53 protein-coding genes (2 of these 53 running past the window's edge) are annotated in these 57028 nt (G+C 62.5%); 21 read left to right on the top strand and 32 right to left on the bottom strand.

The annotated features are described in order from the left end of the window. The 3 genes from J3P85_RS11965 to J3P85_RS11955 form a co-directional block, all read right to left on the bottom strand. Positions 1–738 carry the 5' portion of a Gfo/Idh/MocA family protein gene (locus tag J3P85_RS11965; RefSeq protein WP_434705943.1) on the bottom strand. The gene continues 189 nt to the left of window position 1, outside the view, so the window shows 738 of its 927 coding nt (coding positions 1–738); the start codon lies at positions 736–738; its stop codon lies beyond the left edge, outside the window. 118 nt (positions 739–856) lie between these two features. Continuing rightward, positions 857–1651: a DeoR/GlpR family DNA-binding transcription regulator gene (locus tag J3P85_RS11960; RefSeq protein WP_434705941.1), complete on the bottom strand. Its 795-nt coding sequence runs from the start codon at positions 1649–1651 to the stop codon at positions 857–859. 100 nt (positions 1652–1751) lie between these two features. Continuing rightward, positions 1752–2759, bottom strand: coding sequence for an aldo/keto reductase (locus tag J3P85_RS11955; RefSeq protein ID WP_434705940.1), 1008 nt, complete (start codon positions 2757–2759; stop codon positions 1752–1754). Between the two features lie 92 nt (positions 2760–2851). Here J3P85_RS11955 and J3P85_RS11950 point away from each other — a divergent pair, with 92 nt between their 5' ends. Then, the gene (locus J3P85_RS11950; RefSeq protein ID WP_434705939.1) at positions 2852–3754 is read left to right on the top strand and encodes a LysR family transcriptional regulator; all 903 of its coding nucleotides are present in this window, start codon (positions 2852–2854) and stop codon (positions 3752–3754) included. 106 nt (positions 3755–3860) lie between these two features. Here J3P85_RS11950 and J3P85_RS11945 read toward each other — a convergent pair whose 3' ends face one another. After that, on the bottom strand, positions 3861–4202 hold the full coding sequence (locus J3P85_RS11945; protein ID WP_077506487.1) for a hypothetical protein: 342 nt from the start codon (positions 4200–4202) through the stop codon (positions 3861–3863). Between the two features lie 152 nt (positions 4203–4354). Between J3P85_RS11945 and J3P85_RS11940 the strand changes: the two genes are divergently transcribed. After that, complete coding sequence (locus tag J3P85_RS11940) at positions 4355–4591, top strand: hypothetical protein (protein ID WP_411384903.1); 237 nt, start codon at positions 4355–4357, stop codon at positions 4589–4591. Positions 4592–4655: 64 nt separating this feature from the next. Here the strand turns inward: J3P85_RS11940 and J3P85_RS11935 are convergent, their stop codons facing one another. After that, positions 4656–5570 (bottom strand): hypothetical protein, encoded by a 915-nt coding sequence (locus tag J3P85_RS11935; protein WP_434705938.1) that lies wholly within the window; start codon positions 5568–5570, stop codon positions 4656–4658. 111 nt (positions 5571–5681) lie between these two features. On the opposite strand from J3P85_RS11935, the gene J3P85_RS11930 reads away from it, so the two are divergent. After that, positions 5682–6167, top strand: coding sequence for a thiol-disulfide oxidoreductase DCC family protein (locus tag J3P85_RS11930; RefSeq protein WP_434705937.1), 486 nt, complete (start codon positions 5682–5684; stop codon positions 6165–6167). Between the two features lie 999 nt (positions 6168–7166). On the opposite strand, the gene J3P85_RS11925 is transcribed toward J3P85_RS11930, so the two are convergent. Then, positions 7167–8354, bottom strand: coding sequence for a XylR family transcriptional regulator (locus J3P85_RS11925; RefSeq protein ID WP_434705935.1), 1188 nt, complete (start codon positions 8352–8354; stop codon positions 7167–7169). 155 nt (positions 8355–8509) lie between these two features. On the opposite strand from J3P85_RS11925, the gene xylA reads away from it, so the two are divergent. From xylA to J3P85_RS11905, 4 genes are all read left to right on the top strand, one after another. Beyond that, entirely contained in the window at positions 8510–9826 is a 1317-nt protein-coding gene (gene xylA, locus J3P85_RS11920; RefSeq protein WP_434705934.1) for a xylose isomerase, read from the top strand. Between the two features lie 146 nt (positions 9827–9972). Then, the gene (gene xylF / locus J3P85_RS11915; RefSeq protein ID WP_053119915.1) at positions 9973–10974 is read left to right on the top strand and encodes a D-xylose ABC transporter substrate-binding protein; all 1002 of its coding nucleotides are present in this window, start codon (positions 9973–9975) and stop codon (positions 10972–10974) included. A 180-nt stretch (positions 10975–11154) separates the two neighbouring features. After that, positions 11155–12711, top strand: coding sequence for a D-xylose ABC transporter ATP-binding protein (gene xylG / locus J3P85_RS11910; protein WP_434705933.1), 1557 nt, complete (start codon positions 11155–11157; stop codon positions 12709–12711). Beyond that, positions 12712–13848: a sugar ABC transporter permease gene (locus tag J3P85_RS11905; protein ID WP_186705902.1), complete on the top strand. Its 1137-nt coding sequence runs from the start codon at positions 12712–12714 to the stop codon at positions 13846–13848. It abuts the gene before it with no gap. 9 nt (positions 13849–13857) lie between these two features. On the opposite strand, the gene J3P85_RS11900 is transcribed toward J3P85_RS11905, so the two are convergent. Further along, positions 13858–14466 (bottom strand): LysE family translocator, encoded by a 609-nt coding sequence (locus J3P85_RS11900; protein ID WP_434705932.1) that lies wholly within the window; start codon positions 14464–14466, stop codon positions 13858–13860. A gap of 106 nt (positions 14467–14572) precedes the next feature. Here J3P85_RS11900 and gcvA point away from each other — a divergent pair, with 106 nt between their 5' ends. Then, entirely contained in the window at positions 14573–15478 is a 906-nt protein-coding gene (gene gcvA, locus J3P85_RS11895) for a transcriptional regulator GcvA (protein WP_434705931.1), read from the top strand. Positions 15479–15927: 449 nt separating this feature from the next. Beyond that, entirely contained in the window at positions 15928–16209 is a 282-nt protein-coding gene (locus J3P85_RS11890; protein WP_434705929.1) for a fructose-bisphosphate aldolase, read from the top strand. Between the two features lie 295 nt (positions 16210–16504). Here J3P85_RS11890 and uxuA read toward each other — a convergent pair whose 3' ends face one another. From uxuA to J3P85_RS11860, 6 genes are all read right to left on the bottom strand, one after another. Then, positions 16505–17680, bottom strand: coding sequence for a mannonate dehydratase (gene uxuA / locus J3P85_RS11885; protein WP_434705928.1), 1176 nt, complete (start codon positions 17678–17680; stop codon positions 16505–16507). A gap of 17 nt (positions 17681–17697) precedes the next feature. Further along, positions 17698–19155, bottom strand: coding sequence for a mannitol dehydrogenase family protein (locus J3P85_RS11880; RefSeq protein ID WP_434705927.1), 1458 nt, complete (start codon positions 19153–19155; stop codon positions 17698–17700). A gap of 17 nt (positions 19156–19172) precedes the next feature. Continuing rightward, the gene (locus J3P85_RS11875; RefSeq protein ID WP_434705926.1) at positions 19173–20465 is read right to left on the bottom strand and encodes an MFS transporter; all 1293 of its coding nucleotides are present in this window, start codon (positions 20463–20465) and stop codon (positions 19173–19175) included. Positions 20466–20543: 78 nt separating this feature from the next. Beyond that, positions 20544–21575, bottom strand: a complete 1032-nt coding sequence (locus J3P85_RS11870) for a Zn-dependent oxidoreductase (protein WP_434705925.1) — start codon at positions 21573–21575, stop codon at positions 20544–20546. A 56-nt stretch (positions 21576–21631) separates the two neighbouring features. Beyond that, positions 21632–22843 carry a D-mannonate dehydratase ManD gene (gene manD, locus J3P85_RS11865; protein WP_434705924.1) on the bottom strand — a complete coding sequence of 404 codons (1212 nt, stop codon included), beginning with the start codon at positions 22841–22843 and terminating at the stop codon, positions 21632–21634. Positions 22844–22847: 4 nt separating this feature from the next. Beyond that, positions 22848–23849 (bottom strand): sugar kinase, encoded by a 1002-nt coding sequence (locus tag J3P85_RS11860; protein WP_434706359.1) that lies wholly within the window; start codon positions 23847–23849, stop codon positions 22848–22850. 154 nt (positions 23850–24003) lie between these two features. Between J3P85_RS11860 and kdgR the strand changes: the two genes are divergently transcribed. Further along, a complete protein-coding gene (gene kdgR, locus J3P85_RS11855; RefSeq protein WP_434705923.1) occupies positions 24004–24786 on the top strand; it encodes a DNA-binding transcriptional regulator KdgR in 783 nt (260 codons plus the stop codon). An 868-nt stretch (positions 24787–25654) separates the two neighbouring features. Here kdgR and J3P85_RS11850 read toward each other — a convergent pair. After that, a complete protein-coding gene (locus J3P85_RS11850) occupies positions 25655–27202 on the bottom strand; it encodes a carbohydrate porin (protein ID WP_434705922.1) in 1548 nt (515 codons plus the stop codon). 170 nt (positions 27203–27372) lie between these two features. Between J3P85_RS11850 and J3P85_RS11845 the strand changes: the two genes are divergently transcribed. The 6 genes from J3P85_RS11845 (at position 27373) to J3P85_RS11820 (ending at position 34217) form a co-directional block, all read left to right on the top strand. Next, complete coding sequence (locus tag J3P85_RS11845) at positions 27373–28647, top strand: ABC transporter substrate-binding protein (RefSeq protein WP_434705921.1); 1275 nt, start codon at positions 27373–27375, stop codon at positions 28645–28647. Positions 28648–28668: 21 nt separating this feature from the next. Then, positions 28669–29631 (top strand): carbohydrate ABC transporter permease, encoded by a 963-nt coding sequence (locus tag J3P85_RS11840; RefSeq protein WP_434705920.1) that lies wholly within the window; start codon positions 28669–28671, stop codon positions 29629–29631. Continuing rightward, positions 29628–30470, top strand: a complete 843-nt coding sequence (locus J3P85_RS11835) for a carbohydrate ABC transporter permease (protein WP_434705919.1) — start codon at positions 29628–29630, stop codon at positions 30468–30470. Before J3P85_RS11840 ends, J3P85_RS11835 begins: the two co-directional genes overlap by 4 nt. Positions 30471–30501: 31 nt before the next feature. Then, the gene (locus J3P85_RS11830) at positions 30502–31650 is read left to right on the top strand and encodes an ABC transporter ATP-binding protein (protein ID WP_434705918.1); all 1149 of its coding nucleotides are present in this window, start codon (positions 30502–30504) and stop codon (positions 31648–31650) included. After that, positions 31647–33149 (top strand): glycoside hydrolase family 32 protein, encoded by a 1503-nt coding sequence (locus J3P85_RS11825; RefSeq protein ID WP_434705917.1) that lies wholly within the window; start codon positions 31647–31649, stop codon positions 33147–33149. The genes J3P85_RS11830 and J3P85_RS11825 overlap by 4 nt, the downstream gene beginning before the upstream one ends. Before the next feature lie 75 nt (positions 33150–33224). Then, complete coding sequence (locus tag J3P85_RS11820; protein ID WP_434705916.1) at positions 33225–34217, top strand: LacI family DNA-binding transcriptional regulator; 993 nt, start codon at positions 33225–33227, stop codon at positions 34215–34217. A gap of 178 nt (positions 34218–34395) precedes the next feature. Here the strand turns inward: J3P85_RS11820 and J3P85_RS11815 are convergent, their stop codons facing one another. Continuing rightward, positions 34396–35001 (bottom strand): TetR/AcrR family transcriptional regulator, encoded by a 606-nt coding sequence (locus J3P85_RS11815; protein WP_434705915.1) that lies wholly within the window; start codon positions 34999–35001, stop codon positions 34396–34398. Between the two features lie 166 nt (positions 35002–35167). On the opposite strand from J3P85_RS11815, the gene J3P85_RS11810 reads away from it, so the two are divergent. The 4 genes from J3P85_RS11810 to J3P85_RS11795 all read left to right on the top strand — a co-directional run bounded on the left by J3P85_RS11810 (position 35168) and on the right by J3P85_RS11795 (position 38367). Continuing rightward, on the top strand, positions 35168–36262 hold the full coding sequence (locus J3P85_RS11810) for an alkene reductase (RefSeq protein WP_434705914.1): 1095 nt from the start codon (positions 35168–35170) through the stop codon (positions 36260–36262). A gap of 68 nt (positions 36263–36330) precedes the next feature. Beyond that, a complete protein-coding gene (locus J3P85_RS11805; RefSeq protein WP_434705913.1) occupies positions 36331–37119 on the top strand; it encodes an SDR family NAD(P)-dependent oxidoreductase in 789 nt (262 codons plus the stop codon). 89 nt (positions 37120–37208) lie between these two features. Beyond that, the gene (locus J3P85_RS11800; RefSeq protein WP_434705912.1) at positions 37209–38225 is read left to right on the top strand and encodes an NADP-dependent oxidoreductase; all 1017 of its coding nucleotides are present in this window, start codon (positions 37209–37211) and stop codon (positions 38223–38225) included. Then, positions 38218–38367 carry a hypothetical protein gene (locus J3P85_RS11795; protein WP_434705911.1) on the top strand — a complete coding sequence of 50 codons (150 nt, stop codon included), beginning with the start codon at positions 38218–38220 and terminating at the stop codon, positions 38365–38367. Before J3P85_RS11800 ends, J3P85_RS11795 begins: the two co-directional genes overlap by 8 nt. 22 nt (positions 38368–38389) lie before the next feature. Here J3P85_RS11795 and J3P85_RS11790 read toward each other — a convergent pair whose 3' ends face one another. From J3P85_RS11790 to J3P85_RS11720, 15 genes are all read right to left on the bottom strand, one after another. Continuing rightward, entirely contained in the window at positions 38390–40000 is a 1611-nt protein-coding gene (locus J3P85_RS11790) for a gamma-glutamyltransferase family protein (RefSeq protein WP_434705910.1), read from the bottom strand. A gap of 42 nt (positions 40001–40042) precedes the next feature. After that, positions 40043–40822, bottom strand: coding sequence for an amino acid ABC transporter ATP-binding protein (locus J3P85_RS11785; protein WP_053184086.1), 780 nt, complete (start codon positions 40820–40822; stop codon positions 40043–40045). 2 nt (positions 40823–40824) lie between these two features. Beyond that, positions 40825–41601 (bottom strand): amino acid ABC transporter permease, encoded by a 777-nt coding sequence (locus tag J3P85_RS11780; RefSeq protein WP_250964382.1) that lies wholly within the window; start codon positions 41599–41601, stop codon positions 40825–40827. 12 nt (positions 41602–41613) lie between these two features. Next, entirely contained in the window at positions 41614–42420 is an 807-nt protein-coding gene (locus J3P85_RS11775) for an ABC transporter substrate-binding protein (protein ID WP_207962209.1), read from the bottom strand. Between the two features lie 79 nt (positions 42421–42499). Continuing rightward, the gene (locus tag J3P85_RS11770; RefSeq protein ID WP_434705909.1) at positions 42500–43168 is read right to left on the bottom strand and encodes a GntR family transcriptional regulator; all 669 of its coding nucleotides are present in this window, start codon (positions 43166–43168) and stop codon (positions 42500–42502) included. Between the two features lie 226 nt (positions 43169–43394). Then, the gene (locus J3P85_RS11765; RefSeq protein WP_434705908.1) at positions 43395–44336 is read right to left on the bottom strand and encodes a helix-turn-helix domain-containing protein; all 942 of its coding nucleotides are present in this window, start codon (positions 44334–44336) and stop codon (positions 43395–43397) included. Positions 44337–44542: 206 nt separating this feature from the next. Next, the gene (locus tag J3P85_RS11760) at positions 44543–45304 is read right to left on the bottom strand and encodes a 2-keto-4-pentenoate hydratase (protein ID WP_434705907.1); all 762 of its coding nucleotides are present in this window, start codon (positions 45302–45304) and stop codon (positions 44543–44545) included. Continuing rightward, positions 45301–46908 carry a bifunctional 3-(3-hydroxy-phenyl)propionate/3-hydroxycinnamic acid hydroxylase gene (locus tag J3P85_RS11755; protein ID WP_434705906.1) on the bottom strand — a complete coding sequence of 536 codons (1608 nt, stop codon included), beginning with the start codon at positions 46906–46908 and terminating at the stop codon, positions 45301–45303. Before J3P85_RS11755 ends, J3P85_RS11760 begins: the two co-directional genes overlap by 4 nt. Positions 46909–46910: 2 nt before the next feature. Then, the gene (locus J3P85_RS11750) at positions 46911–47774 is read right to left on the bottom strand and encodes an alpha/beta fold hydrolase (RefSeq protein ID WP_434705905.1); all 864 of its coding nucleotides are present in this window, start codon (positions 47772–47774) and stop codon (positions 46911–46913) included. A 27-nt stretch (positions 47775–47801) separates the two neighbouring features. Beyond that, the gene (locus tag J3P85_RS11745; RefSeq protein WP_434705904.1) at positions 47802–48404 is read right to left on the bottom strand and encodes an amino acid synthesis family protein; all 603 of its coding nucleotides are present in this window, start codon (positions 48402–48404) and stop codon (positions 47802–47804) included. Between the two features lie 14 nt (positions 48405–48418). Then, positions 48419–48868, bottom strand: a complete 450-nt coding sequence (locus J3P85_RS11740; RefSeq protein WP_053122009.1) for a VOC family protein — start codon at positions 48866–48868, stop codon at positions 48419–48421. 11 nt (positions 48869–48879) lie between these two features. Beyond that, a complete protein-coding gene (locus tag J3P85_RS11735; RefSeq protein ID WP_434705903.1) occupies positions 48880–49920 on the bottom strand; it encodes a VPS10 domain-containing protein in 1041 nt (346 codons plus the stop codon). Between the two features lie 12 nt (positions 49921–49932). Continuing rightward, a complete protein-coding gene (locus J3P85_RS11730) occupies positions 49933–50727 on the bottom strand; it encodes an SDR family NAD(P)-dependent oxidoreductase (RefSeq protein ID WP_186705869.1) in 795 nt (264 codons plus the stop codon). A gap of 26 nt (positions 50728–50753) precedes the next feature. Then, complete coding sequence (locus J3P85_RS11725) at positions 50754–52244, bottom strand: aldehyde dehydrogenase family protein (RefSeq protein ID WP_434705902.1); 1491 nt, start codon at positions 52242–52244, stop codon at positions 50754–50756. Positions 52245–52254: 10 nt separating this feature from the next. Then, on the bottom strand, positions 52255–53796 hold the full coding sequence (locus J3P85_RS11720) for an acetolactate synthase large subunit (protein WP_434705901.1): 1542 nt from the start codon (positions 53794–53796) through the stop codon (positions 52255–52257). A 273-nt stretch (positions 53797–54069) separates the two neighbouring features. Between J3P85_RS11720 and J3P85_RS11715 the strand changes: the two genes are divergently transcribed. Next, complete coding sequence (locus J3P85_RS11715) at positions 54070–54822, top strand: IclR family transcriptional regulator (RefSeq protein ID WP_434705900.1); 753 nt, start codon at positions 54070–54072, stop codon at positions 54820–54822. Between the two features lie 155 nt (positions 54823–54977). Here J3P85_RS11715 and J3P85_RS11710 read toward each other — a convergent pair whose 3' ends face one another. Both J3P85_RS11710 and J3P85_RS11705 read right to left on the bottom strand, forming a co-directional pair. Continuing rightward, positions 54978–56303: a hypothetical protein gene (locus tag J3P85_RS11710; protein WP_434705899.1), complete on the bottom strand. Its 1326-nt coding sequence runs from the start codon at positions 56301–56303 to the stop codon at positions 54978–54980. A gap of 83 nt (positions 56304–56386) precedes the next feature. Next, on the bottom strand, positions 56387–57028 hold the 3' end of the coding sequence (locus J3P85_RS11705) for an aminotransferase class III-fold pyridoxal phosphate-dependent enzyme (RefSeq protein ID WP_434705898.1). It continues 708 nt past the right edge of the window; the window shows 642 of its 1350 coding nt (coding positions 709–1350); its start codon lies beyond the right edge, outside the window; it ends in the stop codon at positions 56387–56389.

Here is a 57028-nt window from a genome sequence, read left to right as displayed (position 1 = left end):
GCCGTTGTCCAGGCGCAACACGCCTTCGGCGCAGCGAATCTCGATGCTCCAGAGCTCGTCATGACCATGGTCGAAGTCGAACTCCGCACGGATATCGAGGTGACGCGCGTCGGCCATCTTGATGCTGGCGGCAATCGGCGACTGGCAGTTGTCCGGCACGCGCAACTCGGCCGATTCCACGAACAACGGCAGTGCCAGCAGATGGGTCGCGATCGACAAGGCATTGATGCCCGGATCGAACACGCCCAGGCCGCCGGGTTGCCAGATCCACGCCTGGCCCGGGTGCCACTTGCGCACGTCTTCCTTCCAATCGATCTGCACGCTCTGCAAGGTGCGGCTGGCCAGCCAGTCACGGGCGGCTTCGATGCCCGGGGCGTAACGGGAATGCCAGGCGAACAGGCCGCTGACGCCTTGCTCGCGAACCTGCTCCACCAAGGCCATGGCTTCACCCAACGTGGCGCACGGCGGCTTTTCCACCAGGACGTGCTTGCCGGCCGCCAGCGCCTGTTGCACCAGGGCGAATCGACCTTGCGGCGGCGTGCAGAACGCAATCGCATCGACCTGCGGACCGTTTTCCAGCAGCTCGCCCAGGGAGCGGAAGTTCTCCACCCCGGCGCAGGGCTGTCCTTGCGTGGCGACCGCCACCAGTTGGAACGCGGGGTTGGCGTGGATGGCTGGAACGTGTTGATCCTGGGCAATCTTGCCGTAGCCCACCAGGCCGAGACGAATCGGTTGCATCAATGACTCCTGATTTTTTGTACTTGTGATCGGCCAGCAAACTAGACGCAAATCGCCTGGCGGACAATGGGGGGCGTGCAGTATCTATTCGATTGCCCCGCCCAGTTGGGCAAATACTTCAGGCCCGTCGCTGTGCACCGTCCGCCGTCACGACGTTGGTCACCCGGCCGAAGAAGGGTTCGAGTCGCTCACGCGGCGCGTCGTGCTCCACCACCAGGGCGGCGACTTCTTCGCAGGCGGCCACCTGGTAGTGGGCAACGCTGGACAGCTTTTCATTGGTCACCGCCGCGATCACCTGCCCACTGGCCGCGACCACCGCGCGCTTGAACTCCGCGTCATCCAGGCCGAACGCCGTAACGCCATTATCGGGATCGATGGCGCAGGCGCCGAGGAAACACAGGTCAAAACTGAACTGGCGCAATTGCTGGACAGCCGTCAACCCGATCACACCACCGGCGACTGGGTTCAAGCGGCCGCCCAGCAGGATGACTTCGGCGCGGGGCAGTTTCATCAACTGGACCGCAATCAACGGTGAATTGGTGGTGAGGGTCAATGACAAGTGCGGATCGATGGCGCAGGCAATCGCCAAGTTGGTCGACCCGGCGTCGATGAACACGTGCTGGCCCGCGCGCAACAGTGCAGCGGCGGCTTGGCCGAGGCTGCCCTTGCGCATCGGGTCTTTGCGCACGCGCGCCTCCATCGACCCTTCGGCCGCGGGCACGAGGATCGCGCCACCATAAACGCGCTTGCACACCCCCGCCGCTGCCAACGCGCCCAGGTCACGCCGGATCGAATGCTCGGAGACCTTGAATTCGCTGGCCAAGTCAGCCGCGATCACCCGGCCATACCGGGCGAGACGCTGACTGATCAGTTGCTGGCGTTCACCAGGAAACGCTTCGTGAGGAGTAGTCATGACATTACAACCTGCGTAAACGAGCACTAATGATCACAAACGAGCAAATAGTGCCGGTTATGCAGCGAGGCGTCAAACCCGAGCGCTCACGCGGTAAACGTCAAGCGCCCCCAGGGACATTGGTGCCCATGCCCAATGGCAGGAACGGTTGGATCTCGTCGATTTCCTCGGCGCTGAGGCGCAGCTGTGAACCGGCAATCAACCCATCGACCTGGCCAGGCCGACGGGCACCGACAATGGCGCCGGTCACCACCGGCTTGCGCAGCACCCAGGCGATGGCGACTGCCGCCGCACTCACCCCGTGCCGTTCGCCGATACCGGCCAATACCTCCACCAGCGCCAGGTTCGCGCTCAAGCGAGGCTCCTGGAAGTCCGCGCTTCGCGCCTTGCGCCAATCGTCGTCGGGCAATTGGGCGATGCGTTCGCGGGTCATGCTGCCGGAAAGCAGTCCCGATTGAAGGGTGGAATAGGCCAGGACCCCCATTCCCGCCTGCTCGCAAAATGGCAGGACGTCGTCCTCGATGTCTCGCATCAAGGCCGAATACGGCGGCTGGAGTGAGACGATCTCGGTCACCGCCTGGGCCCGCTTGAGTTGCGCAACATCGAAATTGGAGACGCCGATAGCGCGAATCTTTCCCTGTTCACGGGCAGTGGCCAAGGCCGACAGTGCCTCCTCGATCCCTTCATTGCTGCCGTCGGCAGGAAAGGCCGGCCAGTGGATCTGATAGAGGTCAATGGTTTCGACTTGCAGTCGACGCAAGCTTGCCTCGACCTCGGCGAGCAGTGACTGAGGCGCCAGCGAGTGTGAGATCAACCGGGTGACCGGGTCCCACACCAGGCTGCCCTTGGTGAACACCAACGGACGCCGCGAAGCCGGTACCCGACGCAACAACTGCCCGACCAATTGCTCGGCATGGCCCAAGCCGTAAACCGCCGCCGTGTCGATCCAGTTCACCCCGCGCTCGACGGCATATTCAAGGGCGCCAAGGCTGTCCTCGTCATCCTGCGCGCCCCAACTGTATGCCCAGCCGGTGCCGGCGATGGCCCAGGTTCCCAGGCCAATAGGGGAAATCAGCAAATCCGATGATCCAAGACGATTCTTTTGCATAGTGCGTTCTCCACAGATGATGTGGCCAGTATCCGCGAGGGATCTCATGACGATAAGATGGGTAATCGTATTTGAACTATTGAAAATTATTCATGAGTCAGCACCCCGATCTGTCCGAGCTGGATGCCTTCGCCGCCGTCGCTCGCCATCGCAGCTTTCGCAAGGCCGCCGACGAGCGTGGCGTTTCGGCTTCTGCATTGAGTCACGCGATGCGTGCATTGGAAGCACGCCTGGGTGTCAGGTTGCTCAACCGCACCACGCGCAGCGTGACCCCGACCGAGGCCGGCCATCAGCTGTTGGCTACGCTGGCCCCTACCCTGCAGCAGGTTGCCGATGCCTTGGCGCAGTTGACCTCGCTGCAGGACGTGCCCGCCGGCAAGCTTCGCCTCAACGTGGCGCGTCCGGCGGCGCGCGCGGTCTTTGCCAAGGTGCTCGGGCCATTCGTGGCCCGGTATCCGCGCATTCAACTGGACCTGGTCACCGATGATGGCCTGACCGATATCGTCAGCGGCGGGTTTGACGCTGGTGTGCGCTTTGGCGAAAGCCTGGCCGGCGACATGATCGCCGTTCCTGTCGGGCTCCCTCAATCGTTCGTGACCGTAGCCGCGCCAACCTATCTGGCCGCGAAGGAGATTGTCCAGGCGCCACGGGACTTGCTCGACCATGCCTGCATCGCCCGGCGTTTTCCCAGCGGCAAGCTCTACGCCTGGGAGTATCAGGCCGAGGGGCAACCGATCCGGTTGTCCGTCACCGGCCCACTCATCCTTGAAGACGATGCGCTGATGATCCAGGCGGCAAAAGATGGCGCCGGGATTGCCTACGTGTACGAGGAGCTGGCGCGCGATGACCTGCGCAACGGATATCTCACAGAACTGCTTGCGCAATGGAAAGCGCCGCCAAGCCGGTTTTTTCTCTACTACCCCAGCCGACGCCATGTGCCGCCGGCCCTGAAAGCGCTCATCGAATTCATCCGGGCGCAAGATTGGCTAACCTGAAACCGCCAGGCAAAAAAAGCCCCGCGACCGAAGACGGTGCGGGGCAAAGGGAATTGGTTGGTTGCGGCCAACCAAAGGAGCACGGTGAAAAACGTTTACGGGCCGGTCAGATGCATTCCTGTGCGGCGCGTTCAAAACTTGAAGGCAAGAGGTTGGAAGCCAGCAGGTGGCGCTCGTAGATGAACACCTTGCCGCCGCTGCCGGCCTTGTAAGCTTCCAGCACGTTGTCCGCCGACACTTTGCTCGGCACCACAATGCGGTAGCTGCGCTGGGTCTGCGAGACCATCGGGTTCAAGGCATTGCCTTGCAACTTCGGTACGACGCACTCGGCGTATTGGGCCGGCGTCTTGCTGGTCTGCAAGGTCAGCGTCGGGTCATTCGGTGCCGAGGCACAACCGGCCAGCAACAACGGGGAAAACGCCAGGGGAAGCAAAAATAAACGGCGCATGGGTTAGGGTCCTGAAAACAAAAAAACGGGGCTGCGTGTTCGATGGCGCTGATTTTCCAATGATTGCCGGCAAAGCAGAACTTGCATTTGGTAATGGTCACTATTACTCCTAGCAATAGTTGCAAGCCGAGAAAGATTGATGAGGTCTATCCATGAGAACGTTTGATCTGATCCGCGACGCGGTATTGCCAGACTTCCGTGAGCGGGTGGCGGACTATCTGGTCCAGTACGAAAGCGTGCTGCTGAGCAATACAGAAGCCGACCCGGAACTCAAGCGGGCCACGGCCCATCAACTGCGCGGTTATCTGCGCGGGTTGAACACGACGCGGGTATTGGGCATGGCGGATTGGGAGGAACTGGATCGGCGGGTGGTGGATACGTGGCTTTAGCGCCCGGCCAATGACAGGCCGGACGTGCGGGAAGTTGTTCGATTCATTGTGGCGAGGGAGCTTGCTACCGCTGGGCTGCGCAGTAGCCCCCTGCCGGCTGCGGCCCAACACTGGCTTGCGCCCTGTCCACCAGCCGTTGCACCCATGCGGCATCCTGGTCATTGACCACCCCATAGCGGTTCGGCGGTAAGAAATTCCAGTGATGGGCGGCCTCGTCCAGGCGCTTGAGTTCATCGGCAGACAGCCAGTACGGCGCATCCATCAATGGCATCAACGCACCGTCGAAACGCCGGCCCAGCGGCAGGTTCGTACCAGGGGCGAAAGCGATCGCCAATTGCTGGCGGGGTTGCAGCAGCTTGTCCGGCGCCGGCATTTGCCCTACCCGTCCGTAACTGAAGTCGCCCGAAAACTCCTCCTTGAGCACCAGCCAATGCCCCGCCGCGGTCCGGGCCAGGATCCATTGCGACACACCGCTGTCCTGCATGTACTTCACTTTGCCGTCGGACCATTGCATGAGGGTGTTGCAATCCGGGTCATAGTCGTTGGACCACAGGCAGATGCCGGAAACCAGGGTATGGTGTTCAAGCTCGACCAGCCCTTGATCCGGCATCGACGCCCAATAACGCTTGGTCGGGTCGCGCGTATCACGCCAGACGTTGTGCACGATCCACGCCGCCATGAACAGCAAGGTGACGAACACAAGCCAGCCAAAGGAGGCCCCGATGATCCGGTCAAGGTCAACGCCTGGGGCGGATACCCCCTGATAGACCAGCAGCCCCAGCAGAAACACGATACCCGGCAACACCGGGCCCAGGCACAACGGCGGCACCAGCACCACGACCCAGCTGAAGCGATGCATGGTCGCACGCTCGCGCGCCCAGGCCAGTTCCTGAGCCAGCATCGGCGCCCGCTCCCGTGGGCCGATGCCCGGATCGGGGGTCTGGAAGCGGGTGAACAGGTTGTAGATGTCATCGCTCATGGATCGGACATGCCCTTGAAGTCATCATGGTCGAGCGCCCCTTCGGGACGCCCTTTGACGCTGGAACAGGCGTATTATCCGGGTAACCAAGCGCCGTGTAGACCCCCAATCATGCCCATCTCCCAGACCCGCCCTTCTCCCGCACCCTTGCTCAAGCCAGGCGAGACAGTGGTCCTGTTCGACGGTGTTTGTAAACTGTGCAATGGCTGGGCGAAGTTCCTGATCCGCCATGATCACGCCCGACGCGTGCGGTTGGCCTCCGTCCAGTCGCCCGAAGGACAAGCCTTGCTGGCCTGGGCGGGCTTGCCCTTGCAGCAGTTCGACACCATGGCCGTGGTTCGCGACCAACATTACTGGGTGCGCTCGGAGGCGATTCTTGAAGTGGTTGCCCTACTGCCCTGGGTTTGGCGTCCGGTGCAACTGCTGCGCTACGTCCCCCGCGTGTTTCGGGATTGGGCCTACGATCGCATTGCCCTGAATCGGTACCGGCTGTTTGGCAAGTACGACGTGTGCCTTTTGCCGAGCCCGGATCATGAGCGGCGTTTCTTGAAGGCGCCAACGCCTGGGGCCTGGCCGGTGGAACGGGTTGATAGTTAGCCAGCAAAAAGCGGGGCCGCTTCGCGCCCCAGCGGGAGCAAGCTCCCTCGCCACAAGAGCGGTTCGGTGGTGGGTCAGTTCAACAGGTGCAGGCTGTTGCCTTTGTGGCGAGGAAGCTTGCTCCCGCTGGGCTGCGCAGCAGACCCATGTCGTCAATTCAATTAGCCTGACACACCAGGGTGCCTGGTTTCAGGGCCGCTTCGCGCCCCAGCGGGAGCAAGCTCCCTCGCCACAAGAGCGGTTCGGTGGTGGGTCAGTTCATCAGGTGCAGGCTGTTGCCTTTGTGGCGAGGAAGCTTGCTCCCGCTGGGCTGCGCAGCAGACCCATGTCGTCAATTCAATTAGCCTGACACACCAGGGTGCCTGGTTTCAGGGCCGCTTCGCGCCCCAGCGGGAGCAAGCTCCCTCGCCACAAGAGCGGTTCGGTGGTGGGTCAGTTCAACAGGTGCAGGCTGTTGCCTTTGTGGCGAGGGAGCTTGCTCCCGCTGGGCTGCGCAGCAGACCCATGTCGTCAACTCAATTAGCCTGACACACCAGGGTGCCTGGTTTCAGGGCCGCTTCGCGCCCCAGCGGGAGCAAGCTCCCTCGCCACAAGAGCGGTTCGGTGGTGGGTCAGTTCAACAGGCGCAGGCTGTTGCCTTTGTGGCGAGGGAGCTCGCTCCCGCTGGGCTGCGCAGCAGACCCATGTCGTCAATTCAATTAGCCTGACCCACCAGGGTGCCTGGTTTCAGGGCCGCTTCGCGCCCCAGCGGGAGCAAGCTCCCTCGCCACAAGAGCGGTTCGGTGGTGGGTCAGTTCAACAGGCGCAGGCTGTTGCCTTTGTGGCGAGGGAGCTCGCTCCCGCTGGGCTGCGCAGCAGACCCATGTCGTCAACTCAATTAGCCTGACCCACCAGGGTGCCAGGTTTCAGGGCCGCTTCGCGCCCCAGCGGGAGCAAGCTCCCTCGCCACAAGAGCGGTTCGGTGGTGGGTCAGTTCATCAAGAGCGGTTTGGCAGAGGGTCAGTGTGTGGTCGCATTTGCCCCCTGCTGATATTCCCGCGGCGTGCAGCCGAATTCGCGGCGAAACACGGTGTGCAGGTATTGCGCCGATTTGAAGCCACAGCTCTGGGCGATGTCGGCAATTGGCGCATCGGTGTTTTCCAGTCCGTTGGCGGCGGCGGCCAGTTTGAAGCGCAGGATTTCGTCGTGGACGCTGCAGGCCCGTTCCTTGCGAAAATGCGCCTCCAGCGATGAGCGCGATATCCCGACATAAGCCGCCACTTGGGCGGTCTTGATGCCCTGGCAGGCGTATTGGCGGATGAAGAGCAGGGCCTGCATGACATAAGGATTGCCCAACGGTTGATGCAGGCTCGATACCTGTACGTTGATCGCATCAGGCGGGACCAGGATCTGCGTGCCCGTGGACGGCATGCCGTGCAGCATCTGGTGGAGCAGGCGCGCGGCGGTGCGGCCCATGGTTTCGGTGCCCTGGATCACCGAACTCAGCGGCACCCGTGTCAGGCTGCGGGTAAGCGGGTCGTTGTCGATGCCGATCAACGCCACTTGCTCCGGCACGGCGATGCCGGCGGTCAGGCAGGCTTGCAGCAGTTGTCGGGCGCGGGCGTCGCTGACGGCGATGATACCGATGGGTTTGGGCAGGCTTTGCAGCCAGGCGATCTGCTGTTCGACGGCGCTGTCCCAGAGCGGTGCGCTGGTGCCCATGCCGCGATAGACCTCGGCGTGCAGGCCATCGCGCAGCAGCAGTCGGCGGAAGGCTTTTTCCCGCTCCTGGGCCCAGCGATTGGCTTGTGCCTCGGGCAGGCTGAAACAGGCGAAGCGGGTCAGCCCGGCCTCGATCAGGTGCTCGTAGGCCAACCTCATCAACGCATCATTGTCAGTGGCGACGTAGGGAATGCCCTTCGGGTAGGCGCGCTCATCCTGATAGGAACCGCCCACCGCCACCACCGGCAGCTTGATCCCGGCCAGCGCCTCGCCGATCAGCGGGTCGTCGAAGTCGGCAATGATGCCGTCGCCTTGCCAGCGTTCGATGCCTTTCAAGCGACAGAGAAAATCCTCCTCGAGAAACAAGTCCCAGGAGGCACGCGTGCTGCTCAGGTAGTTGCCGATGCCGCTGATGATGCCGCGGTCGTAGATCTTGCTGCCATTGAACAGCAACGCAATGCGGTGAACGGGCGGAACGGTTTTCATTGGTTTAACCCTGTGCCGATCGACACAGACTAGGCGCGCACACGGCGAATCTCAATACTCAAAATCGAACTGCCCATTGGTGATTTTCATAATCAGCAGCCACGGGGCCGGCGTTAGTATCGGGACACCGCCAAGAATAAAAAGGAAACCTGCACATGCCCTACTTCCCCGGTGTCGACACGATTCGCTACGAGGGCCCCGCCAGTGATTCGCCGCTGGCCTTCCGTCACTACGACGCCAACAAACTGGTGCTCGGCAAACCCATGCGCGAGCACCTGCGCATGGCGGTCTGCTACTGGCATACCTTCGTCTGGCCAGGGTCGGATGTGTTTGGTGCCGGCACGTTCAAGCGTCCGTGGCAGCACGCTGGGGATCCCATGGAAGTGGCCATCGGCAAGGCCGAAGCGGCTTTCGAGTTCTTCTCCAAGCTGGGCATCGACTACTACTGCTTCCACGACACCGATGTCGCCCCGGAAGGCAATTCACTCAAGGAGTACCGCAACCACTTCGCCCAGATGATCGACCACCTGGAACGCCATCAGGAACAAACCGGGATCAAGCTGCTGTGGGGCACCGCCAACTGCTTCAGTAACCCGCGTTTTGCCGCCGGCGCCGCCAGCAACCCGGATCCGCAAGTGTTCGCCTGCGCCGCCGCCCAAGTGTTCAGTGCGATGAACGCCACCCAACGCCTCAAAGGCTCCAACTACGTGCTGTGGGGCGGTCGTGAAGGCTACGAAACCCTGCTCAATACCGACTTGAAACGCGAGCGCGAACAGCTGGGCCGCTTCATGCGCATGGTGGTCGAGCACAAGCACAAGATCGGCTTCAAGGGCGACCTGCTGATCGAGCCTAAGCCCCAGGAACCGACCAAGCACCAGTACGATTACGACAGCGCCACGGTGTTCGGCTTCCTGCAGCAGTTCGGCCTGGAAAAAGAGATCAAGGTCAACATCGAAGCCAACCACGCCACCCTGGCTGGCCATAGTTTCCATCACGAGATCGCCACGGCTGTCTCCCTGGGGATTTTCGGCAGCATCGACGCCAACCGCGGCGACCCGCAAAACGGCTGGGACACCGACCAGTTCCCTAACAGCGTCGAGGAAATGACCCTGGCCACCTATGAAATCCTCAAGGCCGGTGGCTTCGGCAATGGCGGGTTCAATTTCGATTCCAAGGTCCGGCGCCAGAGCCTGGACGAAATCGATCTGTTCCACGGCCACGTCGGCGCCATGGACGTGCTCGCCCTCGCCCTGGAACGCGCGGCAGCCATGGTGCAGAACGATCAGTTGCAGCAGTTCAAGGACCAGCGCTACGCCGGCTGGCAACAACCCTTCGGCCAAGCAGTCCTGGCCGGCGACTTCAGCCTGGAATCGCTGGCCGAGCACGCCTTTACCAACGACCTGAATCCCCAGGCCGTCAGCGGTCGCCAGGAGATGCTCGAGAACGTGGTCAATCGGTTTATCTACGCCTGACAACGGGCAAAAGTCGGGGCACAGCGGCTGTTACATTCTCGCGACAAATCTGTGCCCACGACGCCCTGCAACGCTCTACAGTTCTACCCGGTATCACGCTCATCGTCAGGCAGTGTCTTTCAAACAACAATAAAAGGACGCACCACATGAAAAGATTCAAACGTACCCTGCTCGCCGGCGCCCTCGCCCTGCTCTCGCTTCCGGTCATGGCCGATGCGACCCATCCGAAAATCGGTTTCTCCATCGATGACCTGCGCCTGGAACGCTGGTCGCGGGATCGCGACTACTTCGTCGCGGCGGCGGAAAAACTCGACGCCAAGGTCTTCGTCCAGTCCGCCGATGCCAACGAGCAGAAGCAGATCTCGCAGATTGAAAACCTGATCTCCCGTGGCGTCGATGTGATCGTCATCGTGCCGTTCAACGCCACCGTGCTGACCAACGCCGTCGCCGAAGCCAAAAAGGCCGGGATCAAGGTCGTCTCCTACGACCGACTGATCCTCAACGCCGATATCGACGCCTACATTTCCTTCGATAACGAAAAGGTCGGCGAGATGCAGGCCAGCGGCGTGCTGAAAGCCGCGCCCAAGGGCAACTACTTCCTGCTCGGTGGCGCGCCCACGGACAACAATGCCAAGGTCCTGCGCGAAGGCCAGATGAAAGTGCTGCAACCGGCCATCGACAAGGGTGATATCAAGATTGTCGGCCAGCAGTGGGTGAAGGAATGGAACCCCACCGAAGCCTTGAGCATCGTGGAAAACGCCCTGACCCGGAACAACAACAAGATCGATGGCATCGTTGCCTCCAACGACGCCACCGCCGGCGGCGCCATCCAGGCCCTGGCCGCGCAGAAAATGGCCGGCAAGGTGCCGATCTCGGGCCAGGACGCCGATCTCGCGGCGGTCAAGCGCGTGATCGACGGCACCCAGACCATGACCGTCTACAAGCCGCTGAAGCTGATCGCCTCCGAAGCCGCCAAGCTCTCGGTACAACTGGCGCGCAACGAGAAGCCGACCTTCAGCTCGCAGTACGACAATGGCAGCAAGAAAGTCGACACCATCCTGCTCACCCCGACGCCGTTGACCAAGGACAACATCGACCTGCTGGAAAAGGATGGGTTCTACACCAAGGCGCAGATCGCCGGGCAGTGACCTGACCAGGCAATCAAGCAAAGACCTGTGGGAGCGAGCTTGCTCGCGATGACGGTAGCCCATCCAATATCGATGCCAGCTGAACCACCGCTATCGCGAGCAAGCTCGCTCCCACAGGTCACTTGGCTTGACTGCCTGGTCCACTGTCTATGTGTAAGCCCTTTTTCATGAGCCCTTGCCATGTCCGACTACCTGCTGCAAATGAACGGCATCGTCAAAACCTTTGGCGGTGTCAAAGCCCTGAACGGCATCGACATCAAGGTCAGGTCCGGGGAATGCGTTGGCCTGTGCGGTGAAAACGGCGCGGGTAAATCCACCCTGATGAAAGTGCTGTCGGCGGTCTATCCCTACGGCACCTGGGAAGGCGAGATCATTTGGGACGGCCAGCCGCTCAAGGCGCAGTCCATCAGCGAGACCGAAGCCGCCGGGATCGTCATCATTCACCAGGAACTGACCCTGGTCCCCGACCTGTCGGTGGCCGAAAACATCTTCATGGGCCACGAGCTGACGCTGCCCGGCGGGCGCATGAACTACCCGGCGATGATCCACCGCGCCGAGGCCCTGATGCGCGAACTCAAGGTACCGGACATGAACGTCTCGCTGCCGGTTTCCCAGTACGGCGGTGGCTACCAGCAGTTGGTGGAAATCGCCAAGGCGCTGAACAAGCAGGCGCGACTGCTGATCCTCGACGAGCCCTCTTCAGCCCTGACTCGCTCGGAAATCGAGGTGCTGCTGGACATCATCCGCGACCTCAAGGCCAAGGGCGTGGCCTGCGTGTACATCTCCCACAAGCTCGATGAAGTGGCCGCTGTGTGTGACACCATCTCGGTGATACGCGACGGCAAACACATCGCCACCACCGCCATGGCGGACATGGACATTCCCAAGATCATCACCCAGATGGTCGGGCGGGAAATGAGCAACCTCTACCCCACCGAACCCCATGACATCGGCGAGGTGATTTTCGAGGCGCGCCACGTCACCTGCTACGACGTCGATAACCCCAAGCGCAAACGGGTCGACGACATTTCATTCGTCCTCAAGCGCGGGGAGATTCTCGGCATCGCCGGGCTGGTCGGCGCCGGTCGCACGGAACTGGTCTCTGCGCTGTTCGGCGCCTACCCCGGTCGCTACGAAGGCGAAGTATGGTTGGGCGGCCAACCCATCGACACGCGCACGCCGCTCAAGTCGATCCGCGCCGGCCTGTGCATGGTCCCTGAAGACCGCAAGCGCCAAGGCATCATTCCTGACCTGGGGGTGGGCCAGAACATCACCCTGGCGGTGCTGGACAGCTACGCGAAACTGACCCGCATCGACGCCGAAGCCGAACTGGGCAGCATCGACAAGGAAATCGCGCGCATGCACCTCAAGACCGCGAGCCCGTTCCTGCCGATCACCAGCCTCTCCGGCGGCAACCAGCAAAAAGCCGTGCTGGCCAAGATGCTCCTGACCAAACCCCGGGTGCTGATCCTCGATGAGCCCACCCGCGGCGTGGACGTCGGCGCCAAATACGAGATCTACAAATTGATGGGCGCGCTGGCGGCCGAAGGCGTGTCCATCATCATGGTGTCCTCGGAGCTCGCCGAAGTCCTGGGGGTTTCCGACCGCGTCCTGGTGATCGGCGAAGGCCAGTTGCGCGGCGACTTCATCAACCACGAACTCACCCAGGAACAGGTGCTCGCCGCCGCGCTCAGCCACCCCGATGGCCATAACAATAATGATCGGAAGTCCGCGTAGATGAATCAGGTCAAACAGCTGTTTTCCCGCTACAAAATGCTCGCGCTGGTGATCGCCGTGGCGCTGATCTGGCTGTTCTTCAGCTGGCAGACCGACGGTGGGTTCCTGACCCCGCGCAACCTGTCCAACCTGCTGCGGCAGATGTCCATCACCGGGATCCTGGCCTGCGGCATGGTGCTGGTGATCATCAGCGGCGAGATCGATTTGTCGGTGGGCTCGTTGCTTGGGTTATTGGGTGGCCTGGCGGCGATCCTCGATGTGGTCTATCACATCCCGCTGCTGGCGAACCTGAGCCTGGTGGCTTTGTGCGGCTTGGTGATCGGCTTGGGCAACGGCTACATGACCGCCTACCTGCGCATCCCGTCGTTCATTGTCGGGCTGGGTGGCATGCTCGCGTTTCGCGGCATCCTGCTGGGCGTGACGGGCGGCACCACCATTGCCCCAGTGTCACCGGAGCTGGTCTATGTCGGCCAGGGTTATTTGCCGCACACGGTCGGGACCGGGCTCGGCATCCTGCTGTTCGCCCTGACCCTGTTCCTCACCTGGAAACAGCGGCGCAACCGCGCCCTCCATGGCCTGGCAGCCCACTCCCTGGTGCGTGATGGGTTGCGCGTGGCATTGATCGGCGCGGTGCTGGCCGGGTTCGTCTACACCCTCAACAGTTACGACGGCATTCCGGTGCCGGTGCTGCTCCTGCTGATCCTGCTGGGGGTGTTCAGCTACGTCACCAGCCAGACCGTGTTCGGCCGCCGCGTCTACTCGGTGGGCAGCAACATGGAAGCCACGCGCCTGTCTGGCATCAACGTGCAAGCAGTAAAGCTGTGGATCTTCGGCATCATGGGCGTGATGTGCGCCCTCGCCGGCGTGGTCAACACCGCCCGCCTGGCCGCCGGCTCACCCTCGGCCGGCAACATGGGCGAACTCGACGCCATCGCCGCCTGTTTCATCGGCGGCACCTCCATGCGTGGTGGTTCCGGCACTGTCTACGGCGCTCTCCTCGGTGCGCTGGTGATCACCAGCCTGGACAATGGCATGTCCATGCTCGACGTCGACAGTTATTGGCAGATGATCGTCAAAGGCAGCATTCTGGTGCTGGCGGTGTGGGTGGACGTGAGTACGCGCACTGGGCGGCGGTGATGGGCTCCGTCATTTGCTGGCGGACGCCATCAACACACCAAAGCCCAGGAACGTGATGCCCGACAGCTTGCCGACAACCCTGGCGCCCTGGCTTGTGGAGAGCCAGCCTCTTGCGGCTTGGGCCGTCAGGGCATAACCGGAATGCACCAGTAGGACAAGCACACTGTAAGACGACACCAGCAAGAAGAACTGGCTGTAATAATCACCCGCCGGCTTGATGAACTGGGGAAAGACCGCCAGGAAGAAGAAACCCGCCTTGGGGTTGAGCAACTGGATCGACAACGCCTCGACGAATCGCCGCCATGGACGCAACGATGTGGCGTTGAGTTCGGGAATGAAGCGCTGGGTACGCCACATCTTGATGCCCAGGTACAACAAGTACAGGGCGCCGATGTATTTGAGCACTGTAAAGGCGGTCGCCGAGGCCGCCAGTATCAACCCCAGGCTACTGGCGCAAATACCCGCCACGATAAAAGCACCGAAGGCGATCCCGACAATGCCCGGCAGCGCACCGCGCCAGCCATGACGCAAGGCATTGGACAGCGTCAGCACCACGCCGGGGCCGGGGCTGAGCACCGTCAGGGTCGCCAGGATCAGAAAAACTCCGTAGTCGGCCATGCATCACTCCACATTGAAGGGGAATTGCTGTGGCCTTCAGGGTGGCGTGGCAGCGGGACGCTGACAAACGCTTTAATTGCGCCGCCTATGTGACTAAATTAGACACATGATCGCCAACCTCCCCCCGTTGAACGCCGTCCGCGCCTTCGCCGCTGCCGCTCGCCACCAGAGCTTCAGTCGCGCCGCCGAAGAGTTGCACGTCAGCCACAGCGCCGTCAGCCGTCACGTCAAGTTGCTCGAAGAGCGCCTGGGCGTTTTGTTGTTCGAACGTCGAACCCGGCAATCCTTGCTCACCCCGGCGGGTCGGGTTTTCTACGAGCAGGTCAGCGAGGCACTGACGCAAATCGCCAACGCCGCCACCGCACTGACGCGCAATGCGGCCCAACGCAAAGTGACCATCAACGTGCGCCCCTCTTTTGCAGTGCGCTGGCTCATCCCTCGGCTGCCGGACTTCATGGCGCGCCATCCGGACATCAAGCCCGAGGTCGTCACCAGCACCCGGTCCCCGGATCCCGCACGGGAATCGTTCGACGTGGTCATTCGCCGTGGACACGCCGGTTGGTCGGCCGAGGTGCAGCCCACCCTGTTACTGGAAGACGACCTGCTGCTGGTCGCCGCCCCGTCGTTGCTGCAAAACGTACCGTTGGAAAGCCTCCACGACCTGGCCCGGCACACCTTGTTATCGGGCAGGACACGCAGCAACGATTGGCAGGATTGGGTGGAGCACGTCGGGATTGATCCATTGAACAACCCGCCGACCCTGCAATTCGATCACATGCACCTGGTGCTGCAGGCGGCCGTCGATGGCCTGGGCGTGGCGTTGTGCCCGGCTTCGCTGCTGGGTCGGGATTTGCCCAACGGGCGCTTGGCCTGTCCACTGCCGGGGTTGCGCCTGCCGCTGGCTCGTTATTACTACGGCGTTTCCGGGAGTGCGGTGGCTGAGACGCAGGTTTTTGTTGATTGGTTGTTGAATCAGGTCCATCAGCCCATCACTTGCCCGCCCGATCATTGACTGAGCGAGCCCTATGACCGCTTTGAGCTGTGGGAGCAAGGCTTGCCCGCGATGAGGATAACGCGGTCTTCCGGGGGAACGAGGCGCCTGCATCGCGAGCAAGCTTTGCTCCCACAGAGATCCGCGCACTTCAGGGGTAGCGGCAAGAGACGGTCCGAAAATCTCGTAGGAAATTACTTCCCGTGGCGAGGGAGCTTGCTCCCGCTGGGGCGCGAAGCGGCCCCGAACCAGGTACCTCTTTTCGCCAGTTACACCGCAGGCACCGGTTTTGCGACTGCTGCGCAGTCGAGCGGGAGCAAGCTCCCTCGCCACAGGGGGAGCGGGCGTCCTACAGGTCGGTTGTGGGTGCCGGGATCGGCTTCTATAGTTGGGATCGCCACTGGCTTTGGTCAGTGGCTGGGTTTCGCAGCCCTTTTTAAAGATACGAGTAACTACGAGGTTGCTTAACCATGTCCCTGAACCAACAAGATCAACGCTTCACCCCTCTCACCCAAACAGCCACCACCCACCCCGTCCTGCTGATCGACACCCAAGCCCCACTCCCCGAACTCCATGCCTGTGCCAGCGAGCGCCTGCACGCCACGCTCGACTACCTGACCTCGGTGGCTTGCAGCAGCCTGCGTGATTCAGCGGCCAGCGACCTCAACACCATCACCAATGTCGCGCGGATCCTGGTGCAGGATGTCGCGGATGTGTTCGGCGTGATCGAGCGGCGCGGGCTCGAAGGCTGAGCCATTGTGGGAGCGGGCTTGCTCGCGAAAGCGGAGTGTCAGTCAACTTAACTGCTGAATGTTAAGCCGTCTTCGCGAGCAAGCCCGCTCCCACAGGGGACCGGCGTTAGCCCGAGCATTTCTCAGGAATTTTATCTCCTGTGGCGAGGGGATTTATCCCCGCTGGGTTGCGTAGCGACCCCGAACCGGCTGAATGCGATCGGCCTGATGCACCGAGCTGCCGGGTTTTAGGGCCGCTGCGCAGCCCAGCGGGGATAAATCCCCTCGCCACAGATGTCAACCAAACAGGGCGTACCTAGCCCAGTTGCCGACGCACGGCCAATTCAACCCCGCGGATTTCCGCCAGGCCTTTAAGGCGGCCGATCAGGGAGTAGCCGGGGTTGCTTTTGCGGTGTTGATCGTCGAGCAGTTGGTGCCCATGGTCCGGGCGCAACGGCAAGCGCGGGCCGCCTTCGCGTTCGCGTCGGCGCTCTTCGGCCACCAAGGCGCTGATGACCCCGACCATGTCGACGTCGCCGTCCAGGTGATGGGCTTCATGGAAGCTGCGTGGGTCGGTTTCCCGGCGGGTTGAACGCAGGTGGGTGAAGTAAATGCGCGGCGCAAAGTGCTTGGCCATCGCCACCAGGTCGTTGTCTTTACGCACACCGTAGGAGCCGGTGCAGAACGTCAGGCCATTGGCCGGGCTTGGCGCGGCGTCCAGCAGCCATTGGGCGTCTTCGGCGGTGGAGAGGATCCGGGGCAAGCCGAGCAGTGCCCGGGGCGGGTCGTCCGGATGGATCGCCATGCGCACGCCCACCTCCTCGGCAACCGGGATCACCGCGCGCAGGAAATACCCCAGGTGTTCGCGCAACGTGGTCTCGTCGATGTCGGCGTAGGTGCGCAGCAAGTCACGGAAGTTATCCAGGCTGTAGTGTTCCTCGGCGCCAGGCAAGCCCGCGATCAGGGTGTTGACCAGGGTTTCGCGCCGGGCTGGCGTCAGTTGTTCGAAGTAGGCCTTGGCCTGCTGGATATCCTCGGCGCTGTATTCAGCCTGCGCCCCCGGGCGTTGGAGGATGAACAGGTCGAAGGCGGCAAACGCGGTCTGGTCGAAACGCAAGGCCCAGCCGCCATCCGCCAGCTCAAAGGACAAGTCGGTACGGGTCCAGTCCAGCACCGGCATGAAGTTGTAGCAGACGATATCGATGCCACAGCTCGCCAGGTTGCGCACGCTTTGCTGGTAGTTGGCGATGTACTCGTCGCGTCGCCCGCAGCCGCGCTTGATGTCTTCGTGCACCGGAATGCTTTCCACCACCGACCAGCTCAAGCCGGCCGTTTCGATCATCTGCTTGCGCGCCGCGATGGCGTCCACCGGCCACACTTGGCCATTGGGGATTTCGTGCAGCGCGGTGACGATACCGGTCGCACCGGTCTGGCGAATGTCCGCCAGGGAGATCGGGTCCTTGGGGCCAAACCAACGCCATGTCTGTTCCATGTTTCTTCTCCTTTTTATCAGTTGGATGCGGCAAGGGTGTGCAACAGGCTATCCACGCCATCGCGCGTCAAGGCGTCGTAGGCGCGGTGCACGGCGTCGCGAAATGCCGGGCGAGCCGAGAGCGGCGGCGGGAAGACTTCCTGCAGATCAAGGACGGCATTCACCCGCGAGGCGCCCTCGAAGCGTCCCGCAAGGTCGGCAAAGGTTGCGCTCAGCGGGTCGTCAACCACATGGGCCGGACGACCGGGTAACGGCTGCGTGCAGTAGTGGATCCATGCCGCGATGCCCAAGGCGGTGCAGTCGATGCCGCGGCCCTGGTCCAGCAACTGCTGTGCGCCCAGTAGCCAGCGTTGCGGCAGTTTCTGCGAGCCGTCCATGGCGATCTGGCGCAAGCGATGTTGCAGGCTGTCGTTGGCAAAGCGCGCCAGAAGGTCGTTGGCATACACCGAAAGATCGATCCCGGCCGGCATGTCCAGGGTCGGCGTGGCTTCCTCGGCCATGTAGCGCCCGATGAGGCGCGCCAGCCGCCCATCGTTGACGGCCTCGAAGACCAATTCATGACCCGCCAATAAACCCACGTAGGCCAGCAGTGAATGGCTGCCATTGAGCATGCGCAACTTCATCGTTTCGAACGGACGCACGTCGTCCACCATCTGCACGCCCTCCACCTCCCAGTCCGGGCGGCCGAGGGGAAAGTGGTCCTCGATCACCCACTGGCTGAAGCGCTCGCAAACGACTGCCGCACGGTCGTGACAGTCGAGTTGCTGTTCCAGCCGACGGAAGGATTCGTCGTCCATGGCCGGCACGATGCGGTCGACCATGCAACTGGGAAAGGCCACCTGTTGCTCGATCCACCGCGCCAGCGCCTCATCCTGCAACGCCGCCAATGCGCTCACAGCCTGGCGGGTGCGCTGGCCGTTGTCGGGCATGTTGTCACAGCACAACACCGTGAAGGCCGGGACGCCTGCGGCACGACGGCGACGCAGGGCTTCCAGGACAATGCCGGGGGCCGAGCGCGGCGTGTGTGGATGGGCGATGTCATGGGCAATCGTCGGGTCTTCGCGGCGCAATTGCCCGGATGACGGGCTCAGGCAGTAGCCTTTTTCGGTGACGGTGAGCGTGACAATCCGCGTTTGCGGCGCGGCCATGCGCTGCAGCAACTGCTCCAGTTCCTGGCCGCCCTCGCCCACGAACAAGGCCTGGCGCAACACCCCGATCTCGCGCAGCGTCACCTGCTCGCGGTCGCGGTACTCGGCCACGTGATAGCGGCCGTCCTGTGTGCGCAACTGCTCGACCAAAGTGCGATTGGAGCGCAGGTTGGCGCTGCACACGCCCCAATCGCTTTCACCATGGCGATTGAGATGGCGTTGCAGGTAGACCGCCTGGTGCGCGCGATGAAACGCCCCCAGGCCCAAGTGCACGATACCGATCTGCGTTGCAGTGCCGGTGTTAGGTACACGGTTCACAACAGGCATCGACTCACTCCTTCTGTTCAGGAACGGCCCAGGGCCGAAGCGGGTTGCGGGCTTTGCGTCGCCGCGTGGCCGGTATCCGTCACCGACAACGGTTTAACGTAGCGCGCCACACACACGGCACCGATCACGGTCAACAGCCCCGCCAGCAGGAACGCACTGGTGAACGAACCGGTGAACTGCACCAGGAAGCCCGTCAGGGTCGGGCCGACAATGCCGGAGGTGTTCGCCAGGAAGTGCATGAAACCACTGACGCCACCCACTCGCGCCGCGGGGACGGTGTCCTGGATGATCGCCCAGTAGATGGCGCCGGTGAGGTACAGGAAGAACACGGCCAAGGCGACGAGAATTACCGCCGGATACAAGGTACTGACCATCCCGGCACAGGCGATGCAAACGGCGCAGGCCAGCAGGCAGGTCACCAGCACCACTTTGCGGGAGAACATCATTTTTCCGGTTTTCTTGAACACGAAGTCGGAGATGAAGCCGCCCAGGGCCAGGCCGAGGAAACCCAGCACCCAGGGAATGACCGTGGCGATGCTCATGTCCTTGACGTTCAGGCCGTGGGCCATAGTCAGGTAGCTGGGGAACCAGGTCAGGAAAAAGAACAAGGTGTAGTTATAGGAAAAGAACGCCAGGGAGGTGAACAGCACCGTCGGCTGCTTGAGGTAGAACCGCAATGGGAACACCGGTTGTGCCGCCAGCTCGCTCTGCCCTTCGGCCTGGAGAATAGCGTCGGCGCCCTCGCCTTCTGGCCGCTCCTTGACGAACTTGTACCACACGGCCGCCCAGATCAGGCCGACGAGCATGATGATAATGAACGACACCTTCCAGCCGTAGGTGACGGCGATGAAACCCACCACCGGGCCGGAAATCGCGCCACCCAGCGGCGTACCGGACATCGATGCGCCGATGGCTCGCGCCCGGCGCTTGGGGGTGTACCAGTTGTTCACCATCTTGCTGGTGGTGACGCTCAACGGTCCTTCGCCCATGCCGAACAAAATCCGGATAAGCACCAGTGAAGCGAAGCCCACCGTCAGCACGGTGAGACCACTGAACAGCGACCACAAGACCATGGCCAACAGCAACGTGGTCTTGGCGCCGTAACGGTCGGCGGCCCAGCCACCGATGAAGTTGAAGGCGGCATAGCCGACGAAGAAGCTGCTGAAGATCATGCCCATCTCACCCGTGCTCAGACCGTAGTCCTTCTGGATGAAAGGCGCCGCCACAGACAATGCCGATCGGTCGAGGTAATTGATGACCCCGGCCAGGAACAGCATGATGATGATTAAGCTACGTCCTTGACCAAACATGGTGGAACCTCCCGCTTGTTGTGTTTATTCGGTGAGGGTGCCCATGACAGGCACGGTGAAACCGGTGGTAGCGACGGCTCAGTGATGGGCGCTCGTCAGCTCCACCAGCACTTTTCGGGTTTGCTCGGGGTGCTGTTCGATCAGGTCGATGGCGCCGGGCATTTCGTCGAAGGTGACGCGATGGCTGATCAGGTCCTGGACCTGCAACTTGCCACTGGCGATCAGTTCGATCACCCGCGGGAATTTGCGATTGTTGAGCCGTGAGCCCACCAGGGTCAGTTCCTTCTTGATCATTTCCAACTGCACCAGATCACTGGGCGTGGCATTGAAGCCCAGCAACCCGATACGCCCGGCCGGCGAGGCCAGGCGCACCATCTGCGGCATCAGTGCCGGTATGCAGGCGGCATCGACAATCAACGGCACACCTTCGCCTTGAGTGTGCTCACGCATCAGTGCTTCGACATCGACTTGCTGGCCGTTGAGGGTCCGGCTGGCGCCCAGCGCTCGCGCCGTCTCCAGGCGACTGTCGATGACATCGGTGACCGTGATGTCGGTCAATCCCAACGCCTTGGCCATCTGCACCAGGGTCAGGCCGATCACTCCGGCGCCGTAGATCAACACGCTGTCGCCCGGTTGCGGCTGCATGCGATCGAGCACGTTCAGGGCAATGGAATAAGGTTCGACCAAGGCGCCGTGGCTGAGGGACATCGAATCAGGCAGGCGATGGGCGTTCTCGGCTGGTACGCAGACCTGTTCGCTGAAGCCACCGTCGCGGTGCACGCCGATCACTTGCAGCCGCGTGCAGACGTTGGGCCGGCCGATGCGGCAGGGATAACAGGTGCCGCAACTGATCACCGGATCGATGCACACCCGGTCGCCCACCCGCAGGTGTTCGACACCTTCACCGACTTGCCGGATCACCCCGGAGAACTCATGACCGGTGACCCGGGGGAAACGCACGAATGCGTTCTGCCCATGAATGATGTGCATGTCCGAGCCACAGATGCCGGCATACGCCACATCGACCTGGACCTCGCCTTGGGCGACCTCGGGTCGGTCGACCTGGGCCAGCCCGAACTCGAAGGGTGCTCTTACCTGGAACGCTTTCATCGGGTCACTCCTGGCGGGACGTTTTCGCCCCGTTTCCTCAAAGGGTTGGAACTGCTTTACCAATGCCAGAGCGTGCCGTCTTCGAGACGGTTGACCGGCAGGCTGGCGCGTTTGTAGGGGTATTGGCGGGCAAGGTCTTCATCGATGTCGACGCCATGTCCCGGCGTTTCGCCCGGGGTGAAGTGGCCGTCCTCGAAGCGATAGGCATGGGGGAACACTTCATCGATGCGTTCTTCGTGAGGCATGTGTTCCTGGATGCCGAAGTTCGGCACCCAGGTATCGAAATGCAGGGCCGCGCCCATGCACACCGGCGACAGGTCGGTGGCGCCGTGAAAGCCCGTGCGCACCTGGAACAGCGCGGCGAAATCGGCAATGCGCCGCACATGGGTAATGCCGCCGGCATGCACCAGGGTCGTGCGGATGTAGTCGATCAACTGTTCCTGGATCAACTCGCGGCAGTCATGGATGGAATTGAACACCTCGCCCACGGCCAACGGCGTGATGGTGTGCTGGCGAATCAGACGGAAGCTCTGCTGGTTCTCCGCTGGCGTGCAGTCTTCCAGCCAGAACAGGTTGTAGGGTTCCACGGCCTTGCCCAGGCGCCCGGCCTCGATGGGGGTCAGGCGGTGGTGCACGTCGTGGAGGATATGCAGGTCGTCACCAAAGCGTTCGCGCACGGCGGCGAACAGCTTGGGTACGTAGTTGAGGTATTTGGCGGTGTCCCACACGTGTTCGGCGGGCAGGTCGCTGTCGGCGGGCTCATAACGCTCGCCGCTGCGCTTGGCGACGCCATAGGTAGTGGCAATGCCGGGCACGCCACATTGCACACGCACGGCTTTATAGCCCAGCTCGACGTGACGGGCGACTTCGTCCAGGCACCCTTCGATGTCCTTGCCAGTGGCATGCCCATAGACCATCACCCGCTCGCGGCTCTTGCCGCCGAGCAATTGGTACAAGGGCATATTCGCGGCCTTGGCCTTGATGTCCCACAGCGCCACGTCGACGGCGGCGATAGCGGTCATGGTCACCGGCCCACGACGCCAGTAAGCGCCGCGATACAGGTATTGCCAAATGTCCTCGATGCGGTGGGCATCACGACCGATCAATGCGGGCAGGACGTGCTCTTCCAGGTAAGCGACCACCGCCAGTTCGCGGCCATTCAAGGTGGCATCGCCGATGCCGTGAATGCCCTCATCGGTGACGATCTTCAAAGTGACCAGGTTGCGGCCCGGACAGGTGACGATGACGCGCGCTTCAACGATTTTCATAAAGTCAGACCTGTGCAACAGAAGGAAGTGAGGACGCGCCCATGTTCGGCATCGCCGCGTGGGGAATCAGCGCACCCCGGTATTGGACGACCTGGGCCGCCAGGCGATGGCCCCAGCGGGCGGCCTGCTCCGGATCGCCGCCGCGCAGGCGGCAGGCCAGGTAGGCGGCGCTGAACGAATCACCGGCCGCGGTGGTGTCGACGACATGGGAAACGGTTTGCGCGGGCACGTCGAAACGCCCCGTCGGGCATTGGATCAAGCAGCTGGCGGCGCCACGCTTGAGGGCGACTTCGCGCACGCCCGCCTGCGCATAGGCACTGAACAAGGCCTCCGGGCCGTGATAGCCGAACAGGGCCGCGTCATCTTCCCAGGTGACCAGGGCGAGGTCGGTCAGGTGCAACAGGTCGCGGTAGGTCTGCCGGGCGGTTTCACGATCGGGCCAAAGGTGGGGACGGTAGTTGTTGTCGAAGACGATGCGCGTGCCCGCCCGGCGAGCCCGGTGCAAGGCCTCGATCAAGCGTTGGCGCCCAACTGGCGTGAGGATCGCCAGGCTGATGCCGCTCAGGTAGGCGTAGTCGTAGTCGGCCAGTGCCTCGAGCATGGCATCGGCCTCGGGGCCTTCGAACATGCGGCGCGCCGCTGCTTCCCCGCGCCAGTAGTGGAAACGCCGCTCGCCGTGTGGATCGGTCTGGATGAAATACAGCCCGGGCAGCGCGTCTTCGATCACGCGGACATGGGCGTCACCGATCCCTTCGGCCAGCCAGGAGCGGCCCATGGCGATGCTGAACGCATCGTTGCCCACCGCGGTCATGTAATCCACGGCCACAGCGCCACGGGGATTCAATCGGGCCAGGTAGACCGCGGTGTTGAGCGTATCGCCACCGAACGTCTGCGTGATCGCGGCGCCCGGCTCACCGCGCATCTCGATCATGCACTCGCCCACCAGCACCACCTTCAGCGGGCGAGTGAAGCGGGTCTCGGAGCCATGGTTATGCGTCAAATCCATCATTACGCGCCTTTTCTTTATTTTTAAAACGGCGTTTCATTTCTATCTCAAGGCCCGAGTCTAGTCAGATTTCCGCCCTCGTCAAGGAAAAATGAAACAGCGTTTTGTTCTGCTAGCGTATATCCTTGGGTTTTACTTTCACGTTGGAGCCTTCATGGACAACAGCGTCATTCCAAACAACGATCTGGTGTCGGCGGTGGGCCGGACCATGGCCGTGCTCGAGGCACTGGCCGAGCATCCGGAAGAGAGCGGCGTGTCGGAAATCGCCACCAAACTGGACATGTCCAAGGCCACGGTCTATCGCTTCCTGCAGTCGCTCAAGGCCCGTGGGTATGTGGTGCAGGACGCCGAGGACCGTTATCGCCTCAGCGTCCGGCTGTTTGAATTGGGTGCCCAGGCCCTGCCCCACCTGGACATCGTCCGGGAAGCGGAGCCGGGGATGCGCAGGATCAACGAGCTGACGGGCGAGACCGTGCACCTGGGGATTCTCGACGAAGGCAGCATCGTCTACGTGCACAAGATCGACTCCAAGTACAACCTGCGCATGTACTCGCGGATCGGCCGGCGGGCGCCGTTGTACTGCACCGGCATCGGCAAGGTGCTGATGGCCTGGCTCGAAGAAGACGAACTGCTCGCCCACCTGGCGCTGGAAAGCTTCGAGCGCCGCACCGCCAACACCCTGACCAGCGTCGAGGCGTATCTGCTGGAATTGGAGACCGTTCGCCAGCAAGGCTATGCCGAGGACCATGAAGAATTCGAAGACAACATGCGTTGCCTGGCCGCGCCAATCCGCGACCGTTTCGGCCATGTGATTGGCGGGATGAGCGTTTCATTCCCGTGCTTTCGCTTCCGGGAAGAGTTGAAGCAGGACTACGTCAAGCAACTGATGCACGCCACCCAACAGATTTCACGTCAGTTGGGTTGGCATGGGCACTGATCGCCGCCGACAAACCCGTGGCGAGGGAGCTTGCTCCCGCTGGGCTGCGAAGCAGTCGTGAACCGGCAGGTGCGGTGTGTCTGATGCCCCTCATGCGGCAGGTTTTGGGGCCGCTTCGCGACCCAGCGGGAGCAAGCTCCCTCGCCACAGGTCTGTCGCTGTTCTTAAGTGAACCGCATACCTGTGGGAACGGGCTTGCTCGCGAAGGCGTCGGCACATCCAACATCACTGCAAGCTGACCCTCCGCTTTCGCGAGCAGGCTCGCTCCCACAATGGATCTTCAGCAGGCACAAAATCATGTGTACCGCAAAACCCCCTGTGGGAGCGAGCTTGCTCGCGATGACGGCGGCCCATCCAATACCTGCCCAGGCTGACCCACCGCTATCGCGAGCAGGCTCGCTCCCACAATGGATCTTCAGCAGGCACAAAATTCATGTGTACCGCAAAACCTGTGGGAGTGAGCCTGCTCGCGAAGGCGTCAGCACATCCAACATCACTGCAAACTGACCCTCCGCTATCGCGAGCAAGCTCGCTCCCACAATGGATCTTCAGCAGGCTCAAAATTCATGTGTACCGCAAAACCTGTGGGAGCGAGCTTGCTCGCGATGACGGCGGCACATCCAACACCTGCCCAGGCTGACCCACCGCTATCGCGAGCAAGCTCGCTCCCACAATGGATCTTCAGCAGGCACAAAATTCATGTGTACCGCAAAACCTGTGGGAGCGAGCTTGCTCGCGATGACGGCGGCCCATCCAACACCTGTCCAGGCTGACCACCGCTTTCGCGAGCAAGCTCGCTCCCACAGGGGATATTGGGTGCTTATGAGCTTTGCATTCCGCTCGACCCACAGTTTTCAACGGGTTGGCCTCAGAACCAGGTTTCCATCTGAATGCCGTACTGCCAGGTGCCGCCGGCGTTGAAGTCGGTCTTGCCGAAGGCGTCCGTGGTGCTGTACCTGTCCAGATCCGACGACCAGTTCATGACGCTGGCGAACAGGCGCAGCTCAGGGCGGGTGAGCAGATCGCCCAGGTCGGGCTTGAAAGTCGGGGCAACGGTGAATTTCCAGAAGTTGCCGTCGACCGCATTACGTTGCAGGTAGCCCTTGGGGTCGAGCTGCATGGTTTGCCAACTCATTTCGTAGGCCATCTCGAAATTGCTGTTGATTTCATTGGCCAACCGCACGTTCAGGGTCATCCAGCGGTAGTCGTCGCCCTTGACGTAGCGGTCCTTGCTTTGCTCAGCCAGCAGGCTCGGGCCGATGCGCCAGTTGGGCGCCAGCGGCGTCTCGCCGTACAGCGCCAGACGCAGCGCGCGGGCGTCATCGATCAGTTCGCCGTCGGCGCCGACATTCTTGACCTCCGCCCCCAACCCCTGGCCATAGAGCAGCGCCGTCTTGAAGAAACCTTCGCGGCCGAAGAAGTTTTTCTGGTGATTGGCGACCATGCTGTGCAAGCCGGAATCGGCCGGCGTCAGCCCTGCTTCGTTGACGCGAGTGCCGACGTCGTTTTTCTTCGAGCCGATGGCGTTGAACATCCACTGCCACTGCCCGCCGTCGAAAAACTGATTGGAGGTCAGGATGTAGCTTTCCACATCGGCATTGACGCCGCCCTCGCTGAAATCGCCGTAGTTACGACCGATCAACGAGTAGTTCGAGCGCCAGTCCTTGGTCATCTGTATGTCATAGATGCCGCCGCCAGTGCCGGCCAGATAGACCACGTCCGAGTCCAGCCAGTGAATGTCGAAGTTGTCCCTGTCGAAGCGCTTGCCGGCCCACAAGGTGGAGTTTTCGAACATCGAATTGCCCTTGAATGCCGCCAGGCGATCGAGTTCGGTGAACACCTGGCGCACGTTCAGGTTGCTTTCCTCGGCGGTCCAGTCGTTGGAACTCTCCACGCCATCGGCGATGGACACCGTGAATTTGGAGCGGGTGCCGTTCTGCGCGTACAGCTCTTTCGACAGATCGATGCGCATGTAGGTGTCGTCCTCGTTACCGAGTCGCCCGACGGCGCCGCCGACAGAACCGGCCGGGGTGGTGTACGGACCGCCACGACCACCGCCCAACCCATCGTTGATCAGCAAGCCGGAACGGGCGTAGCCCTTGAAGCTGAAGCCGTCGGTGAGGTGTGCGCCACTGCCCGGCTTTTCCGTGCCTTGCTGACTGGCCTCGAGTTTTGCCAGGCGGGCATCGACTGTTGGCGTCGCAACGGCGGCGACAACCGGTGGCGTGGCGAGTTTGATCTGCTGCAATTCCCTGGCGAGTGCCTGGGTTTGCTGTTCGGCGGCGGCGGCACGTTTTTCCGCTGCGCTGGCACGGGCCTCGAACGCGGCCATGCGCTCCTCCAGCGTCGCGCCCTGAGAAGTGGTCGCCGAGACGCCGAGCACGCTTGCGAGTAGCCAGCTTGATGCTTTCTGCATATGGATTTTCCCTGTTTTGTTTTTATTGTTCTGTTGCCGCGAACAGCGTTTTTCGCCCAGGTCATGAATTGTCTAACCGAAGGAAAAAAAGGATGCCTCAGCGCAAATACACTGCTACATTTGGCGATGTTAACGTTAACTTTTCTAAAAACAAAAATAAAGAGGGCTTTATGAAACAGCTCAAATCGCTCCTTCCAGCGGCGTTGCTCGGCCTTTGCGTCGGGTTTCCAACCCTGTCGATGGCCGCCAACCTGACGATTTCCTGCGGGGCCGTGGGCGCGGAATTGCAACTGTGCAAGGAGGCTGTCGAGGCCTGGTCGAAGCAGACCGGCAACAGCGTCGAGGTGGTGTCCACGCCTAACTCGGCGACCGAGCGACTGTCGTTCTACCAACAGATACTCAGCGCGCAATCCAGCGATATCGACATCATCCAGATCGACATGGTGTGGCCGGGAATGCTGGCCAAACACTTGATGGACCTGCGCGAAGTACTGCCGGCCAACGCGACCCAAGGTTATTTCCAGGCCCAGGTGGACAACGCCACGGTGAACGGGCGCCTGGTCACCATGCCGTGGTTCACCGATTCGGGGCTGCTGTATTACCGCAAGGACTTGCTCGAGAAATACAACAAGCCCGTGCCCCAGACTTGGGAAGAAATGACCACGACCGCCAGGGCTGTCCAGCAAGCCGAGCGCGATGCCGGGAATGCCAGCGCCTGGGGCTATGTGTTCCAGGGACGCGCCTATGAAGGCCTGACCTGTAATGCGCTGGAATGGATCAGCAGCCAACCGCAAGGCGGCCTGGTCAACGCCCAAGGCGACATCGTGGTCAACAGCCCAGCCTCAAGAGCGGCGTTGACCTTGGCCAAAAGCTGGGTCGGCGACATCGCCCCCCGTGGCGTGCTCAATTACACCGAGGAAGAAGGACGCGGTGTGTTCCAGTCGGGCAATGCAGTGTTCATGCGTAACTGGCCGTATGTCTGGGCCCTGGTGCAAAGCCAGGACAGCGCCGTGAAGGACAAGGTCGGCGTCGCGCCCCTGCCCCGCGGCGGCGCGACGGGCACCCACGCGTCCACGCTCGGCGGCTGGGGCCTGGCGGTGTCGCGCTACAGCGCCAATCCCAAGCTCGCCGCCGAACTGGTGAGCTACCTGAGCAGCGCCCAACAGCAGAAACACCGCGCCCTGGTAGGCGCCTATAACCCAGTGATCGAGTCGCTCTACCAGGATCCCGAGTTGCTCGCGGCCATGCCTTATTACAGCCAACTGCACAGCATTCTCAACGATGGGGTCATGCGCCCCGCCTCGATCACCGCCGACCGCTATCCACGGGTCTCCAATGCGTTCTTCGATCAAGTGCATGGCGTGCTGGCGGGCGAGCGGCCGGTGGATCAGGCCCTGGCCGAGCTGGAAAGTGAACTCACGCGAATCAAACGCCGGAACTGGTAAGCCACAAGGAAGGAAATCACCATGTCTGCCTCCACCACACTCGCCCCTGACGACGAGTACCTGCTCACCCGGGAAACGCCGGTACAACGCCGTCGCGTTCGCGCCGCCTGGCTGTTCCTGACCCCGATGCTGTTGTGCCTGGCCCTGGTGGCGGCCTGGCCACTGTTGCGCACGTTCTGGTTCAGCCTGACCGACGCCAGCCTGGCCGACACCGGCGACGCGACCTTTGTCGGCTTGAGCAACTACCTGTTTTATAGCGGTTCCGCCTGGTCAGGCCTGCTCGTCGATCCACAGTGGTGGAATGCGGTGCGCAACACCTTGCATTTCACCGTGGTGTCGGTGGGATTGGAAATGGTCCTGGGGTTGCTGGTGGCGCTGCTGCTCAACGTCCAGTTCAACGGACGCGCCCTGGTGCGGGCGTTGATCCTGATCCCTTGGGCGATCCCGACCATCGTCTCGGCGAAAATCTGGTCATGGATGCTCAACGACCAGTTCGGCATCATCAATCACCTGATGCTCGGCCTCGGCCTGATCGACGCGCCCCTGGCCTGGACCGCCGACGCGGACCTGTCGATGTGGGCGGTGATCATCGTCGACGTCTGGAAGACCGTGCCGTTCGTTACCCTGCTGATGTTGGCGGCCTTGCAAATGCTGCCCAGCGATTGCTACGAAGCCGCCCGGGTCGATGGCATTCACCCGGTGAGAGTGTTCTGGCGGGTCACCCTGCCGCTGTTGATGCCAGCGTTATTGGTGGCAGCGATCTTCCGCATCCTCGATTCCCTGCGGGTCTTCGACGTTATCTATGTGTTGACCTCGAACTCGTCGAGCACCATGAGCATGTCGGTGTATGCCCGCCAGCACCTGGTGGAATTCCAGGACGTCGGTTACGGCAGCGCCGCCTCGACCTTGCTGTTCCTGGTCGTCGCGGTGATCGCCATGGCTTATCTGTACCTCGGGCGCCGTCAGCTGGAGGTGCGCTCATGAGCCCGCGCCTGCTGAAAAAAGCCCTGTTGCGCCTCGGATTCTGGTGCCTGATCGGAATCTTGCTGGTGTATGCGGTCTTCCCGTTCTACTACGCCATCGTCACGTCGCTGAAGCCGTCCAGTGCCCTGTTCCAGGTGAGCTACTGGATCGACAATCCCGACTTTTCCAACTATGCCGCCGTGCTCAACCAGGCCTCGTTCCTGCGGGCCATCGGCAACTCGCTGGTGGTGGCGCTGTGCGTGGTCATCCTGGCGCTGTTCCTCAGCCTGACCGCCGCTTATGCCTTGGGTCGGGTGAAGTTTCGCGGGCGCGGTCCAGTGTTGATGATGGTCTTGGGCGTTTCGATGTTTCCCCAAGTCGCGGTGCTGTCGGGACTGTTCGAGGTGATCCGTTTCCTGGGCCTGTACAACACCTCTTGGGCGTTGATCCTGAGCTACACGATTTTCACCCTGCCCTTCACCGTCTGGGTGCTGACCACCTTCATGGGGCAACTGCCCCATGAGCTGGAAGAGGCCGCGATCATGGACGGTGCCTCACCCTGGATCACCCTGACCCGGGTGCTGTTGCCGCTGCTCTGGCCGGCATTGGTCACCACTGGCCTGTTGGCCTTCATCGCCGCGTGGAACGAGTTCCTGTTTGCCCTGACCTTCACCCTGACCGACTCGCAACGCACCGTCCCGGTGGCCATCGCCCTGATTTCCGGCGGCAGCCCCCATGAGTTGCCCTGGGGCCTGTTGATGGCAGCGTCGGTGCTGGTCACGGTGCCCTTGGTGATTCTGGTGCTGATCTTCCAGCGCCGCATCGTTTCCGGCCTCACTGCCGGTGCGTTAAAGGGTTGAGGCCCAACACAGATAAGAAAGGAACCGCATCGTGATCAAGTTGAAGCTGGACAACGTGAACAAACAATTGGGCGGCGCGCGCATTCTTCGTGACGTCAGCCTGGAAATCTCGGCCGGTGAGTTCGTGGTCTTCGTCGGCCCTTCGGGCTGCGGAAAGTCGACCCTGCTGCGCCTGATCGCCGGGCTGGATTCGATCTGTGGCGGCGACCTGCTGATCGACGGTCGCCGGGTCAACGACCTGGAGCCGCGCGAGCGTGGCGTCGGCATGGTGTTCCAGTCCTATGCGCTGTACCCGCACATGAGCGTCTACGACAACATCAGCTTTGGCCTCAAGTTGGCCAAGACGGAAAAGACGGAAAAGACCAGCCTGCGCGAGCGGGTGTTGAAAACCGCGCAAATCCTGCAGTTGGACAAACTGCTGCAACGCAAGCCAAGGGAACTGTCAGGCGGCCAGCGCCAGCGCGTGGCCATGGGCCGGGCCATGGCGCGGGAGCCGGACATCCTGTTGTTCGACGAGCCACTCTCCAACCTCGACGCCTCCCTGCGCGTGCAAATGCGCAACGAAATCGCCCGGCTGCATGGGCGACTGGGTTCGACGATGATCTACGTGACCCACGACCAGGTCGAAGCGATGACCCTGGCCGACAAGATTGTCGTGCTCAATGGCGGTCGCATCGAACAGGTCGGCTCGCCACGGGAACTCTACGAGCGTCCGGCCAGCCGTTTTGTCGCCGGCTTCCTCGGGTCGCCCCGGATGAATTTCATTGCCGCCTTCCTGCATACGCCGGGCGAAACCAGCCAGGTGGAAAGCCTGGTGCTGGGCATGACGTCCCTGCCCGTCGACAGCTCGGGCCTGGCGGCGAATACGCAACTGAGCCTGGGGATTCGCCCGGAACATCTCTCCCTCAAGGCGGCACAGGGAACGACCGGCCTCGTGGTGAGCGCTGTCGAATACCTGGGGAGTGAAACCTATGTGCACCTCGACACCGGCCAGGACGAACCCATGGTCTGTCGTTGCGAGGTCAACGCCGGATGGCGAGTGGGTGACCGGGTCGAGCTGCAACTGGATATCGACAACCTGCATGTATTCGACGCCCACGGCACGGCGTTGAAGCGCTGCGCCATTGACAGCCTGCCTGCTGGCATCGCTCCACGCCCGGCATCTGCGGGCGCCCTATGACCTTGTCCTTGAAGAACATGAACAACCCCATGCCAGCCTCTCTCGAAAGGGCCCAGCAGGCCCTGATCGATAACCTGCCTCACCTGGTCCATGACTATCGACCCGACTATCACCTGGCCCCGCCAACGGGTTGGATGAACGACCCTAACGGGGTGGTGTTCTTTCGTGGCGAGTACCACGTGTTCTACCAACACCACCCCTTCGACGCTAAATGGGGCCCGATGTACTGGGGCCATGCCAAGAGTGCCGACCTGGTCCATTGGCAGCACCTGCCCATTGTCCTGGCACCCGGCGACGACTTCGACCGCGACGGCTGTTTTTCCGGTAGCGCGGTGGTGTGTGGCGACACCCTGGCGCTGATCTACACCGGGCACACCTGGTTGGGAGACGTCGGTGACGAACGCTTCATCCGCCAGGTCCAGTGCCTGGCCACCAGTGTCGACGGCGTCCGGTTCGTCAAGCATGGCGCCGTCATCGAGCACGCACCGCAAGCGGCAATCATGCATTTTCGCGACCCCAAGGTCTGGCAGGAAGACGGCTATTGGTACCTGATTGCCGGCGCACGCCTGGGCGACACGCCGCTGCTGCCGCTGTACCGCTCCACCGATCTGCACACCTGGGAATTTCTCGACTACGTGTCCAGCGGCAATGAGGGCGATGGCTACATGTGGGAATGCCCGGATCTGTTTCGCCTGGACGGACGGGATGTGCTGCTGTATTCCCCGCAAGGCATGAAGCCCGAAGGTTATGAACGGCTCAACAAGTACCAGACCGGTTATCGCATTGGCCAGCTCGACAGCGACTGGCACTTCAGCGGCGGGCCGTTCATCGAGCTGGATAACGGTCACGACTTCTACGCCGCGCAAACGCTGGTGGCCGCCGATGGTCGGCGCCTGCTGTGGGCCTGGCTGGACATGTGGGAAAGCCCGATGCCGAGCCAGGCCCATCACTGGTGCGGCATGCTCGGTTTGCCCCGCGAGCTGGAATTGCAGGGCGATCGCCTTGGCGTGTTTCCGGCGCGAGAGCTGACGGCGCTGCGCCAGGCGCCGTTGCCGAGCGTCGCGCCATGGGCCGAGTCCGGCAGCCGCTGGGTGCCGCAGGTGACAGGCGACCGGCTGGAAATCCATGTGCACCTGGATCTGCTCGATTGCAGCGAAGGCCAACTGGGCATCGCCTTGCGCTGCAGTGCCGATGAGCGGGAACAGACGCTGCTTTACTACGACGCGACCCTGCAACGCTTGGTGCTCGATCGCAGCCGCTCGGGGGGGCAAGTGAGCGGTCAGCGCAGCGTGGCGATAGCGCCGACACACACACAACTGCACCTGCGGGTGTTTCTCGATCGCTCGTCCATCGAGGTGTTCGAGGACAATGGCCGTTTCAGCCTCAGCAGTCGCCTCTATCCCCGGCCCGACAGCCTCGGGGTGAAATTGTTGGCCAACGGTACTGGCGGGCGCGTCGCCATTGCCAACGCCTGGCCGCTGGGCTCGGGTTGGCTATGAGTCACGTCATCCGAGTCGCGAGAAGCGCGGGCGCTGTGGCATGATTCGGCGTCAACCTGACTGGCCGCACTTCGCATGACTTCCGTGAAAGACGTTGCACAGCTGGCCGGCGTATCCCTGATGACGGTTTCGCGAGCGCTCAACACGCCGGAAAAACTGAGCCCCGAAACCCTCGAACGGGTCCGTCGCGCCATCGATGAACTGCAATTCGTACCGAGCCTGTCGGCGCGCCGGATGCGCGGCGACAACCTGCAAGCACGCACCATCGGGGTGTTCGCACTGGACACCGCGACCACGCCGTTCGCCGTCGAATTGCTGCTGTCCATCGAGCAGACCGCGCAGCAGGCGGGCTGGAATGTGTTCATCCTCAACCTGCTGAGCAACCCGCCCACCGACCAGAACATCGACCTGATGTTGTCGCACCGTCCCGATGGCTTGATCTTCAGCGCCATGGGCTTGCGCCAGGTGAGCATTCCCGAGCGACTCAAGCGCAAACCGCTGGTGCTCGCCAATTGCCTGGCCGATGACCACCAGTTGGTCAGCTATGTGCCGGATGATGAAGCCGGGCAGTATCGCGCCGTGCATCATGCGTTGAGCCAAGGTTATCGGCGCCCGCTGTGCATCAATCTGCCTAGGAAAAGTGTGGCCTGGCGCCTGCGCCAGCAAGGTCTGCAACGCGCCTGCCAGGCCTTCGGGCTGGCGCCGGATGCGGTCCTGCAATACGACCTTTCCGATCACGATGCCTACGGTGAAACCGCCGCCATTCTCGACCGGCATATCGTCGACGGCCGTCCGCAATTCGACATCCTGGTCTGCGGCAACGACCGCATCGCCTTTTGTGCCTATCAATGGCTGTTGGGCCGCGGGTTGAAGATTCCTGGCGATGTCGCGGTGCTCGGCTATGACAACATGATCGGCATCGCCGAACTGTTCATGCCGCCATTGACCACGGTGCAACTGCCTTACTACGAGATCGGTCGCCAGGCGGCCCGGCACCTGATCGAGACCCTTGAGGTATCGGGCCCTCAACCGGTGGATTGCCCGCTGGTGGTCAGGGCATCGCTATAAGGCCGCCGGCAACCTGTGGCCAGAGATGCACCTTTTTGCTTAAGTGAACAGCATCATGATCACTCCAATCCCTGTTGGAGCTGAGCTTGCTCGCGATAGCGGTGGGTCAGGCTGCATTGAAGTTGTATGTGTCGCCGTCATCGCGAGCAAGCTCGGCTCCCACATTGATCTCGGGTGCTTATGATTCGGTGTCCACGGCAGGCTGCTGCGCGGGTGCTGGCGACAACGACGCGATGATCCGGGCGCGGCACACCTCGAGGATTTCATCCGCCAGGGCGGAATCGTCCGGGCAGGACCGCGACAACATGATCGCGCCGACGGCATGGGCCAACATGTCGAGCATCTTCGCCCTGACCTCTTGCTGCGACGCCTCTTGCCCGGTGTCGTACTGGCTTTCGAGCGCCGCCAGCGTGTTTTCGATGCCGTTGGCAAAGGTCGCCTTCAGCTCGGGCGGTTGACGGGCAGCATCCCCGCACAGCGCCGCCATGGTGCAACCGCCGCCGGGGGCGTCACGGTGCTCCCTGGACACATAGACATTGACGAACTCAGGCACGCCGATACCCCCATTGTTGGTCAGCGATTGCGCCAGGCCGTTCGCGGCCGCTTCGGCCATCAGGTCGGCCTTGGAGCCGAAATGTTTGTAGAAACCGCCATGGGTGAACCCGGCGGCCGCCATCAGATCCGCCACACCCACGCCGTCAAAGCCTCGCTCACGAAACAGGACAGAAGCCGTCTCGACGATGTGCTCCCGATTGGCCTGGGCCTGGGCCTTGGTTACGCGCATTTTTCACTCCCTCGTGCTGCTCAAAATCATGCTCACATCATACATAGATGTCGAGCATAATCAAATTCGTTGACAGTTTAGATTTCGGTCATCATCCTAATGAAAAGCCCGCTCACGTCGGCAGGCTGTGCGCAACGTTTATCCAAACATACGGAAACAAGACACCATGACCGACCAGAACCTGTTCACGCCCTACACGCTGGGTAACCTCACACTGTCCAACCGAGCGGTCCTGGCACCGCTGACACGTAACCGCGCGGGGCAAGGTTTTGTACCGAGCGAGTTCGCGGCCACTTACTACAGCCAGCGAGCGTCCGCCGGCCTGCTGATCTCCGAGGCGTCACAAATTTCCCGGCAGGGCCAGGGTTATCAGGACACGCCCGGGATCTACACGCCGGCGCAGATCGACGGCTGGCGCAAAGTCACCGAGGCCGTGCATGCCCAAGGTGGGCGGATTTTCCTGCAACTGTGGCATGTCGGTCGGGTTTCCCACGTCGACCTGCAAGAAAACGGCGCCGCCCCAGTCGCCCCCTCCGCTTTGCGTCCGGCGACCAAGGTGTTCGTCAACAACCGTTTCGAGGACGTTTCCGAACCGCGAGCGCTGGACATCGACGAGTTGCCGGGGATCGTCAACGATTTTCGCCAGGCGGCGGCGAACGCCATCGCGGCGGGATTTGATGGCGTAGAGATCCACGGCGCGAACGGTTATCTGCTCGACCAGTTCCTCAAGGACGGCGCCAATGTGCGCACCGATGCCTACGGCGGCTCGATTGAAAATCGCGCTCGCCTGCTGCTGGAAGTGACCGCAGCCGTCGAGGAAGAAATCGGGGCCGAACGCACCGGCCTGCGCATCTCGCCCGTCTCGCCGGCCAATGGCGTGTCCAGCAGCGCGCCCCAGGCCCAGTTCGACTACCTGGTCGATCAGCTCAACGCCTTGGACATCGTTTACCTGCACGTGGTCGAAGGCGCGACAGGCGGGCCCCGCGACGTTGCGCCCTTCGACTTCGGCTCATTGCGCCAGCGCTTCAGGAACACCTACATCGCCAACAACGGCTACGACCTGGACCTGGCCACCGCGCGGCTCGTCGAAGACCAGGCTGACCTGATCGCTTTCGGCCGGCCGTTCATCGGCAACCCGGACCTGGTCGAGCGGCTCAAGACCGGCTCGCCATTGTCGGCCTTCAATCCCGCCACGCTCTACGGCGGCGGTGCGGCGGGCTACATCGACTACCCGACGCTCGCTGAATCCAGCGCGCGGTAATCCTGACCAGAACCCATCGGCGCACCTGGAAAACAGCGCGCTAACTTTCCCTGAAAAGAGAATTACCCATGGACACTCGCACAACCGTTCTCATCACTGGCGCCTCCACCGGCATCGGCGCTGTCTATGCCCAGCGCTTTGCCCAACGCGGGCACAATCTGGTCCTGGTGGCCCGCGACAGCACGCGCCTGGAAGCGCTGGCCACCAAGCTGCGCAGCGAGCACAACGTTGCCGTCGACATTCTCCAGGCCGACCTCACCCAGATCAGCGACCTGACCACCGTCGAAGCTCGCCTACGGGACGACGCCAGCATCGGCATCCTGGTCAACAACGCCGGCGCCGCCCAGTCCGGCAGCTTCATCGAGCAATCGACCGACAGCGTCGCGCACCTCGTGTCGCTCAACACCACCGCGCTGGTCCGGCTGGCCAGCGCCATCGCCCCACGCCTGGTCCAGGCGGGTGACGGGGCGATCATCAACATCGGCTCTGTCGTGGGCCTGGCACCGGAGTTCGGCATGTCCGTCTACGGCGCGACCAAGGCGTTCGTGTTGTTTCTCTCCCAGGGCCTCAGCCTGGAACTCTCCCCGAAAGGCGTCTACGTTCAAGCCGTCCTGCCAGCGGCCACCCGCACCGAGATCTGGGAGCGCGCGGGCATCGACATCAACACCTTGAACGAAATCATGGAAGTCGCTGAGCTGGTCGATGCCGCGCTGGTCGGCTTCGATCGTCGCGAGCCGGTCACCATCCCGCCCTTGCAGGAAGAGGCGCGCTGGGATGCCTTGCAGGCGGCGCGCCAAGGCCTGCTCGGGCAAATCAAGCAGTCCCAGGTTGCCGAGCGCTATCAAGACTTGGCGTGATCGACGTCTAGCGGGCGTCGGCGCGAAGGAACGCGCCGGATGGCTCGATGCCTGCCCAGCCTGCTGCCCCCTTATGAGAACCAAGCACCATGAAGGCATTTCTAATCGACCGCTACGGCAAGCACAGTGGCCGTATCGGCGAGGTACCGGCCCCTGAAGTGGCTGACCACGACGTTCTGGTCCGCGTCCACGCCGCCAGCGTCAACCTCCTGGATTCGAAGATCCGCAAAGGCGAATTCAAACTGATCCTGCCCTACTCGTTTCCGTTGGCCTTGGGGCATGACGTAGCCGGGGTCGTGGTGCAGGTGGGATCCCGTGTCCAACAGTTCAAGCCGGGCGATGAAGTCTATGCCCGCGCCCCGGATGGGCACATCGGCACCTTTGCCGAGCAAATTGCAGTGAACGAAAATGCCCTGGCCCTGAAACCGGCAAACCTCAACATGGAAGACGCCGCCGCCCTGCCCTTGGTCGCCCTGACGGCCTGGCAGGTATTGGTGGAAACCGCGGGATTGAAGAAAGGACAAAAGGTCTTTATCCAGGCCGGTTCAGGGGGCGTCGGCACCCTCGCCATCCAGCTTGCCAAACACCTCGGTGCCTTCGTTGCGACCTCCACCAGCACCACCAATGTGCCTTGGGTCAAAGCGCTGGGGGCCGACGTTGTCATCGATTACAAGCAGCAGGATTTTTCCAGCGTCCTGCAGGACTATGACGTCGTGTTGAACAGCCTGGGCGCCGATGAACTGGAGAAGTCGCTGAAGATCCTCAAGCCCGGCGGCCAGCTCATTTCCATCTCCGGACCACCCTCCCCGCAGTTCGCCCAGGCCCAGGGATTTTCCTGGCCGCTGCGGCTGATCATGGGCCTGTTGAGCAGTGGCATCCGCCGCAAGGCCCGCCGAAAAGGTGTGAGCTACGCCTTCGTGTTCATGCGCGCCAGCGGCGCTCAGCTGCGCGAGATCACCACGCTCGTCGAGTCCGGCAGCATCAAGCCTGTGGTTGACCGATCCTTCCCCTTCGACGCGACGGCCGATGCCCTGGCTTACGTCGAGCAAGGACGCTCCAAGGGCAAGGTCGTCATCAACGTCCACTCAGGAATGGCCGATGAGTGAAGCCGTTTCTTCCCCCGAGAGCGACCAGGATCCAACAGCAGAAGTGCCCCCTTCGGACCCGGCACCTTTGGAGGAAAACAAGGCCGAGCAAGGCACCGTTGCACCAGTGATTGTCTGGCGCACATTGCTGCTTGAGCAATGAGAAGAGTCAGGCCATTACGTTCTCACCACACCGCAATGTGCGAATCCGCCCTCGGTTCGGTCCCACCGCACAGCACGCCGCTGACCGGGTCGCGCAGGATGATCTGGCCGCGACCATAGTCGGTCAGGTCGCTGGCGATCTGGACCTCATGTCCCCGTCGCGCCAGGGCATTGGCCAGGTCCCGTGAAGCCCCGTGCTCGATCCCGACCTTCATGTCGCCCAGCCATTGCCAGCGCGGTGCGTCGAGGGCCGCTTGCGGGTTCAGGCCGAAATCCACCAGGTTCATGACCATCTGCACATGTCCCTGGGGCTGCATGTAGCCGCCCATCACGCCGAAGGGGCCAAGGGCCTCGCCATCGCGGGTAAGGAACCCGGGAATGATGGTGTGGAAGGTCTTCTTGCCCGGGGCCAGGCAGTTGGCGTGGCTCGGGTCGAGGCTGAATTCCTGTCCACGGTTCTGCAGGGCGATGCCGCTGTCGGGCAACACCACGCCAGAGCCGAACCCGTGGTAGTTGCTCTGGATGAACGAGACCATGTTGCCCTCGCCATCCGCGGTCGCCAGGTACACAGTGCCGCTGGCGTGAGGGTCGCCGGGCGCGGGCGGTTGGGCCTGCTCGCCGATCTGCCCTCTGCGATGGGCGCTGTAGTCATCACTGAGCAGGTCAGCCACCGCCACGCACATGTGCAGGGGGTCGGTGATGTAGTGCAGGCCGTCGCTGTAGGCCAACTTCATCGCTTCCAATTGGCGATGCCAGGTCTGTTGGCTGTCGCGCTGATCGAAGTCGAAGCCTTCCAGAATCTTCAGGGCCATCAAGGCCACCAGGCCCTGCCCGCTCGGTGGGATTTCCCAGACATCCACACCTCGGTAATTGACGTGGATAGGGTCGACCCACTGGGCGCGATAATCCTTGAGGTCCGAGGCCCGCAGGTAGCCGCCGCTGGCCCGGGAGTGAGCGTCCAGGCGCTCAGCCAGGGCACCGCGATAGAGGCTTTCGCAGGCGGTGTCGGCCAGTTCCTGGAGCGTGCGCGCCTGGGCCGGGTTGCGAAAGATCTCCCCGGCCCGTGGCGCCCGGCCGTCGATCAGGAACGTCTCGAACCAGTCCTCCAGAACAGCATCGCGATGGGGTGCGAACTCGTCCACGGCGATCTGCCATTGATGGGCAACCACCGGCGACAGCGCAAAGCCGTCCCGGGCCAGGCTGATGGCCGGTTGCAGCAGCTCGGCGAAGGGCAGCTTGCCAAAGCGTCGGGACAGCTCGGCCCACGCCGATGGGCAGCCCGGGACCGTCACCGGTGTCCAGCCATAGACCGGCATTTTTTCATGGCCGGCGGCCTTGACCGCCTCGATGCTCAGGGCCGCCGGCGCATGGCCGTTGCCGTTGAGGCCATGCAGTTGGCCCTTGCACCAGACCAGCGCGAAGGCGTCACCGCCGATCCCGCAGCCCGTGGGCTCCACCACCGTCAGCGCCGCCGCCGTGGCGATGGCGGCGTCGATGGCATTGCCGCCTTTTTGCATGATCTCGATGCCCGCCTGGGCCGCCAGGGGCTGGGACGCGGCGACCATGCCCCGACGGGCGAAAACGCTCTGGCGCTGCGACGGATAAGGGTACTCGTGGGCAGAAAATTTAAGCATGGCAAAAACTCTTCAAGACAGGAATTCGGTGGCCGGGGAACGTCACAACACGCGACTGAGAAACGCCCGGGTGCGCGGATGAATCGGATGACAGAAAATCTGCTCCGGCGGCCCTTGCTCGATCAGCTCGCCCTGGTCGAGCACCACCACACGGTCCGCCACTTCCCGGGCAAAGCCCATTTCATGGGTCACCACGACCATGGTCATGCCCTCCTCGGCCAACTCCTTCATCACCTGCAGCACCTCGCCGACGGTTTCCGGGTCGAGGGCGCTGGTGGGTTCATCGAACAGCATGGCCTGGGGTTTCATGGCCAGGGCCCGGGCAATCGCCACCCGCTGTTGCTGGCCGCCGGAGAGCATCGATGGGTAGTGATCGGCCTTGTCCGCCAGGCCGACCCGCTCCAGCAACCCACGGGCCTGTTCCAGCGCGGCGGCGCGAGTCACCCCAAGCACCTGGATCGGCGCCTCGATGATGTTTTCCAAGGCGGTCATATGGGGGAACAGATTGAAGCGCTGGAACACCATGCCGATGTCTCGCCGCTGCCGGGCGATGTTGCGCTCCGACTCGCGCACCAGGCTGCCATCGGCCCGTTCGCGATAGCCCATGGGCTGGCCATTGACGCGGATGCGTCCGCCCTGGATGTCTTCCAGCAGATTGATGCAACGGATGAACGTGGTCTTGCCCGAGCCCGACGCACCGATCAGCACCACCACTTCGCCGCGCCGCACTTGCAACGAGATGCCCTTGAGAATTTGCAACTCGCCGAAGGACTTGTGAACGTCCAGCGCCTCGATGATCAACTCTTCGCTTTTATGCGCCATGGTCAACGTGCCCTCAGCAGGTTCAGGGTGCTGCGACCGAACATCCGCGTCGACGCCGGCGGTGGTGACGAAGGTCGGTCCGATTGACCGAAACGGGCCTCCAGCCAGCGCTGGAAGAAGCCCCACAGCGTGGTCAGCAACAGAAAGTAGATCGCCACCACCAGGTACAACTCGAACACCCGGAACGTCGCCGAGGTGACCATTTGGGTACTGAGCAACAATTCCTGGACGCCGATCACGCTGACCAGCGTGGTGTTCTTGAGCATCACGTTGAACTCGTTGCCCAACGGCGGAACGATGACCCGGAACGCCTGGGGCAGGACAATGCGCCGCATCAGTTTGGCGAAGGTCATGCCCAGGGAACGTCCAGCCTCGTATTGACCCTTGTCCACCGCACCGATGCCGGCGCGGATGATCTCGGCCATGTAGGCGCCCTCGTTGAGCCCCAAGGCGATGATCGCCGCCTGGATATTGCCGGGAATCACCAGCCCAAACAGGTCGATGTCTTCGAAGCGGAAAATCCCGCCGGCAGCCAGCGCGGTGTAGAGAAAGACGATCTGCACCAGCAACGGCGTGCCGCGCATCAGCCACACGTAAAAGCGCACCGGCACATGCAGCAACGGGTTTTTCGACAACCGCAACAGCGCGGCGGCCAGCCCTAGCATGCAGCCCAGCAACATCGCCAGCACACTGATCAGGCAGGTCAGCCAGAGCCCGGTGAGGTACACCCCACTGGGCTGGAGCAGGTACTGCCAGAACACATCCCAATTGAAATTCATCGACGGTTCACCTCAATCAAGGGTGTCACTGGAGACATGCCATTTGCCGAGCAGTTGGCTGTAGCTGCCATCGCTGCGCATATCGCCGATCACCTGCTGCACGGCGGCGGTCAGTTGCGGATCGTCCTTGCGAATACCCAGGCCGGTGAGAATCCGGCTGAAGGCCGGCACGCCTTCCTCGAACAGGTCGGGGGCCATGGTGGCGTAGTAACCGGCGGTTTCCACGGTGGTGCCGTAGGCGTCGACCTGGCTGATGCGCAGGGCCTGGAAGGCATCGGTGTCGGAGTTGTAGACCACCAGTTTCATGGGCGGCTTGCCGGCCTTGGCCAGGGTTGCGTTCTCGGCGTCGAGCAAGGTCTTGATGGTGGAACCGTTGAGCACCGCGACCTTGTGTCCGGAGAGATCCGGCAGTGTCTTGAGGCCCTTTGGATTGCCCTTGGGCACCACCACCGCCTGACTGGAATACATGTAGTTGACGATGTCGATCACCTCGCGGCGCTCGGGCTTGTCAAACAGCTGGTCGACGATCATGTCGCACTGTTGGGCCAACAGCGCCGGGAGCAATCCGGAAAACGGAATCACCCGCCACTCCACTTTTTTGTCACCCAGGCGCTTGGCGATTTCCAGCCCCAGGTCCACGGTCAATCCCTTGGGTTTCTGCGCCTCATCGAAGGACACCAGCGGCGGCGAATCCATGCCCGAGCAGTAGACGAGTTTATCGGCCTTGAGCAAACGCTCCGGGACAACGGGCGCGGCAACCGCCCATTGCGCACAGAAACCCAAGGATAAAGCGGCAACCAACAGGCGAGGCTTATGCATGACCAGACACTCCAGTTCATTAATGACGGGCAGTACTCAAAGTCAAAACACGGGGCAGGCTCTAAGTGACCCGCTCTCGTTATTTTTTCGATTGCAGGAACTCGATCAATTCAGGGACGGTGCCTTCGATGTGCGCACGCACCACCGCTTCGGCCTTCTCGGCATCGCCCGCACGCAGGGCATCGAGAATCAGCATGTGCTCCTGGCGCGCGCTCAAGGGCTTTTCCACGTGCTGCAGCCAGAGGCGCATGGGCGCTTCGATCAGGGAGTAAAGTGCGCTGATCTGCTTGAGCAATCGCGGGCGACCGCTGAGGCTGCACAGGTATTCATGGAAGGCGCGATGGCGGCTGACCCACTCGGCGCTTTCCTCGCGGTAATCGTCCATCTCGTCCAGCAAGCGCTCCAGGGCGGCCAACTGGCGCTCGCCAATCTTCGCCGTCGCGACACGCACCGCCAGGCCTTCGAGGGCACTGCGCATTTCGAAGACTTCGTGCAATTCATTGATGTCGAGGCCGCTGACCACCGCCCCGCGATTGGGCCGCAGCGTCACCAGGCCCTGGGCATCCAGACGGCGAAAGGCTTCGCGCACCGGCATACGGCTCATGCCGATCTCGTTGGCGATGTCCTCGGCAATCAGCCGGTCGCCCTTGCGTAACCGACCGCCACAAATGGCATCGAGCAGGAAGTTGTAGGCCTCCTCCTCGGCCGTCATGGGCGGGCGTTCAGCGTACGTCGGAGCAAATTGCATGGCAGCACCTTCTGCATTTTTGTATCCAATTATCCATGGATTCATAAAAGCAGAATGCATGCCAACCACACGCGTTATCGTGCAAGGGTTTGATTTGAAGGAAGTTGCCGAGGAGAACGACTGCCGTCTCTGGCCCAGGGTCGCACGGGTGTGCTACCAAACAGCTCAGCGGCTGCCTTTTATCGGTGCAGGAAGGCGCTTCGGTAACACCGCAGGAGGCCACTCATCACGCCGATGCCCTGGGCGTGTCCGAGGGTGACTCGCCAAACAGCGCCCGGTAATGGACGGCAAAATGGCTCAGGTGGAAAAACCCCATCGCCACCGCGATTTCACTGACGTTCAGCGCGGCCGCACGGGTCGTGATCAGTCGGCGGCGCACCGCATTGAGCCGCAGGTTACGCAGGTACTCCACCGGACGCATGCCGGTGACGGCCTGGAAACTGTTCTGCAGGGTCCTGCGGCTGACCCGCAATTGCTCGCACAAATCGAGGATGCTCAAGGGCACATCGGCGCTGGCCACCACCAGTTCCTGGCAACGCTTGACCAGGTAAGCACTGACGGCAAAATTGCCGCGCCGGCCGCGCACCTCGTCCGAGGCGTGGCTGAACAGGTCGAGGAAGGCGTTGAGCAACACGTCTTCGAGGATTTTCTCCGCGGCGGGATTGACCGCGTCGGTCTGTTCCAAAAGGTGACGAAACAGTGGGTGGATCCGTTGTTGCACCCGACGCAGCACCACCTCATCCACGCTGACCTGGGACACGCTCTTCAAGCGCTTGAGCTGTTCGCCCGACAGTTCGTAGGCCGCGAGCTTGGCGAACCGCACCGTGTCGACATTGGCCGCGAAGAAATGCGTGCCTTCCGGGGCGTGCAGGACGAAATCTTCGCCATCGCGCAACAGCACGACGCTGTGGGCGCCCACCTGGTGCCCCTGCACCACCGGCGCACCACCCAGGGACATCGCAATGCACAAACGTCCTTTTGGCGCGCAACCACGCTGCACCACGCGTTTATCCAGCACCTCCTGGAAAATCTGGAAACGTTCGGCGCACACCTGCCGCAGCTCGCTGGACAGGCAACCGCGCCCGAGCTGGTCATAGACTTGTTGCCAGCCCAGGATCGAACCGGCGTGTTGCTGAGGATCATTGAAGGTACGGACTTCGGCGAACATGATCATTGTTCCTCGGTGGCGCTGTGCTTAAACCTGATGCTGATATCCAAAGAAGTCGATAAACCTGTGGCGAGGGAGCTTGCTCCCGCTTGACCGGGCTGGCGCTCCAGGGCGAAGCGCTCATAAAAATGGGTCTGCTGCGCAGCCCAGCGGGAGCAAGCTCCCTCGCCACGGGTTCATCATTTCACTTGGGTGAACAGTGCTGACTACCGGAAAAGCAAAGCCAGTTCCATGCCAAGCATGTGCAACCGGTACTCGGCGGCCTTGATGTCCAGAGGCGCCAACAAAGACCCGGACAGCACCACCTGCCCCGCTTCGACACACTGCCCATCGGCCAGCAAGCGCCGGACCAGCCAGCACAGGTTGGCCTGGGGCGTGTCCTCCCGCGCCTGGGCATTGCCCTCGCCACAGGGCACCCCGTCACATTCCAGGCGATAGTTCACGTGGGCCAGTTGCCCGGGATGAAACCCGACCCGCGACCCCAGGCAATACAGCGCCGCAGCAGCGTTGTCGGCCAGAAACGCGCCGACGCCGAAACGCCAGCCTTGCCAACGACAGTCGGCGATCTCGAACGCCGGCGCGACCTCGGAAATGGCGGCGAGAATGTCCTCGTCGCTGTAGAAACCGGGCACCAGCGTGCGCCCCAGGACAAACGCCAGCTCGATTTCCAACTTCGGCTGGATCAGCCGTGCGAGGGACACCGTCTGTCCAGGTTCCACGACCATGGCATCGGTCAGCACCCCCAATACCGGCTCATCGATACCGAAACGGTCCTGGGCGGCGCGGCCAGCGAAGGCCACTTTCCATCCGGTCAGCCGCTCACCACCGACCTGGCGCCGACGCAGTGCCTCGCGCTGCAAGGTGTAGCCCGTCGGCAAATCGACGGCCTCGGGTTCCAACGAAGGCAAGGCGTGTATGGCCTGCCCGGCGTCGTGAAGCCGGACCAGCAGATCCTCTTCGCGCCTCATGACAGTTGCTCCGCCAGTTTGCGCAACACACCTTCGAGTCGCTCGGGGGTGGTGATCGCAGCAACGAACCGATCCGGCCGCACCACCACGACGCAATCTCGCACCTTGGCGAACCATTCCCCCAGGCGGTTATCGACGTCTTCGACGCAAATGGCACCGCTGGCCGACAAGGGTTGATTGCGCCCCACGCCACTGCGCGAGCGATTGATCTGGATGAAACGCGTGTCCCAGCGCGCCCAATAAGCAGCGGTCTGCTCGCTGAGTTGTTCGCTCGGATTGACCCGATACCCCAGCACCGCATAGGAATGCCCCAGTACCTCGTCCAGGCGCCGACGCTGGCCTTGGGCATCTTCGATGGACGGTTGGATGAACAACTGCCCGACCAGATCATTCTCATGCAACTCGGCACGCTCGTGATACACCAGGCCTTTGGTGATGGTCGCCTTGGGTTTGAACTTGAACTCCAGCAAATGCGAACGCAGGTTGTCGACGCTGTTAACGGCCTGGAACAACCAGTCTCGCACCCCGGCCATCAACGGGTTGGTCAGCCCCAGGACCGCGCCCATGTTGTCGGCCAACGCGATGAGATCGGTCGCATGCCCGCGGCGCTCCTGGTCGTAACTGGCCAGAATTGCCGGCGCCGCCCGCCCCTGGAGAATCGCGGCGAGCTTCCAGCTGACGTTGGCGACATCACGCAGGCCCGAATTGAGCCCCTGCCCGGCCCAGGGCGGGGAAATATGCGCCGCATCCCCCACCAATGCCACACGGCCCTGGACAAAGCGCGCCGCGACCCGGGAATTATGGGTGTAGGCGCGGATCCGGATGATCTCCAGTTGATCGACCGCCTCGCCGATATGCCCGCGGATCAAGTCCCGGATCGTCGCCTCTTCGCACATTTTGCCCTCGTCTTCGCCCTCCAGGAGCATGAACTCCCAGCGCCGTTGCTGATACGGCAGGTAGATGCAGACAAACGGCCGCTGAGGGTCGGCATGCAAGGCGGTATAGGGTGCATCGAGGCTGTCGTTGGCCGTGTCGATCACCACCCATTTGCGCGGATGGGTCAGCCCCAGCAGTTCGATGCCGAGTTTCTTGCGCACGCTGGAACGTCCGCCATCGGCACCGATCACGTACTGCGCCTGCAACTGATACAGCTCCCCTTGGGCATCGCGCACCTGCAAGGTCACGCCCTCGGCGTCCTGCTCCAGATCGAGCATTTCATGGCCCTGGCGCAACTCGACACTGGCGTGTTTGCCCAACTGCTCGCGCAACGTCGTTTCCAGCAACTGCTGCATGAAGATGTTGCGCATCGGCCAGCCATAGTTCGCCGTGCTCGGCTTGACCTCGGCAAAACACACGCCTCGCGCATTGTAGTAACGCAGGGGCACGTTGCTGATCATGTCGCGTGCGGCCAGCTCAGCGATGCCGATGCCCTGCAACACCCGCAGCGCCTCGTCATCCATGCCCACCGCACGGGGATACGGCAGGACGCCGTCAGCCAATTCGAGGACGATGCAGTCGATACCGTACAGCCCCATGTAATGAGCGGCCGTGATCCCGTTCGGGCCGCCGCCCACGATGACTACCTGGGTTTTCTCCTGCTTCATCGCTATTCACCGCTTTGTTGTTGTGGTTTTAGGCATTGGTCGTACAAATAATCCATGACGACAAGGTTGAACATCGCGCTCTGGTCATCATGAACGTAATGGCTGGCGTCGGCGATTTCCTCTGTGCTCACCCACTTGTTGGCCTGCTTTATCGACTCGAGGGTCGCCAGGGGCAGGAAGTCGGAACGGGCGCCACGAATGAACAGCGTCGGGCAATCCAGCGCCCGTACCGCCGGCCACAGATCGGTCGGGGCAATGCTCAGGCGCGCCTGGGCAATGCCTTGCTGGTCGTGACGCCATTCGATTCCAGCCAGGGTTTCCTTCATCGAATACATCAACCTGGAGGCCAGTCCCTCCTCGGAGAGACCAGGTCGCGCTTGCAGCCAGAACTGGGCGGCGCTCTCCCAGTCAGGAAACAACAGCGGTGTCTGGCTCATCTCGCGCCGAATCCGCGCGGCGCCGTCACCGCTGACCGAAGAACCCGGGCCGATGTCCTCGATCACCAGTGCTTGCAGTCGTCCCGGATGGAGCCGCGCATACTCCAGCGCATTGGTGCCACCCAGAGAATGCCCCACCAGGACGAAACGCTGCAGCCCCAGGTGCGCCACCAGGTCTTCAAGATCGTTGACATAGACCTCGGTCCGGTAACTGGAGGCATCCGCCCAGTCACTGTAGCCGCGACCGCGCTGGTCAAGGGCATAGCAGCAGTACCGCTCGCCCAATGCATTGGCCAGGCCATCCCAGGTCTGGGCATAGGAACGCAGCCCATGGAGCAGCAGCACGGGAATGCCTGACGCATCGCCCCATGACAGATAGTGCAGGCGCATCCCCGAACGATTGGTGAAGAACTGGCTGTTTGCAGACATTCGTTGGCTTCCCACGATCAGCGCCCCTCAATACAGGCCGTCATTGCCCTTGACGTCAGCCGCCTGGAGTCCACCCAGGCGCGCATGCAAACGCCCGCGCGTGGCGAAGGCCCAGATGATGATCAACTCGTCGGCGGCCGGACCATCGCCGAACGACAGGGAAATGCTGTCGTAGTGGGAACGGACATACAGCGCATCCTTGTGGGCCAGCGGCACGTCGATGGTCACGCCAGGCCCGCCGCGCTTGCCGGTGGAAGGCACCCAGGACTTGCCGCCGCCCAGCGCGACACGGATCGGATCCGCCGCCGGATTGGTCAGCAACGCATTGCCGTGCTCGTACTCGCCCTGGCTGCCCACCAGGCACGCCTTGCCATAACTGACGATCTCACGCTGGCCCGCCAGTACCCGAATGCGCCGACCAAACTCCTGGCCCAGCAAGGGCGACGGTTCTATCAGCTCGGCCAGGCTTTCACTGAAACGGCCGGCGTAAGGGTTGGCGATCACCGCGCCGATGGCGTACTTGAACAGTGGCTCGCCGTCGGCCAACTGGCCGGTTTCGTTGGCCAGGGTTTCCTCGACGAAGCTGTACCATTTGCGGATGTGATAACTGGCGAAATTCGCGGCTTTCATAAGAGCAGTCTCATTCAAAGTGGGTCGAGATCGAAATGCCGGCTGGGGGCGCCAGCGGCCTTGAAGCGGGCCTTGCCGAGCGCATCGTCGTGTTCGGACTCGAGGAAGAATTCCATACGATTGCCATCGGGGTCGTTGAAATACACACCGTTGCCGATCTCGTGGTCGGTGATCTTCACCACCTCGACGCCCTTGTTCAGCAACATGCCGTAGAGCTTGCGCAGGGTGGTCATGTCGCCCGCGATCTCCAGCCCGTAGTGCTGCAATCCCAGGCCACCCTGGTGGGCTCCGGGCTCGGCGCGGAGCAACGCGATGTCGTGATGCTTGGCACCAAACGCCATCATGATCCAGCTTTCACCCCGGGCGCTTTCATGCATGCCCAGCACGTCGGCGTACCAGCGTGCCGACACTTCCGGGTCGCGCACGAACAACGACAGGTGAGTACGAACGACTTCGACTTTCATCGCACGGTCCCTCAGTTTTTCTTGATGATGGATTGATGCCCGGACTTGATTTGCGCCACGGCGGGCGTCCAGAGCACATCAGCGATTTCACTGAACTCACGCCACTGCTTCTGCCAGCCGTCACCGCCATTCTCGGAGGTGAACAGATGCCCGTACTTGGTACCGGCGACGATCTGGCGAGGGTCGGCAGGGTTCAAGGCAATCGCCCAGACACAGGAGTTGGGTTGTTGCGGCAGTGGCAGCACTTCCCAACTGACGGCGGCATCCCGGGAGACCAGCACCTTGCTGGTGGTGCCTGGGGTGCCGTCGGAGATGCTCAGGTACAGCGTATCCTCGCTGCCCAACGCCGCATTCATGGCGCGCACGTAGTACAGGCCGAAGGTTTCCCGGGCGACGATGCCAGTCCAGGTCTGCCCTTCGTCGAGGCTGCGGTACACGGCGTTGACGCACACCACGACGATGACCTTTTGCCCGTGATTGGGCAGGACCACGATGTTGTGCACGTCCGAGTTGTAGTCCCACAGCAAGCGATCATCGACGCGGGTCCAGCTGTCGCCACCGTCGCGGCTGTGGAACAGCCCGCCCTCTTCCAGGCCGAACCAGAGCTGGTTTCGATCTGTCGGATCGTAGGCGAAGGCCAGCAAGCGTGGGCGACTGACGCCGTCGCAGAATTCCGGGATTTCCACCGGGGCACGGTCCCAGCTCTGGCCACCGTCGAGGGTGCGCCACAGCACGGCGCGCGACGGCGCGCCGGTGCCGACGAAAATCCGCTGCGCATCCTGGGGATCCACCGCGACCTTCCAGACCGTCTGGCCGTTAAAGGGTGAATCCACCCGCTGCCAGTGGCCGCCAGTGTCACGGCTGACGCACAGGCCAACGTCGGTGCCGGCGTAGATCACCTCGGGCGTGCCCGGATGAAAACTCAAGGACCGGGTGATCGCATCGAATTCCAGGTCCTGGCCCAGGCCCAGGCGATGCCAGGTGCGACCGTCGTCGGCGCTGCGGATCAGCGCTTGTCCGACGGTGGCGACCAAAAGGGTTCCGTTACTCATCACTGCTGCTCCTCAAATGAAGATGCCACGGGTCAAGCCGCCGTCGATGCCAATCGATTCCCCGGTCACCGCACCGGCCTTGGGGGACGCGAGGAAACCGATCAGCCAGCCCATTTCGATGGGTGCCAGGGTGCGTCGGATCGGCGTCGCGTCGATGTAGCCCTGCTCCACCTGCTCGGGCGTCTTGCCCTGCTTGACCCCTTCGCGCTCGTACAGCTCCTGGATGTGCGGGGTGTCGACCACGCCGGGGTGGATCAGGTTGACCGTGATGCCGGACGGGCCGAGTTGGTCGGAGAGGGTCTTGGTCATGTGGGCGATGGCCAGGTTGCGCATGCCCGAGAGCACCTTGCTGCCACGCCCGGTCAGGCCACCGATGTTGATGATGCGACCGAAACCGCCGGCCTTCATGTGCGGGGTCACGGCCTTGGCGCAACGGAAATAGCCGATCACCTTGGTGTTGAGGTCCGAGAGCAATTCATCGTCGCCGGCATGTTCGATGTCGTTGCGCACCACGCCGGACGGGGCCGCCGCGCCGTTGACCAGGATATCGATGCGGCCAAAGTGCTTGTGGGCCGCTTCGACCATGTCGGACACCGCCGACATCTGGTTGGTGTCACAGAACAGCGGCAGCACCTCGTTGCCGGTCTCTGCGCTGATTTCCTCGGCGGCTTGCTGGAGGTATTCCATGCGCCGCGCGCAGATCACCACCTTGCAACCTTCCTGGGACAGAAAGCGCGCGACTTCCTTGCCGATGCCCATACCACCGCCGGTGACGATCGCCACGCGGCCTTGCAATTCCAGATCCATAGCAGTTCCTCTTGTGATTATTCGGCTCAGGCCAGATCGACGAAGACACTTTTGGTTTCGGTGTAGGCATCGATCACGTTCTTGCTCATTTCCCGACCCCAACCGGATTGCTTGTAGCCACCGAAGGGCGAGGCCGGGTCGACGACGTTCCAGCAATTGATCCACACCGAGCCGGCCTTCAACTGCGCCGCCACGCGGTGGGCGGAGCGCAAGTCACGGGTCCACAGTCCGGCCGCCAGGCCATAAGGCGAGTCGTTGGCACGCAGCACCAGCTCGTCGATTTCGGTCCAGCTCATGACGGTCAGCACCGGGCCGAAGATTTCTTCCCGGGCGACACAGGCGCGCTCGGCGCGGTCGAGAAACACGCTGGGGCGGATGAAGTGGCCGCGCTCCAAATGGTCGGGACGATCACCGCCGCAGATCAGTTCGGCGCCCTCTTCCTGGCCCCGCTGCAGGTAGCCACGCACCGTGCCCAATTGCCGGGCCGAGACCAGTGGGCCCATGCTGTTGGCCGGATCCAGGCCTGGCCCCAACACATGGGCGGCGGCGTGGTGCTGGAGTTCTTCGAGCACCTGGTCGAGGACACTGGCGTGCACGTACAGACGCGAGCCGGCGGTGCAGACCTGGCCCTGGTTGTAGAAAATGCCATCGGCGGCGCCTTTGGCGGCACGGACGATGTTGGCGTCCGGCAGGATGATGTTGGGGGACTTGCCACCCAGCTCCAACGAGACCTTCTTCATGTTGCCGGTGGCCGCCTGGGCGATCAGCCGGCCCACTTGGGTCGAACCGGTGAAGGCGATCTTGTCCACGTCCGGGTGCTGGGCCAGCGGTGCGCCAGTGCGCGCCCCCAGGCCGGTAAGCAGGTTGACCACCCCGGCTGGGAAACCGGCGGCCTCGATCAATTGCACCAGGCGAATGGCAACCAGCGGCGTCTGTTCGGCGGGCTTGAGCACCGCGACACAACCGGTCGCCAGCACCGGGCCGAGCTTCCACACGCACATGGTCAGCGGGAAATTCCACGGTACGATCAGCGCACAGACACCCACCGGCTCGCGCAACGTGTAGTTGAGCATCGGCGCGCCACTGGCGGGCGACACCGGCAACGTGCTGCCTTCGATCTTGGTCGGCCAGCCGGCGAAATAACGGATGATATTCGCGGCGCTGGCCGCTTCGCCCCGGGCCGCGCCGATCGGCTTGCCGTTTTCCAGGGTGATCAGTTGCGCCAGCTCTTCGCGATGCTGGTCGAGCAGTTCCGCCAGGCGAAACAACAGCAACCCGCGCTGGGCTGGCGACTGCTGCGCCCAAGCTCCGGTGAAGGCCGCGCGGGCGGCGGCGACAGCGGCATCCACGTCACGTTCGCCGCCTTCGGCGACTTCGGCCAGGGTGTGTTCAGTGGCCGGGTTTTCCACGGCAAACCGGCGACCATCAGCGGCGTCCTGCCAGGTGCCGCCGATAAACAGGCGCCCGGGTAACGACAGGAACTTCTCGACTGTGGGCAACAATTGAATCTGCTTCATATCCCCTCCTTCACAGCGCCATTTCAATCAGGCAAGGGCCGCCATCGGCCTTGGCGTTGGCCAGGGCGCGCTGCAACTCGCCGTTGGTGTGCACGGTGCTGGCCGGCAAGCCGTAGCCCTTGGCCAGGGCCTTCCAATCGATGCGAGGACGGTCCAGTACCGTCAGGCTCAGGGCCTCGGGGCCCAGCTCGGTCATGCCGAAGCGGCGCAGTTCGTTTTGCAGGATGGCGTAGCGATGGTTGGCCGCGATCAGGATCACCACCGGCAATTGCTCCCGGGCGATGCTCCACAAGGTCTGGATCGTGTACTGGGCACTGCCGTCCGATTGCAGGCAGAACACCTTGTTGCCACGCTCGGCCATGGCGGCGCCAAAGCCCACCGGGATGCCCTGGCCGATGGCCCCACCGGTATTGGTCAAGACCCGATGCCGTGCGGCATGGGCCGAGGCAGTGAAGAACGGATAGCCGCACGTCCCGCCTTCCACCGAAACGATGCAGTCGTCCGGCAGCGACGCGGCCAACACCTGACCCACGGATTGGGGCGTCAACGTGGCTTCGCTGGGCGGCAGTTCGATACCGCTTGGCGTGGGCACATAAGCCGGTGCTTCAAGGGCATCGGCCAGCGCAGTGAGCGCTCCGGCAACGTCGTCCCCCACCTCAGCCAGGCACAGCAGGCGTTCGCGCTCTGCCAGCCGCGAGGCAATGCCCTCGTAGCCGAAATAGCTGATGGGTTCGGGGACGCCGGCGCAGACCACCGCGTCATATTGATCCAGGATCTCGATGGCCACTTCAGGGAAGTAAGGCAGGCGATCCAGGTCCGGCAGGCCACCACCGCGATAACTCACGCGGGGAAAGGTTTCGGCGAACAGGCGCACGCCCGGCAGTCGGGCCAGGCGCCCCGCCGCTTCGAGTCCGGCGACGGACAAGCCTTGGTCGCCGACGATAAACACCAGGCGCCGGCCATCGCGCAGTGCCTGGGCGACCGCCTCGATCCGGTCACCGGCAAAACGCCGGAGCGGGGCCTGCAATGCCGTGAAGGCTTTCTCGTGCTGAACGGTGTTGGCTTGCAGGTCCATCGGCAGAATCAGGCTGGCGATCTGGCCGTTGGCTTGCCAGGCGGCACGCACCGCCTCCTGGAAATCTTCACCAACGCCCGATGCCGTGCGCGAGGTACGTACCCACGTGGAAACGCTGCCGGCCAAGGCCTGGATATCACTGGCCAACGGCGGATCGTAATTGACGTGCCAGGACGCGTGATCGCCGATGACGTTGACGATCGGGGTGTTGGCGCGACGGGCGTTGTGCAGGTTGGCGATGCCATTGGCAAAGCCGGGACCGAGGTGCGTCAAGGTCATCGCCGGCTTGCCGGCAATCCGGCCGTAGCCGTCCGCCGCACCGGTGCACACCCCTTCGAACAAGGACAGTACCGGCTTGAGGGCTGGCGCGCTGGCCATGGCTGCCACCAGGGGGATTTCAGTCGTTCCGGGGTTGGCGAAGCAGTATTCGATACCGCTTGCCACCGCCGCCTTCACTATCAGTTGCGCACCATTCATTTCCAGCCCTCTTCATCGAGCGTTTGCAGTGGCTGAGATTTATCACACAGCCAAATCGACAAAACAAGCTATTTTTCTGCATTAAAATCATATTTTGAGATAAATGCGTATTATTGAAGGACAAACGACTGAAAATAAGTTTGCATTTCTCAAGCATTCGGTTACCGTGGCAACGCGCTCCTGAGGGCATGCGCGGGCTTTTCATCACCGCCGCGGCTACCTATAGTGCTCACCCAACGCCCCCCTACGCGCCATTCCCCCTTTAGGAGCGAAATGAGCAGTCTGAGCAAAATGCTGAGCGTGCTGGACCTTTTCGGCCCGGCCACGCTGAAGATCGACCCCGATACCATCGCCGAGCGCATGGGCCTGTCACGGGCGACCGTGTACCGCTACGTCAAGGATTTGTGCGATGCCGGCCTGCTGGTTCGGGTGGATGCCGGCAGCTACGGCCTGGGGCCACGCATCATTGAGCTGGACTGGATGATGCGGCAGTACGACCCGATCCTCGTGGCCGGCCGCGAGTTGATGCACGAGCTGTCCGATGCCACTGGCCTGGCGGTGTTTGCCAGCGTTTTCTACGACGGCCGCATCATCAACACCTACATCGCCGAACCCAGCGACACCTACCAGTTCTCATTCGGGCGCGGCCAGCCGCTGCCGTTCTTTCGCGGTGCGCAATCCAAGGTGTTGATCGCTTTCCAGAAGGGTCGGCGCCTGCAACGCCTGTTCGAAGAGCACCTGTCCAACGACCCCCACGGCAGCTATGACTGGGCAAGCTTTTCCAAGGCCGCGAAAAAGATCCGCAAGGACGGCTATTGCATGACCCACGACGAACTCAACCTGGGGCTCACCGGTATCGCGGCGCCGATCGTCAACCCCGAACTCGACGACGTGGTGGGCAGCCTGTCGGCCGTCGGCAGCACCGACAGTTTCAAGCTGCTACGCCAGGAAACCGTGATTGAAATGGTGATGGACACGACCCGGCGGATTGCCGAGCGGATGCAGAATCCGCCTGCGGTTGGCTAGAAAGCAGGGACACTGCTCACTCGAGAGAAACACTGTCCCTGTGGCGAGGGAGCTTGCTCCCGCTGGACTGCGTAGCAGGCCCAAAAAAGAGGGGCCGCTGCGCGACCCAGCGGGAGCAAGCTCCCTCGCCACAGGGTTTATCCAACGCCCTTGCTTCAGAACGGCACAGCCACCGTCACCTGGCTGTAGACGTTGGTGCCATTGCCGCTCACTTGATTGCCCCCCGTCGTTGCGTCCCGATCCGGCTTGTAGAGGCCGATCAGCGGCGTGACGATCAGATGCTCGTTCACCGCCCATTCGACGTACAGGTCCAACTCGCGGGCATCCAGGTTCAGCGCGTTGTCTTTACGCACGGTGTTGTAGTCGAAGTACAGCGCACCGAGGGTCAGGTTCTCCAAGGGCTTGGCTGTCAGGCCGACATGATGAATGCCCGTGTTGCTGTTGAAGGGCCCGGCATAATTACCCGCGACTTCGCCCTGGAACCAGGTGCCATAACCGGTGCTCTGCCCGGTGAACAGCGAATCCCACTTCTGCGAATAGCGGGTGTAGCGGTACGTCAGCTTGGGGGCCCAGGCGAGATCGGCAAAGGTGTAGCCGGCCTCGGCGTACCAGGCGTTCTGCGGGCCGGCGTCCTTGTCTTGCCAAGCGTATTCGAACGCCAGGCTCGCATTTTCAATGCCGGCGTCGCCTTCACCGCGAAGACTGTAGACGTCCATGCCCTTGCGTTGCCGCTGGAAATCGCTGGCCCACCGGTCGTTCACATCCAGGCCGTGGATCCAGGTCAACCCCAAGGTCCCGGCCTTGGCGGTGTAGTCCAGCGTGCCGGCGGCCAGTTCGGTTTCGGCCTGGGCGCGGTTGTCGGACTTGAGCCACACCACGCTGCCATGCAGCCCTTCCTGCCCACCCAGGCGCAACACGGCGGTCTGATCGAACGCGTGCCGGGCCGCCAGGTAATAGGCGCCACCGCGATTCAAGCGACCGTCGGCAGGCCCTTTGCCCAGGTTCGGCCCGTCATCGTTGATCAAAAAGCCCCTGCCCAGCTTGACCACCTGGCGCCCGCCGGAGATATCGACACCGTCCTGCCCCAGCACGGGGAACAGGTCGGCGGAGCGCCAACCCAGGTAAGCGTCTTCGATCTTCGTCGTGCGCTCGCTGCCCAGCGAATTGCCGGCCGCGTCGCCATCGCCCCAGGTGGCGGAACTGACCAGGCTGAACGCACCGTAGGCGGTGCCATGGCCGGCCAGGCCTTGGTCGCCGCTGACGCCATACTTGATGAAACCTTCGCGCCAGGTTGAACCGCCGGGCCTGCCGTCGTAGTTCTTGCGACTGTTGAAATGGCCGAACACTGCCAGCAGGTCGGCGTTGAAATGAGTGTCGTCATCGGCATACAACTCATAGGCCTGGACCTGATTCGCGGCGCAAAGCGCCAGCGTACAGGCCAGGCCACTGCCGAAAAACTCCATACGCGATAGGTTCCGCATGGTTGAAGCTCCTTGTGCTGCGCCTTTTGAAGGCTGTTTTTATATTCAGGGAGCCGGCACGGCATACCGTGCCGGCTTACAGATTAGCGGCAGTCGGCGAGCGCACCGTCCAACGCACCGACCATCAGGGCGGCCTCGTCGCTGGTGAGGGTCAGCGGCGGCGACATCACGATCTTGTTGCCAATCGGGCGCACCAATACGCCGGCCCGACGCGCTTGCTCGGCGATGCGCGAGGCCAGGCCATTGGCGGGGTCAAGCGGCTCGCGGGTGAGCTTGTCCGCCACCAGGTCCACGGCGATCATCAAGCCCTTGCCGCGCACTTCGCCCACCACCGCGTAACGTTCGGTCAGCGGCTGCAATTGCTCCAGCAATTGGGCACCGACTTTCCCGGCATTGCCCGGCAAATCCTCGGCCTCGACGATGTCCAGCACCGCCAGGGCCGCCGCACACGCCGTCGGGTGTCCGCTGTAGGTGTAGCCGTGCATGATCACGTTGCTGAAACCCGGACCGTTTTCGATGGCATCGACGATGCGCTGGTTGAAGACCGTGGCGCCCATGGGGATGTAACCGGCGGTGATGCCCTTGGCCAGGCACAGCACGTCGGGCGCGACGCCCCAGCCCCGGCTGCCGAGCATGCAGCCGGTGCGGCCGAACCCGGTGACCACCTCATCGGCGATCAACAGGATGCCGTGGCGGTCGCAGACTTCCCGCAGCCGCTTCCAGTA

It is taken from the genome of Pseudomonas sp. Z1-12 (assembly GCF_051132015.1).
Lineage (GTDB): Bacteria > Pseudomonadota > Gammaproteobacteria > Pseudomonadales > Pseudomonadaceae > Aquipseudomonas > Aquipseudomonas zanjanensis.
Note: the sequence above shows the minus strand (reverse complement) of the source record. Positions and strands in the feature narration are given on the sequence as shown.

Coding starts and splice junctions, on each gene's coding strand:
- J3P85_RS11905 (WP_186705902.1), top strand. CDS start 12,712: ATGAATCAGGTCAAACAGCTGTTTTCCCGCTACAAAATGCTCGCGCTG.
- J3P85_RS11845 (WP_434705921.1), top strand. CDS start 27,373: ATGAAACAGCTCAAATCGCTCCTTCCAGCGGCGTTGCTCGGCCTTTGC.
- J3P85_RS11715 (WP_434705900.1), top strand. CDS start 54,070: ATGAGCAGTCTGAGCAAAATGCTGAGCGTGCTGGACCTTTTCGGCCCG.
- J3P85_RS11815 (WP_434705915.1), bottom strand. CDS start 35,001: ATGCGCGTAACCAAGGCCCAGGCCCAGGCCAATCGGGAGCACATCGTC.
- J3P85_RS11955 (WP_434705940.1), bottom strand. CDS start 2,759: ATGCAAAAGAATCGTCTTGGATCATCGGATTTGCTGATTTCCCCTATT.
- J3P85_RS11770 (WP_434705909.1), bottom strand. CDS start 43,168: ATGCAATTTGCTCCGACGTACGCTGAACGCCCGCCCATGACGGCCGAG.
- J3P85_RS11720 (WP_434705901.1), bottom strand. CDS start 53,796: ATGAATGGTGCGCAACTGATAGTGAAGGCGGCGGTGGCAAGCGGTATC.
- J3P85_RS11945 (WP_077506487.1), bottom strand. CDS start 4,202: ATGCGCCGTTTATTTTTGCTTCCCCTGGCGTTTTCCCCGTTGTTGCTG.
- J3P85_RS11950 (WP_434705939.1), top strand. CDS start 2,852: ATGAGTCAGCACCCCGATCTGTCCGAGCTGGATGCCTTCGCCGCCGTC.
- J3P85_RS11725 (WP_434705902.1), bottom strand. CDS start 52,244: ATGAAGCAGATTCAATTGTTGCCCACAGTCGAGAAGTTCCTGTCGTTA.
- J3P85_RS11800 (WP_434705912.1), top strand. CDS start 37,209: ATGAAGGCATTTCTAATCGACCGCTACGGCAAGCACAGTGGCCGTATC.
- J3P85_RS11795 (WP_434705911.1), top strand. CDS start 38,218: ATGAGTGAAGCCGTTTCTTCCCCCGAGAGCGACCAGGATCCAACAGCA.
- J3P85_RS11880 (WP_434705927.1), bottom strand. CDS start 19,155: ATGCCTGTTGTGAACCGTGTACCTAACACCGGCACTGCAACGCAGATC.
- J3P85_RS11850 (WP_434705922.1), bottom strand. CDS start 27,202: ATGCAGAAAGCATCAAGCTGGCTACTCGCAAGCGTGCTCGGCGTCTCG.
- J3P85_RS11935 (WP_434705938.1), bottom strand. CDS start 5,570: ATGAGCGATGACATCTACAACCTGTTCACCCGCTTCCAGACCCCCGAT.
- J3P85_RS11870 (WP_434705925.1), bottom strand. CDS start 21,575: ATGAAAGCGTTCCAGGTAAGAGCACCCTTCGAGTTCGGGCTGGCCCAG.
- J3P85_RS11890 (WP_434705929.1), top strand. CDS start 15,928: ATGTCCCTGAACCAACAAGATCAACGCTTCACCCCTCTCACCCAAACA.
- J3P85_RS11860 (WP_434706359.1), bottom strand. CDS start 23,849: ATGGATTTGACGCATAACCATGGCTCCGAGACCCGCTTCACTCGCCCG.
- uxuA (WP_434705928.1), bottom strand. CDS start 17,680: ATGGAACAGACATGGCGTTGGTTTGGCCCCAAGGACCCGATCTCCCTG.
- J3P85_RS11930 (WP_434705937.1), top strand. CDS start 5,682: ATGCCCATCTCCCAGACCCGCCCTTCTCCCGCACCCTTGCTCAAGCCA.
- J3P85_RS11760 (WP_434705907.1), bottom strand. CDS start 45,304: ATGAGGCGCGAAGAGGATCTGCTGGTCCGGCTTCACGACGCCGGGCAG.
- xylF (WP_053119915.1), top strand. CDS start 9,973: ATGAAAAGATTCAAACGTACCCTGCTCGCCGGCGCCCTCGCCCTGCTC.
- J3P85_RS11820 (WP_434705916.1), top strand. CDS start 33,225: ATGACTTCCGTGAAAGACGTTGCACAGCTGGCCGGCGTATCCCTGATG.
- J3P85_RS11710 (WP_434705899.1), bottom strand. CDS start 56,303: ATGCGGAACCTATCGCGTATGGAGTTTTTCGGCAGTGGCCTGGCCTGT.
- J3P85_RS11825 (WP_434705917.1), top strand. CDS start 31,647: ATGACCTTGTCCTTGAAGAACATGAACAACCCCATGCCAGCCTCTCTC.
- J3P85_RS11940 (WP_411384903.1), top strand. CDS start 4,355: ATGAGAACGTTTGATCTGATCCGCGACGCGGTATTGCCAGACTTCCGT.
- J3P85_RS11730 (WP_186705869.1), bottom strand. CDS start 50,727: ATGGATCTGGAATTGCAAGGCCGCGTGGCGATCGTCACCGGCGGTGGT.
- J3P85_RS11805 (WP_434705913.1), top strand. CDS start 36,331: ATGGACACTCGCACAACCGTTCTCATCACTGGCGCCTCCACCGGCATC.
- J3P85_RS11900 (WP_434705932.1), bottom strand. CDS start 14,466: ATGGCCGACTACGGAGTTTTTCTGATCCTGGCGACCCTGACGGTGCTC.
- J3P85_RS11835 (WP_434705919.1), top strand. CDS start 29,628: ATGAGCCCGCGCCTGCTGAAAAAAGCCCTGTTGCGCCTCGGATTCTGG.
- J3P85_RS11790 (WP_434705910.1), bottom strand. CDS start 40,000: ATGCTTAAATTTTCTGCCCACGAGTACCCTTATCCGTCGCAGCGCCAG.
- gcvA (WP_434705931.1), top strand. CDS start 14,573: ATGATCGCCAACCTCCCCCCGTTGAACGCCGTCCGCGCCTTCGCCGCT.
- J3P85_RS11780 (WP_250964382.1), bottom strand. CDS start 41,601: ATGAATTTCAATTGGGATGTGTTCTGGCAGTACCTGCTCCAGCCCAGT.
- J3P85_RS11750 (WP_434705905.1), bottom strand. CDS start 47,774: ATGTCTGCAAACAGCCAGTTCTTCACCAATCGTTCGGGGATGCGCCTG.
- J3P85_RS11765 (WP_434705908.1), bottom strand. CDS start 44,336: ATGTTCGCCGAAGTCCGTACCTTCAATGATCCTCAGCAACACGCCGGT.
- J3P85_RS11745 (WP_434705904.1), bottom strand. CDS start 48,404: ATGAAAGCCGCGAATTTCGCCAGTTATCACATCCGCAAATGGTACAGC.
- manD (WP_434705924.1), bottom strand. CDS start 22,843: ATGAAAATCGTTGAAGCGCGCGTCATCGTCACCTGTCCGGGCCGCAAC.
- J3P85_RS11925 (WP_434705935.1), bottom strand. CDS start 8,354: ATGAAAACCGTTCCGCCCGTTCACCGCATTGCGTTGCTGTTCAATGGC.
- J3P85_RS11775 (WP_207962209.1), bottom strand. CDS start 42,420: ATGCATAAGCCTCGCCTGTTGGTTGCCGCTTTATCCTTGGGTTTCTGT.
- J3P85_RS11840 (WP_434705920.1), top strand. CDS start 28,669: ATGTCTGCCTCCACCACACTCGCCCCTGACGACGAGTACCTGCTCACC.
- xylG (WP_434705933.1), top strand. CDS start 11,155: ATGTCCGACTACCTGCTGCAAATGAACGGCATCGTCAAAACCTTTGGC.
- J3P85_RS11740 (WP_053122009.1), bottom strand. CDS start 48,868: ATGAAAGTCGAAGTCGTTCGTACTCACCTGTCGTTGTTCGTGCGCGAC.
- J3P85_RS11810 (WP_434705914.1), top strand. CDS start 35,168: ATGACCGACCAGAACCTGTTCACGCCCTACACGCTGGGTAACCTCACA.
- J3P85_RS11785 (WP_053184086.1), bottom strand. CDS start 40,822: ATGGCGCATAAAAGCGAAGAGTTGATCATCGAGGCGCTGGACGTTCAC.
- kdgR (WP_434705923.1), top strand. CDS start 24,004: ATGGACAACAGCGTCATTCCAAACAACGATCTGGTGTCGGCGGTGGGC.
- J3P85_RS11755 (WP_434705906.1), bottom strand. CDS start 46,908: ATGAAGCAGGAGAAAACCCAGGTAGTCATCGTGGGCGGCGGCCCGAAC.
- xylA (WP_434705934.1), top strand. CDS start 8,510: ATGCCCTACTTCCCCGGTGTCGACACGATTCGCTACGAGGGCCCCGCC.
- J3P85_RS11960 (WP_434705941.1), bottom strand. CDS start 1,651: ATGACTACTCCTCACGAAGCGTTTCCTGGTGAACGCCAGCAACTGATC.
- J3P85_RS11875 (WP_434705926.1), bottom strand. CDS start 20,465: ATGTTTGGTCAAGGACGTAGCTTAATCATCATCATGCTGTTCCTGGCC.
- J3P85_RS11735 (WP_434705903.1), bottom strand. CDS start 49,920: ATGAGTAACGGAACCCTTTTGGTCGCCACCGTCGGACAAGCGCTGATC.